Here is a 57671-nt window from a genome sequence, read left to right as displayed (position 1 = left end):
GTTATCGGTGCAGCTGACGGTCGCCCGATCAATCGGAAAGAACCGCGAAACCTTTCTTGCCGTCCTTGTCCTTTTTATCCTTACCGCAGTCGTCGACGTCCTTCTGCTGCATGGTCGCGTAGGGGCGGAACTCGGGCATTGCGGCGGCCAGTTTCTGCTGCGTGGACAAAAGGTCGGGCATGCGCAGGCAGAGCTTGGCGGCAGAGGCTTCGATCTTGTCGGTTTGCGGCTTGATCGATGCTTCGATGTCCTTGTCGCTTTTACCGGATAGCGCGCCCCACATGGCTTGCTTGGCCGCGTTGATACCCAGATCGGCGCCCTGCGTGCCGATGTCCATGCCGGTTTCGGCGATGCCGACGATCTGCTGGCGATACTCCAGCAGCAAGGTGTGCTGCGCCGGTGTGGCAGCCACCTTGTTGCCGGCGATCAGCAGGTCGCCCTGCGGGGTGATCTCGGCTTTGGGACGCGTATCGTCGTTGCCGCGTCGTTCTCCATTGACGTGTACGCTATTGATGTCGATGTTCTTGGTGGCCAGCTCCTGCTTGGCTTCCTGCATGCCTTTCTTTACCTCCGCACCGATGAACGACGAGGTGGGCTCGCCGGCATCGCTTGTTGCGGATGCCGTGTGGTCGGTATTGCCCGACGGCGAGTCTGCTTGGCCGCAGGCGGCCAGTGGCAGCAGCAGAACAAGGGCCAGCGAGCTGAAATTGACCGGTTCCACAAGTGTTCTCCTTGAATAGTCTCGAATGCGATCGAAAGTCGGCAGAGGTCAGCTATCGTCGCGCCAGCGGCGGAGCCAGATCGCGGCGCTGATCAACACGCTGCCGGCAATCGCACCTATCCACAGGTCGGGTGAGGCGAGGGTGGCGTAGTTGTGGGCCAGGCCGATGTGATCGAGGATGACGGACGGATCGGTGGGCTCGTTGTCGATCTGGGCCGCGTCGCGCAGCCAGCCGCCGGGAACCAGGCTCAACAGCATGCGGCTGACGATGTTTTTCCAGAACCAGCCCGAGCCGAGGTTGAACAGGCCCATCAAGCCGAACCAGCTTACGATCACACCCGCGGCCAGCGGTGCCAGCAAGGCCCACAGGAACGGTTTGCTGCGTGCCCATGCCGAGCAGAACATCAGCCAACCGATGGTAGGCAGCGCCCAGATCGCATACAGCGGAATCAGCGAGATCATGTTGATGGCCACCAGTAGCGGGTGCGAATTCATCAACAGCGCCCACATGTTCAGTCCGTGCAGCGACGCCGTGAACGCGGCGATCAGGAGCAGAAGCAAGCCAGCGGCCGTACCGAACACGCAGGCAATCACTGGCGCAACGATTGATGCGCTGACGACTTTCGACAGCACGGTGTCGCGGTTCGAAATAGGCAACGACTTCCAGAAAAGAATGCTGCGGTCGCGGCGGTCGTCGTATAGCGAGCCGAGACAGTAGAAGAACACGATGATCGCCATGATCATCAGCACGATGCCGGCGACCACGTACATGGCGATATCCAGCCCGGTGCCGATCTTGCCGAGCATGTCGGCATCCATATGGCCGCTGAGGTTGAGTCCTCCGGCAATATTGAAGTGCGTGTTGCTGCGGTTGCCGAGTACCTCACCGGTAATCAGCGCCATGATGTTCAGCACCAGGAACACGCTGCCGCTGATCAACGGCGCCCAGAAAAAGCCGCCGCGATGTTCCCAGAATTCGCGTTTCACAAGCCAGTAGAAGGTTTTCATGCGTAGGTTCCCTTCATGGTGGCAACGAACAGGTCACTGACCGAGGGACGACGGACTTCGCCCATCGCCTCCAGGGTGGACCGTTCGACGCCGTCGAACAGAAAAATGCTTTTGCCGAACACCTGCCGCTCGTCGAGCGGTTTCATGGCGCGGGCTGCTTCGGCGCGATCGCCGTTGACCATCACTTCGATAAAGCGCTCGCCGATCGCGTCCATGTCCGCATCCAGCACGATCTTGCCGTCGCGGATGAACATCAGGTCGGTGAGGATGTGCTCGACTTCTTCCACCTGGTGGGTGGTGACGATGATGGTCTTGTTCTCGTCGAAGTAGTCTTCCAGCAGATTCTGGTAGAACTGCTTGCGATACAGAATGTCCAGGCCCAGCGTGGGTTCGTCGAGAATCAGCAGGCGCGCGTCGATGGCCATCACCAGGGCCAGATGGAGCTGCACGATCATGCCCTTCGACATCTGCCTCACGCGCATGCCTGGGGTGAGCTTGGTGCGGGCGAGAAAGGCCTCGCATTTGGCACGATCGAATCGCGGATGCACGTTGCCGACAAAGTCGACCGCTTCGCTGACCCTTAGCCAGCGCGGCAGTACGGCGACGTCGGCGATAAAGCAGACCTGTTCCATCAGTTTGTCGCGCTGCTTGCGCGGATCCAGGCCGAGCACGTTCAGCTGTCCGGAGAAGTCGGTCAGGCCGAGAATGGCTTTCAGTGCGGTCGTTTTGCCGGCACCGTTGGGGCCGATGAGGCCGACGATGCGCCCGGCAGGAATCCGGAAACTCACGTTGTCCAACGCCAGCGAGTTTTTGTAGTGCTTGCTCAGGCCGGTAGCCGTAATGACCGCGCTCATGATGTTTCCTTATCGTTGGCTGGGGCGTCGCCATGGGTATCGGCTTCGCGCAGCAGGGTCTTCAGATCCAGGCCAAGCCGCTGCAGACGTGCAAACAGCATCGGCCATTCCTCGCGCAAAAAGCGCTCGCGTTCCGATTTCAGCAGCGCGTCGCGTGCGCCTTCTATAACGAACATGCCCAAGCCCCTCCGTTTTTCCACCAGTTGTTCGTCGACCAGCTCCTGGTACGCCTTCGAAACGGTCAACGGATTGATTTGATAATCCGCGGCCACCTGGCGTACCGACGGCAGCGGGTCACCTTCGTTCAAGGCGCCGTCCAGGATCATCGCCACGACACGTTGGTGCAGTTGGCGGTAGATCGGGACGCTGTCGTTCCAGGTAATGGTCATTCACTTATTCCTTGCTGATACGGCCGAACTTGTTGCCAAACGAATAGTAGGGCATGGCCAGCTGCGACCCGAGCAGGGCGAGCTGTGCGGTTTCGTTGCCCGGGCCCAGCCGCCCGAGTGCCGGCAGCGTCACCAGGGCGGCAGTGCCCATATCGGTAAGAAGGCTGGCCGAACGCAGCTCCTTGGCGCTGGGGCGGACGCTGACCGGCGCCAGGTTGGTGATCTTGATGCCGTCGATTTCGGTGGCGTTGGTTTGCTCGGCGCTGGCAGCCTGCGGCGCCATGCTCAGGAGAGCCGTCGTCGCCAGGCTGGCGGAAGTCATCATTACGGCGGCGGCAGCGGCGATCAGTTTCTGATTCAGTGTTTTCATGACGAGGCTCCTTAGTGAGCTTGTTGACCGGTGTTGTAGTTAACTATAACACCAAAACAATAGCCGTCAAGAGTTCAAGCGCGACTTTGCAACATGACTGATGGCCTATATGATCATCTCATTGTTTTGTTTGAATATTTTCAGATTGAAACGAAAAACGGCCCCGCAGGGCCGTTGGTTTTACGGGTGATTCTGCCGACTCAGGCGGCTTTGGCGAGCTTTGCCACTAGCGAAGGAATCGCGTTTTGCGCGGATTTGACCGACTGTTCCTTGTTCTCGGGGCTGATCGAGACGCCTTCAGCGCGTACGAAGGTCAGATCGGTGACGCCGAGGAAACCCAATAGGGCAGTCAAGTAGGTCTCCTGGTGGTCAAACGCTGCGAATGGGCCGTCGACGTACATGCCGCCGCGGCTCGAAGCGATGATGACCTGCTTGCCCTTGGCCAGGCCTTCGACGCCTTGCTCGGTGTAGCGAAACGTCTTGCCGGCCACCGCGATCCGGTCTATCCAGGACTTCAGCTGGCTGGAAATACCGAAGTTGTACATCGGTGCACCGATCACGACCACATCCGAGGCCAGAAACTCCTCGACCAACGTGTTGCCTTCCCGACCTTCGGCGGTGCCGGCATCGGCAACAGCGGGCGTCCAGTGTGGCAGCGGCTGCGCGGCAAGGTCGCGATAGCTGATCTGTATGTCCGAAGCCTGTTGCTTCAGCTCGGCGACGATGTCGGCGCTGAGCTGGCGCGAAACTGAATAGTCACCCAGAGCGCTGGAATCGATATGTAGGAGTTTCATCAGGTTTGCCTCTGTGCGCCGGTACTCCGGCAATGCAATCACCATACGTTGCGGACAATCTGGCGATAAGATGGCAATAATCGGACAACTCGTCCTTTCAAGGAAACGATCATGACAGTATTGGCGGGCGCCCTGCAGGATCTCAATGACCTGTACTTTTTCGCGGCGGTCGTTGATCACGGCGGTTTTTCGGCCGCGGGCAGGGCACTTGGCGTGCCCAAGTCGCGATTGAGCAAACGTGTGGCCCAGCTGGAAGAACGCTTGGGTGTGCGGCTGTTGCAGCGAACCACACGCCGTTTCGTCGTGACGGAAGTGGGCGAGCGCTTTTACGGTCACTGCCGTGCCGTGTTGGAAGAAGCCCAGGCCGCGCAGGATGCCGTCGACGAGCTGCGCGCCGAGCCGCGCGGCGTGGTGCGATTGAGTTGCCCCGTGTCGCTGGTGCAGACGGTGCTGGCGCACTTGCTACCCGACTTTCTGGCGCTGTATCCAAAAATGCAGGTTCGGGTGACCTCGAGCGATCGCCGCGTGGATGTGATCGGCGAAGGCTTCGATCTGGCCATCCGAGTTCGTACGAAGCTCGATACCGACGCCAACCTGGTGGTTCGAAGCTTTGGCCAGGGCCGCACCCTGTTGGTCGCCAGTCCATTGCTTCTTGATCGTGCGGGTCGCCCGACTCAGCCCTCGGAGCTGGCGCAACTGCCGGCGCTGTCCATGCGTGAGCACGAGGGTGCCCAGGTGTGGGAGCTGATCGGCGCCGACGGAAAGCAGGTCAGCGTGGAAATGCAGGGGCGACTGATCACCGGCGATTTCGCGCTGCTGCTGGAGGCCGCAAGACGAGGCATGGGTATCGCGCTGCTGCCGGAATTCGTCTGCGCTCCGGCGATCACTCGCGGTGAACTGGAGGTCGTGCTGCCCGAATGGAGCGTGCCGCAGGGCATCATGCACTTTGTCTACCCGAGCCGCCGCGGCATGCTGCCCGGCGTGCGGGCGCTGGTGGATTTTCTGGCCGAGCGGCTTCCGGAGACCACCTTGCTCAAACATCAGCAATGTAAGGAGCGTCCGCTGGAGGATCTTGCTGCGACATCAGCACCCGCTCCCTGACTTGCACATGGCGATCCATGCGTTAGGCTCAACCACTTACTCCCGCTATAGACATCCAGACGGCTGAATGATGATTATCGAAACCAAGCTCCCCAAGGTTGGCACCACCATTTTTACGGTCATGAGCCAGCTGGCGGTGCAACACAAGGCGGTCAATCTCGGCCAGGGTTTTCCCGACTTCGAACCGCCGCAGCCGCTGCGCGACAGTTTGAACCAGGCCATGAACGAAGGCCGCAACCAGTACGCACCGATGCACGGCATCGCTCCACTGCGCGAGCAGATCGCCTTGAAGACCGAGCAACTGTACGGGCGTAAGGTCAACGTCGATACCGACATCACGGTGACGTCCGGTGCCACTGAGGCTTTATTCTCGGCAATTGCCGCCGTGGTACGGGCCGGCGATGAAGTCATCATGTTCGATCCCGCCTACGACAGTTACGAGCCGGCGATCGAACTGCAGGGCGCGCGCGCCGTGCATATTCCGCTGACCGTGCCGACGTTTGAGATCGACTGGCAGCGCGTGCGCGACGCGATGACGCCAAAAACACGCATGATTCTGATCAATAGCCCGCACAACCCCAGCGGCGCGGTGCTGTCGTCGGCCGATCTGGAAGAGCTGGCCGCGATTGTTCGCGACACCGACATCGTGGTGCTATCGGACGAGGTCTACGAGCACATCGTTTACGACGGCGCCCAGCATGAGAGCGTGCTGCGTCATCCCGAGCTGGCCGAGCGCAGTTTCGTGATCTCCTCCTTCGGCAAAACCTACCACTGCACCGGCTGGAAGCTAGGCTACGCGATCGCGCCTGCCGCGCTCTCGGCAGAGTTTCGTAAGGTGCATCAGTACCTCACGTTCTGCACCTTCCATCCCGCACAGGTGGCGTTTGCCGAGTTCATGGCAAGCCATCCCGAACACTATGTGGAGCTGCCGGCGTTCTATCAGGCCAAGCGCGATCGTTTCCGTGCTCTGCTCAAGCCGTCGCGTTTCAAGCTGCTCGACGTGCCGGGAGGATATTTCCAGCTGGTGGACTATTCCGCGATTCGCGACGAAGACGATCTCGCCTTTAGCAAGTGGTTGCTGCTGGAGGGCGGAGTGGCGGCGATTCCGCTGACGCCGTTCTACGAAAGCGCACCGGGCACACGTTTGCTGCGCCTGTGTTTCGCCAAAAGTGACGCCACGATGGATGCCGCTGCGGAGCGCCTATGTCAGCTGTGAGTTCGCCCATACCCGGGATGCAAAGCCTGAAGGTGTCGCTGGTGCAGGGCGCCACGCGCTGGCACGACGCCCCCGCCAATCGCGACTACTACGGCGCTCTGGTGCGGCAGGCCGCGGGCAGCGATGTGATCGTTCTGCCGGAGACCTTTCTATCGGGCTTCAGCAACGACACGCGTGCGAGCGCCGAAACCATGGACGGCGAAAGCGTGGTTTGGCTGCGCGCGTTGGCGATCGAGGTCGGTGCCGTGATCTGCGGCAGCCTGGCGATTCGGGAAAACGAGACGGTCTATAACCGCCTCTTGTGGGTGACGCCCGACGGCGCCTTCGTTCAATACGATAAACGTCATCTGTTTCGCATGGCCGGCGAACACACGCGCTATGGCGGCGGCAATCAGCGTCTTATCGTCGAGTTGAAAGGGTGGCGAGTTCTGCCGCAAGTTTGTTACGACCTGCGCTTTCCCGTATGGCTGCGCAATCGACGCCTGGCGTCGGCGAACGGCGGCATGGACTACGACTTGTCGATCTTCGTCGCCAACTGGCCCGCGCCACGCCGTCAGCCGTGGCGCACACTTCTGCGCGCGCGCGCCATCGAGAATCTGAGCTACGTGATCGGCCTCAACCGGGTGGGTGTGGACGGCAACGAGCTGCCTTACGCCGGCGACAGTGCGGTGATCGATCCTGTCGGCGAGCCGCTGGTCGAACTCGGTGCCCAGGAGCAGGTTGTCACCGTTACTCTCGATCCGGCGCCTTTGCTCGCGCATCGCGAACGCTTTCCGGCTTGGATGGATGCGGATGCCTTCTCGATCGATCTGTCGTAAGCGCCAACCCGACCGCATGCACTCGATAGGGAATGCTTAAAAACAAAGGCTGCCATCGGGCAGCCTTTGTTTTTGCATTTTGGACCATGCAATTTAATCAGCGATTGCCGCCGCGGTTGCCACCGCGACCGGGTGGGCGCCCTCCGCTCGGACCGCCTTGGCCCTGCGGCCGGCCAGTGCCTTGCGGGCGATTGCCACCCTGGCCTGGCGGTCGTCCAGCACCCTGCGGACGGTTGCCGCCCTGACCTTGTGGACGGCCCGATCCCTGCGGACGCGCAGCGCCACCTTGGCTGTTCGGACGTCCATACGCCTGATTGCCATTGGCCTGGTTGCCATTGCCCTGGCCTAGCGGACGAGCGCCTTGGGCAGGACGGCCGGCGAAACTGCGGTTGCCGCTGTTGCCGCGCGGCTCGCCGCCGAATCCACTGTACGGGCTGCTGCTGTTGCCGCGATTGTCGCCACTGCCGCCGCTTGAGCGAGCGCCGAAAGGCTTGCCGCCGGCGGGACGACGATTTCCCGCTGCTGCACCGCCGGGGCCATTGCCTCGCGGACCCTGACCGCCGGGCCGACCGCCGGCACCGTCACGACTTTCGCCGGCAAACCAGGTGCGCACCGACGGCAGCTCCTGGCCTGGCGCCACGCGGCGGCCCTTGCCGCCGCGCGCGCCGCCAGCGCCACGTTCCGGACGGACGACGTTGCCGTTGACTTCCTTGCCGCTGCGATTGGGCGGCTTGCGCCCGCGCGTCGGCTCCTCGCGGATCCGGTCGTAGGCGCGCAGTTCGCGACCCTCGTCCTGGCTGGCGGTCCACGCGCTGCTGCTGCCGCGCTCGGGACGATATTCCGTCACGCTACGGTTGGCGCGGCGTTGGTGCAGCACGGGGCTGAGCGTCAGCACCGGCTGCGGCATGCTCGTGCCGGTGGTCTGGCGCAGCTGCTTTACTGCCGCCTCGTCGAGGTTTTCGCAGTCGCCGCGGCGCAGGCCGCGCGGCAATTCGATGCTGCCGTAGCGGATGCGCTTGAGGCGGCTGACCAGGAAACCCTGCGAATCCCACAACCGGCGCACTTCGCGATTGCGGCCTTCGCGGATGACCACGCGGAACCAGCTGTGGCTGCCGCCGCGGCTGATCACGGCGATATCGTCGAAACGCGCGGGGCCGTCGTCCAGCTCCACGCCGGCTTTGAGTTTTTCGATGATCTCGTCCGGCACTTCGCCGTGGACGCGGCAAAGATACTCGCGCTCCAGGCCACTCTTGGGGTGCATCAGCGCATTAGCCAATTCGCCGTCGGTGGTGAGCAGCAGCAGGCCGGTGGTATTGATATCGAGGCGACCGACGGCGACCCAGCGCGCGCCCTTCAGACGCGGCAGCTGTTCGAATACCGTCGGACGACCTTCGGGATCGTCGCGCGTGGTGAGCACGCCTTCGGGCTTGTGATAGACCAGTACTTCGGTCTCGTCGCGATTGTCGGTGGCAACGACGAACTGCTTGCCGTCGATGACGACGCGGTCGCCGGCGTGCACGCTGGTGCCAATCTCGGCCGGCTTGCCGTTCAACTCGACTTCGCCGGACTGGATGCGCAATTCGAGCATGCGACGCGAGCCAAGGCCGGCGTTGGCCAACACTTTATGCAGGCGCTCTTCCAGCGCGGCTTCAGCTTCGTTGCGCGGCTCGCGCTTCAGGGATAACACGGTTTTTTGCGGCGCAGTCATGCGCGGTACTCCTCGGTATCTTGGTCGGCGTCGTCGGATTCGACGTCCGCAGGGGTCGCTGCCTCATCGGCAGTGGAAGGGTTGCTCTTGTCGAGCGCGCTCGTTTCGGAGCGGTGTTCGTTTGATTCGGTAGAAGCATCCGACGGATCGGCGTCGGGTTGATTTGTTTCGTGGTGATCGGCTGTATCGGCGGCCGGCTCGGCGACCTCGTCGCTTTCTGTATTGTCGGATTCGGATGCCGCTGCGGATTCGGCCTGGTCGTCGCCGTCGGGATCGATCGGCAGATCGCGGGCAATGCGCACGGGTAGCGGCTCCTGCTCGAAGCGCAGCTGCGGATCTTCCATGTCGCGGATTTCCGACAGCGGCGGCAGCTGGTCCAGCGATTTCAGATTGAAGTAGTCGAGAAAGGCGCGAGTGGTGCCGAACAGCGCCGGTTTGCCGGGCACGTCGCGGTAACCGACGACGCGGATCCACTCGCGCTCTTCCATGGTCTTGATGATGTTGGACGACACCACCACGCCACGGATCTGCTCGATTTCAGGACGCGTGATCGGCTGTCGATACGCGATCAGAGCCAGCGTTTCCAACAGCGCGCGCGAGTAGCGGCTGGGCTTTTCGGTCCACATCCGCGAGATCCAGGCGTGTACATCCTGGCGCACCTGATAGCGAAAGCCTGACGCCACTTCCTTCAGTTCGACGCCGCGGCCTTCGCAGTCACCGGCCAGCGCTTCGAGCGCACGGGCAATAAGCTCGGGACTGACGTCGTCGGCTTCGTTGAACAGGTCACCGAGCTGATGAACCGTCATCGGCTGACTGGAGGCCAGCAGGGCGGCCTCGATAATGGGTTTGAGTTGCTCGATCTGCATGTGCCTTAGGTCGGATGCCGATTCAATGGTTGTTGCCTGGTCAATGACCGTGTCGTTTGGATCATGAATATTCGTAGTCGGGCGGGTCGGGAACGGTTTATTCGGAGCCCGATTCGAAGACCGACGGCTCAACCGAGGCCGAATCCCGCCGCGCATCGTCGTCTGTCTCCAACGAGACATTTCCCTCGAAGTGGCTCGCCTTGGCCTTGACGTAGATCGGCTTGAGCGGCTCCTCCTGCACGATGTCGACCAATAGTTCCTTGGCCAGTTCCAGCATGGCAAGGAAGGTCACCACGATGCCCAGTCGGCCTTCGCTGATGTCGAACAGGCTCTCGAAGCGATGAAAGCTGCCGTCGTCGAGCCGGCTCAACAACTCGCCCATGCGCTGGCGCACGCTGAGCGCTTCCCGCTTGATCGCGTGATGGCCGAACAGCTCGGCACGGTGCATCACGTCCTTCAGCGCCAGCAGCAGCTCGGTCAATTCGAGCGGCGGCGGCAGCTTGATCACGTTGCGCTCGCCGACTTCGGCATGCGCCACCGAGGTGTCGCGTTCCAGCCGGGGCAGGGCTTCGATATCCTCGGCGGCCCGCTTGAAGCGCTCGTATTCCTGCAGGCGACGAACCAGCTCCGCCCGTGGGTCCAGCTCCAGTCCTTCCTCGGCCGGCGGCCTTGGCAGGAGCAGTCGCGATTTGATCTCGGCCAGTATCGCGGCCATCAACAGATATTCGGCTGCCAGCTCCAGTCGCATCACATCGCGCATCAGCTCGATATAGGCCATGTATTGGCGGGTGATCTCGGCGACCGGAATGTCGAGAATGTCCAGGTTCTGGCGGCGTATCAGATACAGCAAAAGGTCGAGCGGCCCTTCGAAAGCTTCCAGGATCACTTCCAGAGCGTCGGGCGGGATGTACAGGTCTTGCGGCATCTGCAGCATCGGCTGGCCACGAACGATGGCCAGCGGCATCTCCTGCTGCTGCGGTATCGACGCAAAAGCGTCCGTGGGTCCGGCTACCGGGCTCTGGGGCTCGACTTGCTCAGTGGTCATCAATACATGTCGTTGGGCCGCCTACAGCGGCTGGCAGTACGTTCATCAGGGCGGAATCATTCCGGGATGGCTAAAAATCCGGGGAAGTATCCGTGCTCGATACGAGACGATAGAGGTGCGTCCCCGATTGCAGTGTTTCAAAAAAGCAGTCAACCACTTACGCGTTACGCGTCATCGTCACGACAGGCAAGATGAATACACGCAATCGTGATTCGGTCAGGCGGGCCGTGGGCGATCGTTGTGCGCCAGATCCGGGCGTAAGCCGCAGCAGGCGCGCGAGCGAGGGTGGCAACATCGACACCGCAGGCCGTTCAATCGATCGATTCAAGAGCATCGGCGGTTGCCATCGGCCATCGAATGTTATCGATGGGCCATATCCATGGAACCACGCGCAAAACGAAGAGTAGCCGCTGCTCCACGACAAGTCCAGCAATGCATGGTTGGCGTTCAGCGTGGATGATCGATGGCACCAGCGCCACCGAACCCGTCAGTGCTGGTTTTGGCCAGGCCACACCGGCATTCCATCGAAAGCCGGCGAATGGACCGGAAGTGACCTAAAACGTCTGATCGCGTTAGTTGCCACTTGTCTGCTTGAGGGACTCGTGCCGTAAACGAGGCGGGCAAAAAAATGAGGCTGCATAACGGCATGCCTGCGGCAGTCACGAGAGATCGCAAGGCCTTGGCCGTCGAATCGACATGCTTAAACACAGGGTTTTAAGGAATGGCACGCCGATTGCATTGCCTTGGGCGGCTACCGCAAACGGCTGTCTCGGTTGCGGTGACTCCGGGTGGCAGCGTCTCACTTTGGTGGCGGCGACAGATGCGAAGATCGGGAGTGAATGCGCTTGAATAAGCGTATGCCGCTTTCTGGAAGTAAAGGTTGAGCGTAGCCGAGTCAGGTATACGCGAGCGCTAAAAGGACGGTGAACGATGACGATCGATGGTAAAGACGGGAAGCAGTCGGAGCAACTGCGTCCTGCGCGTATGCAAATTGAGACCACGGTGCTGATGAGCCGCCACGATGAGTCGCATCCGACCGAACTGGTGGATATTTCGGCCACGGGCGCCTTGTTGCGCCGACCACTCGGCTGGACAGGAGAGCTCGGGCAGAGCTGGGTACTGGACATGATCTTCGGTCACAACCTGCATATTCATCTTGAAGCATCGGTGGCGCGCATCTCCGATCACCATATCGGGTTTTCCTATAGTCACATTCCCGAAGACAAGCAGGTGCCGCTTTGGAACTTGCTCGGTGGCTATGCCGACATCCTCGAATACTGGAAGGACAGATAAAAGAAAGCGCCTTGTTTTGCAGACAAGGCGCTTTCGGATCTGTCGCGGTTGATCTCAGGCCGCGGTTTTTTTCTCGTCGCGCAACTCGCGGCGGAGAATCTTGCCGACGTTGCTTTTCGGCAGCTCGTCGCGGAATTCGATCAGCTTGGGCCGCTTGTAACCGGTGAGATTTTCGCGGCAGAACTCCTTCAGCGCCTCGATCGTGAGAGTGGGATCCTTGCGAACCACGAACAGCTTCACGACTTCGCCAGAGTGCTCGTCGGGCACGCCGACGGCGGCCACTTCGGCGACGCCGGGGTTCTGCATCACCGTATCCTCGATCTCGTTCGGATACACGTTGAAGCCGGATACCAGGATCATGTCCTTCTTGCGATCCACGATGTAGACCAGGCCTTTTTCGTCGATGCGGCCCAGGTCACCCGTGCGCAGCCAGCCGTCGTTGCTGAGGACCTTGCTGGTCTCGCCAGGGTTCTGCCAATAGCCTTTCATGACCTGCGGCCCGCGGATGCAGATTTCGCCGACCTCGCCCATGGCCAGCGGCTTGCCGTCGTCGTCCTGTATGCCGATTTCGGTCGAGGGAATCGGCAGGCCGATCGAGCCGCTGAAACGCGCGCCTTCGACCAGCGGATTGATGGTGGCGACGGGCGCGCTTTCGGTCATGCCGTAGCCCTCGATCAGGGCGCAGCCCGTAATCTTTTCCCACTTTTCGGCCACCGTGCGCTGCACGGCCATACCGCCACCGAAGCTCATGCGCAGATGCGAGAAATCGATCTGGTCGAAGCCTGGCGTGTTGAGCAGGCCGTTGAACAAGGTGTTCACGCCGGTGATCGAGGTGAACTTGATACTGCCGAGTGTTTTGACGAAGGCCGGCATGTCGCGCGGGTTGGTGATCAGAATGCTCTGACCGCCGAATCGCAGAAAGATGAAGCAATTACAGGTCAGCGCAAAGATGTGATAAAGCGGCAGCGCGGTGATGATGATCTCTTCGCCCGGCTTGATCTTCGCGGCAAACCACGCGCCCGCCTGCAGCATGTTAGCCACCATGTTGCCATGGGTCAGCATGGCGCCCTTGGCGACACCGGTGGTGCCGCCGGTGTACTGCAAAAAAGCGATATCGTCGTGATTGAGCTGTACCGGCTTCAGCGGATACGCCTTGCCCTGCGTCAGCGCATCGTGGAAACGCACGGCGTGCGGAATATGGAACGCCGGAACCATCTTCTTGATGTGCTTGAGCGCAAAGTTGATCAACACACCCTTGACGCCGAGCAGATCGCCCAGCCCGGTGGTGACGACGTGCTGCACGTGAGTCTGCGCGACCACTTCCTGCAGCGTCGCGGCAAAGTTGTCCAGCACCACAATGGCCTTGGCGCCGGAATCTTCCAGCTGATGTTTCAGCTCGCGCGCGGTGTACATCGGGTTGGTGTTGACCACCACCAGACCGGCGCGCAGCGCGCCGAAAAGCGCAATCGGATACTGCAACACGTTGGGCAGCATGATGGCGATGCGATCGCCTTTACCGAGCTTGAGCACACCGGTCAGATAACCGGAAAACTGCCGGCTCGCCTCGTCGATTTCGCGATAGCTGAGCGTCTTGCCGAAATTGGTGAAGGCAGGACGATCGGCAAACTTGGCGAAAGCCTCGTCGATCACCGACGCTATCGAGGCGTAATCGTCGATATGGATCTGCTCTGGCACGCCGGCGGGGTAGTGATCCAGCCATGGACGTTCATTGCTCATGCTTGGTTTCTCAATGCTTGATCGGTGACAACTGGATCGATGATGTTCGGCATCGATAGCGACGCTAGCTCTGCCGATGGATCGACGGTAATGGGTTGCAGACTTCCATACGCTGCCGCATTGGAGCATAGCCCCCGCAGAGCGGCAAGCCGCGCTGCAGCGAGATTTTCAGATGATCCGACGGCCTCGAACGTACGCTTTTGACCGGTTTTTCGCCATCTCGATGCTCGCGTTCGCGGGCTGTCGACATGTGCCGGATGAGCAGCAGGTTCATCAGGCGATTGCCGACCCGCTGGGCGTCTATCGAATCGAGTCGGCGTGGCGCAACGACGGCGGCCAGTGGCGATGCTGCCCGGCGAACTGGAAGCAGCCGATGCCGTAGCTTGTCTACGCTATGGCAACGACCATGGCAAAGAAGCAGCCCCGGCATGCCGGGGCTGTTTTCATGGCTGGTGGTCAACTCAACCACGGCCGACTCAGGCGGCCTTCTTACCCGCCAGCTGACGCAGCACGTACTGCAGGATGCCGCCGTGGCGGAAGAACTCGCGCTCCTTCGGCGTCAGCAGCATGACTTGCACGGTGAACTCCTTCTTGCTGCCGTCCTCGCGCGTTGCTACCACCTTGGCTTCCTTCGACTTGCCGTCGTCCAGACCGGTGATGTCGAAGGTTTCCTTGCCGGTCAGGCCGAGCGACTGCGCGTTCTCGCCGTTCTTGAAGGTGCACGGCAGCACGCCCATGCCGACCAGATTGGAGCGGTGGATGCGCTCGAAGCTTTCGGTGATCACGGCCTTGACGCCCAGCAGCAGGGTGCCCTTGGCGGCCCAGTCGCGCGAGGAGCCGGTGCCGTATTCCTTACCGGCCAGCACGATCAGCGGGGTCTTGTCGGCCTTGTACTTCATCGCCGCGTCGTAGATCGCCAGCTGTTCGCCGCTCGGTACGTACTGGGTGTAGCCGCCTTCGACGCCGTCGAGCATCAGGTTCTTGATGCGGATATTGGCGAAGGTGCCGCGCACCATCACGTCATCGTTGCCGCGACGGGAACCGTAGGAGTTGAAGTCATGTGGCTCGACGCCTTTCTCGATCAGAAAACGGCCTGCGGGACTATCTTTCTTGATCGAGCCGGCCGGCGAAATGTGATCGGTGGTGATCGAGTCGCCGAACAGGCCCAGCACGCGCGCGCCGTGAATGTCATCGATGGTCCCCACTTCCATCTTCATGCCGTCGAAGTAAGGCGGGTTCTTGATATAGGTGGAATCGTCCCAGGCGTAAGTAGCGCCATCGGGCGATTCGATCTGGTTCCAGCGGCTGTCGCCCTTGAACACGTCGGCGTAGTTCTTCTCGAACATGGCCGGGTTGATCGAGCTGGCGATGGCGTCGGAGATTTCCTGATTGGACGGCCAGATGTCCTTCAGGTACACCGGCTTGCCGTCGCTGCCTTCGCCGATCGGGTCCTTGGTCAGATCCACATGCAGCGAGCCGGCCAGCGCGTAGGCCACCACCAGCGGCGGCGAGGCCAGGTAGTTCATCTTCACTTCCGGATGCACGCGGCCTTCGAAGTTGCGGTTACCCGACAGCACGGACGCCACGGCGAGGTCGCCCTTGCTGATGCCCTTGCTGATTTCTTCCGGGAGTGGGCCGGAGTTGCCGATGCAGGTGGTGCAGCCGTAGCCGACGATGTAGAAACCGATCTTCTCCAGCTCCTCGAGCAGGCCGGTCTTCTTCAGGTAATCGGTGACCACCAGCGAGCCCGGTCCAATCGAGGTCTTCACCCACGGCTTGGCCTTGAGGCCCCGCGCGGCGGCTTTCTTCGCCAGCAGGCCGGCGCCCAGCATCACCGCCGGGTTGGAGGTGTTGGTGCACGAGGTGATGGCGGCAATCACCACCGAACCGTCGTACAGGCTGAAGGACTCGCCGTCTTTCTCCACGCGCACGCCGCCGTGGCTGACGGTGTTGGCGATATTGCCAACGGCCGTCGCGCCGCCTTCATTGGCGAAATCGGCTGTTTCTTCGGTGGACTGCTTGCGGTTGGCGGTCAGGCCGCCGACGGCGTCGAGATAGCTCTGCTTGACGTCTTCCAGCAGCACGCGGTCCTGCGGGCGCTTCGGACCGGCCAGCGAGGGGCGCACGTCGGCGAGGTTGAGCTCCATCGTTGTGGTGAACTCGGCATGCGGCGTGTTCTCGTCGTGCCACAGGCCCTGCGCCTTGGCGTACGCCTCGACCAGCTTGATCTGCGCTTCGCCACGGCCGGAGAGGTGTAGATAATTCAGCGCTTCTTGATCGATCGGAAAGATACCGCAGGTCGCACCGTATTCCGGCGCCATGTTGGCGATGGTGGCGCGGTCGGCCAGCGGCAGATTCTTGAGGCCGTCGCCGAAAAACTCGACGAACTTGCCGACCACGCCGAGCTTGCGCAGCATCTGCGTCACTGTGAGCACCAGATCGGTGGCGGTGACGCCTTCGGGCAGCTTGCCGGTCAGCTTGAAGCCGACGACCTGCGGAATCAGCATGGACGAAGGCTGACCGAGCATGGCGGCTTCCGCCTCAATGCCGCCCACGCCCCAGCCGAGCACACCGATGCCGTTGATCATGGTGGTGTGCGAGTCGGTGCCGAACACGGTATCCGGATAGGCCCAGCTCTCGCCGTCCTTGTCCGCGGTAAACACCACGCGGGCGAGGTGCTCCAGGTTCACCTGATGCACGATACCGGTGCGCGGCGGCACGACCTTGAAGTTGTTGAACGCTTTCTGGCCCCAGCGCAGGAACGAGTAACGCTCCTGATTGCGCTCGAACTCGATTTCGACGTTCTTCTCCAGCGCGGACGACGAACCGTAGGCATCCACCTGCACGGAGTGATCGATCACCAGCTCGGCCGGCGCCAGTGGGTTGATCTGGTTGGCGTCGCCGCCCAGCTTGACCACCGCATCGCGCATGGCGGCCAGATCGACCACGCACGGCACGCCGGTGAAATCCTGCAGCACGACGCGGGCGGGCATGAAGGCGATTTCGATGTCGGGCTCGGCCTTGGCATCCCACTTCGCGATCGCCTCGATCTCTTTCGAGGTGACGTTGAGGCCGTCTTCGTGACGCAGCAGGTTTTCCAGCAGGATCTTCATCGAGTACGGCAGTCGCTTCAGGTCGAAACGCTCTCCCAGCTTGGTCAGGCTGGCGAAGACATGCTTCTGGCCATTGACGTCGAGAGTGTCGCGTACGGAAAAGGTGTCTTTCATGGGTAGATTCCTGGCTGATCCTGCGGCTGGGATGACTTCAAGCGTGGCGAAGCGCGCTCGCCGGCTCGGTAAAAACGCAATTATCGCGCAAACGTCGGATCGTCGCGAACGTATTCGCGGCTGAAACCGTTCGACGTGCCAGAAAACCGGTGCGACGAGTAGACTCTGCCAACGCTTGTGGATGAACTTCACCGCCCAGCATGAACTCCACGATTCCCGTGCACAAACGCCTTTGATGACATGCAGCGTTCGATGATTTCGATGACTCTCTCGGCCGTGTCGCTGCGTGACCTTGCGCTGGTCAAGGCCGTGCACCAACACGGCAGTTTCAACAGTGCTGCGCGAGCAATGCATATCAGCCCGTCGGGGCTGTCGCATCAGGTGCAAAAAGTGGAACAGGCGCTCGGAGCGCCCCTGTTCGAACGCGGCGGGCGACGCGTAGTTCCCACGGCGGGCGGCCAACAGCTGCTGCTGCAGATCGACGCCGTACTGGCCGCGGCCGAGCATCTGCAGCAGGTCGCGCGGGCCGGTGCGGTAGCCTTCGGCGGCGAACTCCGGCTCGGCCTGCCGGCGTCGCTTGGCCCGTACCTTTTGCCGCATCTGATTGAACCGTTTCCGCAGCATTTTCCGGGCGCACGCTTGGGTATTTCCGAGGGCAAGCCGCGTGGTCTGCTGCGCCGCTTGCTTGAGGGCGAGCTCGACGCGGTGCTGGCACCACCCGGGCCGCCGGTCAGCGGCATCGCCACGCGGCCGCTGTTTTTCGAACCGTGGGAGCTCATGCTGCGCGCGGATCATCGCTTGGCAAACAAGCGCAGCCTGTCGCTCGACCAGCTCGATCCGGCCGAAGCCACGCTGATGGCCGAAGGGCACGCCGATGGTTTGAGCGGCGCCGGTATCGGCCACGAACCCGCCCAGCGCGGCCACGTGCAGGACGTCAGCCTGGAAAGCCTTGCCGCGCTGGTTAGCCTTCGCGGAGGCTATGCGCTGGTGCCCGCCTTGGCGCATGAGCGCCTCGCGTCGATGCCGAATATTGTGCTGGCCAAACTCACTGGCGAAGCGTCGGGTCGCGACATTGCGCTGCACTGGCGCGAGGCGTCGCCGTGGCACGCCGATCTGCAGGCCTTCGCCGATCTGTTGCGCCAATTGGCCCGCAAACGACCGGGTTTGCGGATCGCTCCTGAGAAATCCCGGTCGGACAAACGCTGATCCCAAGGTCGGGCAGGTCACGAAAAATAAAACACTGTCGAAGCGGCTTTATCGCTCTTCATGATATGGCGCCGCCCACCGGATGTCCGGGTATCGAATTTTTTGTCTTAATTACTATCGTCCGCGTACAAGCCCAGTGCTGACCCGCCGTCAGGCTTGGCTTAGAGCACGAGCCTCGATACTCGTGCCCGAGATTGGCGAATACCGGGTTCTGCTGTCAGCTATCGCCTGAGGTAATTGGCAAAATAACGATGGCACGCAAGCCATGCGGTTGGCGATTCTCCAGTGTGAGCTCGCCCCCGTGGTTTCGGATAATTGAGCGGGCCGAAGGCAGTCCCAGACCAAAGCCGCCGGTTGCGCGGTTGCGCGAGGCCTCGATGCGAAAAAAAGGCAGGAAAAGCTTGGGTATGAGACTGGGAGGAACGCCTGGTCCATCATCATCGATGACGATGGTGACTTGGCGATCTTGTGCGCTGAGCGCAATCCGTGCTCTGCTGCCGTACTTCACTGCATTGTCGACAAGATTGGTCAGTACACGCTTGAGTGCCAGCGGGCGGCCTAGATAAACCAGCGGCATCAGATCGGCGGATTCAACCGAGTGGCCCATGTCTCGGAAATCGTCCACGACGGTATGGATCAGCTCGGCAAGCTCGAAACGGGTCATCGGCTCTTGCTGACCATCCAGTCGAAAAAACGCCAAACTGGCTTCGACCATGGCCTGCATTTCGTCGACGTCGCGAAACAGCTTTCGCTGTTGATCGCTGTCTTCGATGAACTCGCCGCGTAAGCGCATGCGTGTGAGCGGCGCACGTAGATCGTGCGAGATTGCAGTAAGCATTTCCGTACGGCTATCCATCAGCTGCTGGATTCGATCCTGCATGGCGTTGAAAGCTGCCGCGGCCTCACGAATTTCTAGTGGACCGACCAGTTGCAGCGGCTCAGCACGCGATCCGGCGCCGAAGGTTTCAGCGGCAGCGGCAAACCGCTGAACCGGCCGCGCCAGCCGTCGGCTGGCGGCGCTGGCGATGATCCCGCTTGAAAGCAGGACAAACAAGACCGTTAGCACCATTCTTGAACTACGGTCGATTCCCCAGCTACGTTGGGCCGTGTCAAACATGATCCAGCTATGGTCGGACAGCTCGATCGCTAGTGCGTATTTGTGCAGCGTGGTCGCCGCCTCTGCAGTCAGGTCATCGGGACTGGAGGCGAGCACGCCGGCATTGGTCCTGCCCAGCATATGGGTGAGTTTGCCCCATCGGGAATCGTGTTCTCTCCCGTTGTGCTCGGCCGATATAGGAACTTGGTCGCGTTGGGGATACCACTGGACATCAAAGGCGTATGAGGTGAGTTTCCGGGCAAGTTGCGCGCGTTCAGCGGCGGGAACGTTGTCGAAGGTGAGAGCAATGCCGGCAGCTTGTTCAATCAGCTCAGCGTTCTCCACGGGCGGTTGCCCCCAGACCCCGGCGAGCTCCACAAAGGCCATGATCATAAGCAGTGTAACGAGTATGGCTGCAGCCACATTGAGCGCAAACCACCACCCGATACTGTCAAAAACGTGATGGCGTTTCATGGAGCATTTTCGACTGGCATAGTGAAGATGTAACCAGCGTTGCGAACCGTACGTATCATTTCCGGATTGCGTTTATCGGCTTCAATTTTTCGTCGAATGCGGCTGATCTGCACGTCGATGCTGCGATCGAAAGCCTCGTGGGCTGGGCCTCGTGCATAGTCGATAAGTTGCTCACGCGTGAGCAGGCGTTGCGGGTGTTCGAGAAACGCTAGCAGCAGTTCAAACTCACCGCTGGACAGCGGTACCAGAGTCATATTCTTGGAGCGTAACTCGCGCTTGGATTAGTCGAGACGCCAATTTCCGAACAGCAGGCTAGGGAGATGATTGGCCGCAGTCTGATGCTGCGTGGCGCGGCGAAGCAGCGCTCGGATGCGCGCCAACAGCTCGCGCGCGTCAAAGGGTTTGGCCAAGTAATCGTCTGCGCCTAGTTCCAGTCCGACGATACGATCGGTGGTTTCCGTCACGGCGGTCAGCATGATGATCGGCAGACTGCTTGACGCGCCTCGCACTCGTTTGCACAAGCTGAGGCCGTCTTCGCCAGGCAGCATCACGTCGAGTATGAGGGCATCAAAATTCCTGCGAGCCATCGCTGCATCCATCTGCGCGCCCGAGCCTGCGACTTCGACGTTGTAATCGTATCGTTCAAGAAATCGCTTGATGAGTAAGAGAAGCTCTTCGTCGTCATCGACGACTAGGATATTGGGCACGGTGGTCACCTTGCTTCCCCGGGATCTGATGCACGGTGTTATACGGCAACGGCAGCGGATAAGCACATATTTCAGTGGTGAAACATTGTTGCGTGAGGATGTTTTTTGGGACAAACGCGGGACATCTCTGATTGTCAGTATGCGCTAACTCCCTAGACGCCGTGGCACTCTGAATGCCTTCGACAGTTCGCAATGTGCTTCATCGACGCAGGCCTATTTTTTTCGGGGATAACGCAGCCCCTGTCGTCGTCATACAGAACGGCAGTACGACGTCACATACCCGGATCGAGTGGGAGCAAGCCGTCGTGCTTTCCGTTGCCCGAGGCATCGAGCCAGATGGGGACAAGGTCATGCACTGGTTTAGCAGTGAGGCTATCTGCGAGCTGGGCGGTAAGACGGCGCGGCAATTGGTCGAAGAGGGCTCGACCGCGCAGTTGTTGGACATGTTGGTGACGATTCGAAACGGTTATCGCGATCGCTGATATCGCGAAACATTCCGTAATTAAGAAACACCACTTATTGCGATCACTCAAGGAAAGCCGCTCGATGAAAAAAACCTATTCCTGCCTTCTTCTCATGCTTATGCCAGCAAGCGTATGGGCCCAATCAACGGCGGCGACTGACGATCAGGCCGACGTTGCGACAGCATCGTGCTGGAGGCTCGGCGTGGGAGTGGCGGTAGCGAACAATGCCTATCTTGGGAAAGGCTCGCAGGTGACGCCGTTTCCACTCATCGATTATGAGGGCGACCGCTTTTTCTTTCGGGGAATCACGGGCGGTGTCCATGTGCTGAAGTCGGATGGCTTTGCCGTCGATGCCATTATTACAACAGGCTTCAACAATATCAGCGCGTCCGATTTTGATCGGGCTGCTCTTGCCCGTCGTGGCATCAATCGTAACGATCTGGAGGATCGTGATCGAAGCATCGATGCCGGCGTTTCAGCTTCATGGACCGGCAGTCTCGGACAGCTGAAGGCGGTGGCCAAGACGGATATATCGGGTAGTAGCGAAGGGGCGGAGTATTCCCTGGAATATGGTTACCCGCTGCAGTGGGGCGGCTTTCGCATTACGCCAACGGCGGGCGCTACTTTTCTATCATCCAAGGTTGCTGACTATTACTACGGCATCCATCCGGATGAAATGCGCCGCGGCGTGCCCGGATACGAGCCGGGGAGCGCGCTGATTCCGGAAGTGGGGGTCAATTTTATTCGGCCCATCGGAGCGAAGTGGACGCTGATGATCAATGCCAGGTACAGCGTTTTGCCGAACAAGATCAGCAATAGTCCGCTGGTCGATGGCAGTCACGGCAGTGGCATGCTGGTTGGCTTCAGCCGTGCTTTTTGATTTGTTCTATCATCTCGTTTAAATGGTGGGTTGGCGGACCAAGACTGCGATAGAAAAAGCCGCCAAAAGGCGGCTTTTTCTATCGCAGATGCAAAAAGCTCAACCGCGTGACGAGCGCTTGCGGTCGTTCTCGGTGAGGTGCTTCTTGCGCATGCGGATTTCCTTGGGCGTGACTTCAACCAGCTCGTCGTCGTCGATGAAATCCAGCGCCTGCTCCAGCGTGAACTTGGTGGCCGGGGTCAGCTGAATCGCGTCGTCCTTGCCGGAGGCGCGCATATTGGTCAGCGGCTTGGGCTTGATGGCGTTGACGGTGAGGTCGTTGTCCTTGGCGTGAATACCGATCAGCTGGCCTTCGTACACCGAATCGCCCTCGGCGGCGAACAGCTTGCCGCGCTCCTGCAGCGGTCCGAGCGAATAGGCGGGGGTGTTGCCGGCGCCGTTGGAGATCATCACGCCGTTCTGGCGTTTGGCGATCGGGGACGGCGTGTACGGACCGTAATGGTCGAACACGTGGAACAGCAGGCCCGAACCCTGGGTGAGGGTCTTGAACTGGTTCTGGAAGCCGATCAGGCCACGCGCCGGGATCATGTATTCCAGACGCACGCGACCGCGGCCGTCCGACACCATGTTCTTCAGCTCGCCCTTGCGCACGCCGAGGCGCTCCATCACGCCGCCCTGGTGGATCTCTTCGATATCCACCACCAGCTGCTCGATCGGCTCCATTTTCTGGCCGTCGATCTCCTTCAGGATGACTTCCGGACGCGACACGGCCAGCTCATAGCCTTCGCGGCGCATGTTTTCGATCAGCACCGAAAGATGCAGTTCGCCGCGGCCGGACACCAGGAACTTGTCGGCGTCGGAGCCGTCTTCCACCTTCAGTGCCACGTTGTGCACTTTTTCGCGGTCCAGGCGCTCACGCAGCTGGCGGCTGGTGAGGAACTTGCCGCCGGAAAGATCCTTGTTGCCGACGAACGGCGAGTTGTTGACCTGAAAAGTCATGCTGATCATCGGCTCGTCCACGCTCAGCGGCGGCAGCGCTTCGGGCGTATCCGGCGAGGTCAGCGTGTCGGAAATGGTCAGGTCGGGAATGCCCGAGATGGCGACGATATCGCCGGCTTCGGCGCCGTCCTGCTCGATGCGCTCGAGGCCGAGGAAGCCGAGCACCTGCGCAATCTTGCCCTGGCGCTTCTTGCCTTCGCGATCGATCACGGCAACCTGCATGCCCTTCTTCAGCGCACCGCGCTGCACGCGGCCGATGCCGATCACGCCGACGAAATTGTTGTAGTCGAGCTGGCTGATGCGCATCTGGAACGGGCCGTCCGGGTCGACATCCGGCTTCGGCGCGTGCTGCATGATCGCTTCGTACAGCGGGGTCATGTCGCCTTCGCGCGCGTTCTCGTCCAGCGACGCATAACCGTTGAGCGCCGAGGCATACACGATCGGGAACTCCATCTGCTCGTCGCTGGCGCCGAGCTTTTCAAAGAGGTCCCAGACCTGCTCGACCACCCATTCCGGACGCGAGCCCGGACGGTCGACCTTGTTGATCACCACGATGGGCTTGAAGCCCATGGCGAAGGCCTTCTGCGTCACGAAACGCGTCTGCGGCATCGGGCCGTCCATCGCGTCGACCAGGATCAGCACGGTATCGACCATCGACAGCACGCGCTCGACTTCGCCACCGAAGTCAGCATGTCCCGGCGTGTCGACGATGTTGATGCGGTTCTTGATGCCTTTCTTCTTGTCTTCCCAGGTGATGGCCGTGTTCTTGGCCAGGATCGTGATGCCACGCTCCTTTTCCTGGTCGTTCGAATCCATGACGCGCTCGGCCAGAACCGTGCGCTCGTTGAGCGTGCCGGACTGCTTCAGAAGCTGGTCGACGAGGGTGGTCTTGCCGTGGTCGACGTGGGCGACGATGGCGATATTGCGCAGGTTTTCGATAGACATAAAAGACTCGGCCGGCGCCGGAGGGGCCGCCTGATGGTTTAAACAGAGGGATTAACTCGTCGATTATACGGACTTATGTGTCAGCTTGCCTGCGATTTCGCTTATTCGTTCATTTGACAGCCTTTGTAGGGCATCCAGTCGTATTTCGGTGGCCGGCCATTGCTGTCGCAAGCGGCTGGCGACCGCCATGGCTCGGCGTTTTTGCCGGGTCTTTATGGGCCCCTTCACACGACTGCGCTATTCTTCCCGGCCCATTGCCGTGCCGGACACGGCGATGTCGTCAAGAAACCCGAGGATTTTCGATGACCATCAACGTGACTTTCAGCACCAACCGCGGCCCGATTCATCTACGTCTGCATGACGACAAGGCGCCGCTGACGGTGGCCAACTTCGTCAACCTGGCCAAGCGCGGCTATTACGACGGCCTCTCGTTTCATCGCGTGATCGCCGACTTCATGGTGCAGGGTGGTTGCCCGGAAGGCAGCGGCCGCGGCGGTCCGGGCTATAAGTTCGAAGACGAGTTCAATCCGTCGCTGCGTCACGACAAGCCGGGCGTGTTGTCGATGGCCAATGCCGGTCCGCGCACCAACGGCAGCCAGTTCTTTATCACTCACGGCGCCACGCCGTGGCTGGACGGCAAGCACAGCGTGTTTGGCGAAGTGCTCGGTGCAGAAGACCAGAAGGTGGTCGATGCCATCCAGCAGGGCGACATCGTGGAGAAAGTCACGGTGGAAGGCGATGTGGATGCCTTGCTGGCGGCCAATGCCGATCGCGTCAAGGAATGGAACGCGGTCCTCGACAAGCGCGCCTGAGTCCATCGCGCTCTGAATGATATGAAAGGCCGTCGGCTTGCAGCCGGCGGCTTTTTTGATAGACCACCATCGTATCGGTCGCTACCGCAGCGGCGGATGATCGGCGGGGCATGAGCGGTATAAGCGATGTCATTCCTGCGTGCGTCGTGAATGGTCTGGTCGCACGCGGTCGATCATCTGACGCCATATACGGGGCAGGGCGGCGGTTCCTCCCGGCATGCTCGAAGCACTGGTCGGCAAGCTGTTCAGTTCGACTCAGGCCTTACGTTTCGTTTGTACATAGCGCAAACGTATTCGTTGCCTTCCCGCGCCTCGGCACTACGGTCACCCCTTCCTAATAATGACGAGGGCATAAGTTGACCTTTTGTCGATCCGTGCGGCTGCGCAGCATCGTGATAAAATCGCGGCCTTTGCTTAAGCGCGTAGAGAGCCCATGCCCCAGCTTGCCCAGCGTGTCGGTCGTGCCAAACCCAGCGCCATCATGGTGATTGCCGAGAAGGCGAAGCAGCTCAAGGCGGCCGGTCGAGACATCATCAGCTTCTCGATCGGCGTGCCGAACTTCCTGCCGGGCGAGCACGTATACGCGGCGGCACGCGAGGCGCTTTCGCACGACTCCGGTCAATATGGCAGCAACCGTGGGCCGGAAGCGTTGCTGGATGCGTTCCTCGCCCATATCGAGGCGCTGGGTCTGACCGGTTACGGTCGTCTCAATGTTTCGATCGGCATCGGTGCGAAGCACGTGCTTTACAACCTGGCCGAAGCCTTGCTCAACGAAGGCGACGAAATCTGTTTCCCGGCGCCGTACTGGACGACTTATCACGATATCGCCGATATCGTGGGGGCGAAAGTCAATGTGCTGCCTTGTCCGTCCGTGCAGAATTACAAGCTGGCGCCGGCGCAGCTGGAAGCCGCACTGCAGCGCAAGCCGAAAGTGTTCCTGTTCAATAACCCATCCAACCCCACCGGCATGGTCTACACGCGCGACGAAATCGCGGCGCTGGCCGATGTGCTGGTGAGCTATCCGGAGACGTGGATCGTCACCGACGATATCTACAACTCGATGGTGTTCGATGGCATCGGCTATCACAACTTCGTGCACGCCCGGCCCGAGTTGCGCGAACGGCTGATTTTTGTCGATTCGGTATCCAAGACCTATGGCATGCCGGGTTGGCGCGTCGGCCTGATTGCCGGGCCGGAGTCGGTGGCCAAGGCGATGACGACGCTCAATTCGAACCACATCACCAGCTTGCCGGAAGTGATCAGTGCGGCCGCGATTGCCGCCTTCAGCGGTCCGCAGGACGTGCCGCAGGCCCGTTGCGCGGAATTTGCGGGCAAGCGCGACATCGTGGTCGAGGCCTTGCGGGGCATTCCCGGCGTGATCTGTCCGCGGCCGCAGGGCGCGTTCTACGCGTTCCCGGATATTTCGGTGGCGTTCGGCAAGAGCCACAACGGCGTAAAGATCGGCAACGATGTGGAGTTCTGCGCGGCGTTGCTCGAGGCTACCGGCGTTGCCTGCGTGCCGGGGTCGGCATTTGGCGAGCCGCGCGCCTTGCGTATCTCCTATACCTGTCCCACCGCACAGCTGGAGCCGGGCCTGCGGCGTATCCAGCAGTTTTTTGCCGAGCTCGTTTGAGCGCTTCGATTTGCAAACCTTTAGTCGGCCTTGATCCCATCCTTTTTCCCGCATCACTCATCGCTCACTCAAGGAGCCAACCCCATGAAAGCACCCGTTCGAGTTGCCGTTACCGGCGCCGCTGGTCAGATCGGCTACGCGCTGTTGTTCCGTATTGCCGCTGGCGACATGCTGGGTCCGGATCAGCCGGTGATCCTGCACCTGCTGGAAATCACGCCGGCGCTGCCGACCCTGCAGGGCGTGGTGATGGAGCTCAACGACTGCGCGTTCCCGACGCTGGCCGGCGTGGTCGCCACCGATGACGTCAATGTCGCTTTCAAGGACGTCGATTACGCGCTGCTGGTCGGTGCGCGTCCGCGCGGACCAGGCATGGAGCGCAAGGATCTGCTGGAAGCCAACGGCGCCATTTTTAGCCCGCAGGGCAAGGCGCTGAACGATCACGCCAAGCGCGACGTGCGCGTGCTGGTGGTCGGCAACCCGGCCAACACCAACGCGCTGATCGCCCAGCAGAACGCGCCGGATCTCGATCCGAAGTGCTTCACCGCGATGGTGCGCTTGGACCACAACCGTGCGCTGAGCCAGCTGGCCGAAAAGACCGGTGCGCACACGACCGACATCAAGAAGGTCACCATCTGGGGCAACCACAGCTCTACCCAGTATCCGGATCTGCACGAGACCACCGTCAAGGGCAAGCCGGCGCTGGAGCAGATCGAGCAGTCCTGGTACGAGAGCGATTTCATTCCGACCGTGCAGCAGCGCGGCGCGGCCATCATCAAGGCTCGTGGTGCGTCGTCCGCGGCGTCGGCGGCCTCCGCTGCGATTGACCACATGCGTACCTGGGCACACGGCACCGCCGAGGGCGACTGGGTATCGATGGGCATTCCGTCGGACGGTTCGTACGGCATCGCGCCGGGTGTGATCTTCGGCTACCCGGTCACCGTGAAGGGTGGCAAGTACGACATCGTGCAGGGCCTGAAGATCAACGCGTTCTCGCAGTCGCGCATCGATGCGACCGAAAAGGAGCTGCGGGAAGAGCGCGCTGGCGTCGAGCATCTGTTCGCCAAGAAATAATTGACGACGCAGTACGCAGCGTTTCGCGAAGAGGGTCGGCCGTAAGCCGGCCCTCTTTATTTTGCAAGACGCCCAAGCCGTCGCAAGCATCGCCATTGCGCACTGACGCGCTGCGGAAGCGGGTATTTTCGCGGTGCGCTAAAATGGCGTTTTGGATAAAGCAGCCATGACGAAAATCGCATCTCCCGGCGCTCGTTTTCGAGCGGCAGTCGCGGAAGAACAGCCGCTGCAGGTGGTCGGCGCGATCACTGCCTACGCGGCCCGCATGGCCCAGCGCAGCGGCTTCAAGGCGCTTTATCTGTCCGGTGGCGGCGTGGCGGCCAATTCGCTGGGCATGCCCGATCTGGGTATCAGCACGATGGAAGACGTGCTCACCGACATCCGGCGCATCACCGACGTGTGCGAGCTGCCACTACTGGTCGACGTGGATACCGGCTGGGGCGGGGCGTTCAATATCGCGCGCACGGTGCGTTCGCTGATCAAGGCCGGAGCGGGCGCTCTGCATATCGAGGATCAGGTCGCGGCCAAGCGCTGCGGTCATCGGCCCGGCAAGGCAATCGTCTCGAAACAGGAAATGGTCGATCGCGTCAAAGCGGCCGTCGATGCCCGCAGCGACGAGCAGTTCGTCATCATGGCGCGTACCGACTCCATTGCCGTCGAAGGCCTGGAATCGGCAATCGAGCGAGCGAAGGCCTGCGTGGACGCAGGCGCCGACATGATTTTTCCCGAAGCCATCTACACGCTTGAACAATACCGCCAGTTCAAGGCGGCGGTGAACGTGCCGATCCTCGCCAATATCACCGAGTTCGGTCAGACCCCGCTGTTTACCCGCGACGAATTGTCCAGCGCGAACGTCGACATCATTCTTTACTGCTGCGGCGCGTACCGCGCGATGAACAAGGCCGCGTTCAATTTCTACGAGACCGTACGCCGTGACGGCACGCAGAAAGCGGCCGTGCCGACCATGCAGACGCGCGAAGAGCTGTACGACTATCTCGATTATCACGCTTACGAGCGCAAGCTCGACGAACTCTTTGCCGACGGTAAATCTGCCGAGTAGTAACTGACCAAAAGTTTGTTTCCAGCGGTGCCGGCGTTCCGGCGCCACTTCATCGATCGAGGGTTTATCCATGAGCGAAACCACGCAAGCTGCGCCAAAGGCCAAGAAGTCCGTTGCGCTTTCCGGCGTGCCGGCCGGTAACACGGCGCTGTGCACCGTCGGCCGCAGCGGTAACGATCTGCATTATCGCGGTTACGACATCCACGACTTGGCGGCCAAGGGTTGCTTCGAGGAGGTGGCTTACTTGCTGGTCCACGGCGTGCTGCCGAACTGGACCGAGCTAAACCACTACCGCGCTCGTCTTAAGCGTTTGCGCGGACTGCCTGCGCCGGTGAAGAGTGCGCTTGAGCTGCTGCCGGCGGCCACGCATCCGATGGACGTGATGCGCACCGGCTGTTCGGTGCTGGGCACGGTGCTGCCGGAAAAAGACGACCACAATGTCACCGGCGCCCGCGAGATCGCCGATCGGCTGATGGCAAGCTTCGGCTCGATGCTGCTGTACTGGTACCACTTCAGCCACAACGGCAAGCGCATCGAGACGCAGACCGACGACGATTCGATCGCCGCCCACTTCCTGCACCTGCTGCACGGCAAGAAACCCAGCGACCTGCATGCGCATGCTCTGGATAAGTCGCTGGTTCTCTACGCCGAGCACGAGTTCAACGCCTCGACCTTCGCCGCACGCGTGATCGCGGGTACGGGTTCGGACATGTACTCCGCCATCACCGGCGCTATCGGTGCATTGCGTGGTCCGAAGCACGGTGGTGCCAACGAGGTGGCGATGGAAATCATTGCGCGCTATCGCAATGCCAACGAAGCGGAGGCCGATATCCGCGCACGCGTCGAGCGCAAGGAAATCGTCATCGGCTTCGGCCATCCGGTGTATACGGTTTCCGATCCGCGTAACGAGATCATCAAGGAAGTCTCGCGCAAGCTGTGCACGGACGGCGGCAATCCGACGCTCTTCGATGTATCCGAGCGCATCGAAAAAGTGATGGGCGAGATCAAGAAGATGTTTCCCAATCTCGACTGGTTCTCGGCCAGCGCTTATCACATGATGGGCGTGCCGACAGCGATGTTTACGCCGCTGTTCGTTATCGCCCGCACCTCCGGCTGGAGCGCGCATGTGATCGAACAGCGCGAGGATGGCAAGATCATCCGTCCCAGCGCGAACTACGTCGGGCCGGAGGACCAATCTTACGTGCCGATCGACAAACGCTGAGCAGCTTCGATTCGATGAAAAAGGGAGCCCGACTGGCTCCCTTTTTCTTTGTACATCCCCAGACGCGCACACGTAGACCCGATCGGCTTAATTCGCTGAAATTCCGACGACTTCCCAGTTATTTTTCGCGCAGGCGAGGTGGCGGCGTGCTGATTTGGATTGATGAAAATGCACTAAGAAAAAGGTCGTTTTCGACGAAATTTTCACCGGGTTTTAGTTAATTTTTAGTTTCCCATACCGGAAAGTACGGAACGTAAAAATGAGTTTATTAACTGCCGCTTCATCTCGTGTTCGCTGCAGCCATCTGCTGGCTATTCCCCTTCTTCTGGCGAGTTCGGCGTCTTTTGCTGACGTATCGCCTGCGCTCGATCGCTTCGATCTTTCGCTCGGCGGTTATTACGCCAACACCGATACCAACATCGGCGCCGCCGATAAAAGCGGCCAGCTCAGTGGCAATGTCAATCTGGAGCGTGACCTTGGTCTGGAGGACCACAAGACGGTGCCGCGGGTGAAGCTCGATTTCCTGATCGGTGATCATCAGGGCTTTTCGTTCGATTATTTCAGCATCAATCGCACGGAAACCAAAACACTCAGCGATGCCATCAACTATGGCGGCGATCAGTACGACGCTTCGGCTTCCGTTCGCGGCAAACTCGATTTCGATTTCGGCAGCGCGGCTTATCGCTGGTGGTTTGGCAGCGGCAACGACGTGTTCGGGCTGGGCATTGGTGCGGCGTACTACCGTGTGCATGCGGGCATAAGCGGTATCGCCACGTTGAACGGGGAGAGCGCCGAGGCCTCAACCGGTTACAGCAAAACGGCTGGTGCGCCTCTGCTGCAAATCGGCTGGCGCCACGCGTTCAGCGATAGTGTACGCATGTATTTCGATGCGTCGGGCGTCAAGAAGAACGGTGGTGACCTTAATGGCCACATCTATAACGCCGCACTCGGGCTCGAATGGTATCCGTGGAAAAATGTCGGCGTCGGTGCCGAGTACGCGTACACCCGCATCAAGCTCAACGATGAGCAGGACAGCTATAACGCGAATCTTGATCTCAAGCTGCATGGCCCCTCGGCCTTTGTGAAATTTCGCTTCTGACGAGGCATAGCTGATCTTGCCGACGAGACGATTCGTCACGAAAAGCCGTAGCCTTGGGGCTGCGGCTTTTTTATCGATGTTTTCTTAGTGGGATGCCGTACGGCGCCCGTAACGCTGCAACAACCAGCTGCCGCCGCAGATGGCAATGACCAGCGCGGTTTGCAGGGCGTAAGCTGCCCCAGCACGGGCATCGAACCAGTCAGAAATCAGTCCGTCACTGGCGAGCATGTGTCCCGCCGTCCACGCGATGGCACCGGCGCCTATATAAACGATGACCGGAAAGCGTTCGATAAGTTTGAGAATCAGGGTCGATCCCCATACAACTAGCGGCACGCTGATCAGCAAGCCCAATGCCACCAACGGCAGATGCCCTCTGGAAGCTCCGGCGATCGCGAGTACGTTGTCCATTCCCATCAATGCATCGGCAACCAGGATAGTGCGCAGAGCGGCCCAGAAGCTGGTCGTCGCGCCGACTTCCTGCTGTGAGTCGGCGTGCTGTTGCAGCAGCTTCCAGGCGATAGGCAGCAACAACAAACCGCCGGCCAGCATTAAACCGGGTAGCTCGAGCAGATAAACCACCACGGTAGTCAGCAGCGCTCGTACGGCGATGGCGCCGAAACTGCCCCAGAACACGGCTCGTTTCCGTAAGGGCTTGGGCAAGGCACGAGCGGCCATGGCGATGACAATCGCATTGTCACCGGCAAGCACCAGATCCAGCAAAACGATGGCCAGCAGGCCGGCAAGAAAGTCGTTGCCTAAAAGTTCCATGCAATTTTCCACGCGCGTTGGACAATGCGATGGGAACGAGTGCGCTCGACTCGCTTCCACCGCAAAAGTCTTGTTCGCAACGTGGCTGCCGCCGTGACCGGGGCGAGATTCGCCCGTGTTGACGATCACGGCACCGACGCAAAGAAGGCTTGCGTCGGGAACTACTCCCTTTTGGGCTTTGAGTTTTGATTGTCAGCGGCTGGGGCGGGCAGGTCAAGCGCAGCCTAGGTATTACCGTTTTGACGTACTTGCATGCCGGGTGCGGGCCTTCATAAGTCGTTACTGGATGTACCTACCAGGAGCAGTCGCTGGAAACACCGGTGTCGGTGTGCTGGATGCGCAGTATCTCGGCCTGTCTGGCAAATAAGCGCCTGAACCGGCGGGCAAGCCATTCTTTACAGGCCTTGCTCGCGCTCTTCACATTGTAAAGACGAGGTGACTGGAATATTAAGCGCATGAGAACGGGGCTGACGTTCAATTCTCGTGCTTAAACGAATTGAGGCGAATTGGTTTGAGCCATGCTGGTGGTGGCTGGAGATGGATTATCTCAGGGTCTATGCACTTGATAGGCACGAGAGTTTCCTGAATGAAGTCTCACCGGGGTAGATAAGTTGCCAATGTGTTAACTCCCCAACCACTTAACGAATTTGCTACACTCTCCACCGCTTGTTGCATGAACGCCAGGCACGGGCTTAAAACCCTGAATGACGTAACCTTAGTTGTGATACGCGATTTCCGGTTTGATTTGAACGGACGCGAAAAAAAACCTAAAAATGAGGAGACACCTGATGAATCGTAAGGGCTTATATTTTCTGATCGCGCTGGCCCTGGGCGGCGTAGGTGCCGTTCATGCGCAAGACGCAGCTGCTCCGGCCGGTGACACTTCGGCTTCGACTGCTCCGGTTTCGAGCTTCGACGACCGTTGGTACATTGCTCCGACCGTTGGCGGCTACTACAACGACGACAAGCGCAACACCAACAGCCGCCAGTTCTACTACGGCCTGGGCTTTGGTAAGTTCTTCACCCCGAACCTGTCGATCGACCTGTTCGTTGACCGCACCAAGCGCAAGATCGATCGCGGTCCGGCCAACGGTGGCGGCCAGGGCGACAGCTCGTGGGCCAATAACAACGTCGGCGTAGCCGCTCGTTACTACGTTGGCGACTGGAATGCGTTCCGCCCGTACCTGCTGGCCGGCGTGCTGGGCAGCCACCACAACAACCCGTATGACAGCGGCTGGTCCCCGGCTGCCGAGCTCGGCGTCGGCGTGTCCAAGACCGTTACCGATAGCACCGACGTCCGTTTGGAAGCCGGCTACCGTTATGACTGGGACGACAAGACCAGCGAGAACCCGGCTTTTGCTTCGACCGGCAACAACAGCAACCGCAACGGTTACGGCGATGCGTTTCTGGGCCTGAGCATCGTCTCGCGCTTCGGCGCTCCGCCGGCCGCTCCGGCTCCGGCCGTTGCTCCGCCGCCGCCGGCGCCTGACTGCTCCACCATGGACAGCGACCACGACGGCGTGAACGATTGCGACGACAAGTGCCCGAACACCCCGGCCGGCACGATCGTTGGACCTGACGGTTGCCCGCAGAAGGTCGTCATCGACCTGCGCGGCGTGAACTTCAAGTTCGACTTCCCGAAGAAGGGCCATGTGAAGGCGAGCGAAATCGGCAAGGCTCTTGCTATTCCGACCGCGGACTCGCTGGCTGTGCTGAACCAGGCTGTCGACACGCTGCAGCGTTACCCGCAGGTGCACGTGACCGTTGCTGGCTACACCGACAGCAAGGGTACCGATGCTTACAACCAGAGCCTGTCCGAGCGTCGTGCACAGATCGTGTATGACTACCTGACCAGCCACGGTATCGATGCAAGCCGCCTCGACGGCCCGATCGGTCACGGCAAGAACGATCCGATTGGCGACAACGCCACGGATGCCGGTCGCGCCCAGAACCGTCGTACCGAACTGCAGGTCAAGCAGTAATAGACCGCAGCAAGTGAATAAAAAAACCCGGCTTCGGCCGGGTTTTTTTATGGGCGGTCGCTTAAAGCGACTTTAGCGCGCAGCATGTTCATGGGCACCCTTCAGCAGTGCTTGTAGCAAAGCGGTAGGCGCCGATAGGCTAGAAAGATGAATCGTCTCATTTCTCGTTCAACGCGTACCGCGGTCACCGCAACATTGCCGCGATTCGGCCTCGCGCGGGTGCTGTCCAAGATGGGCATATGCTCGCGCACTCAGGCCGAACAGTGGATTCGCGAAGGTCGGGTCAGCGTTGATGGTCGCGTGCAACGCGATCCGCAGTTTCCGACCGTGATGGGCAAGTCGGCGATTGCGGTCGACGGTAATAACGTCGAGGCCACGACCCATGTGTATGTAATGTTCAACAAGCCGCGTGGATTGGTCGTCAGCGCTGCCGACGAGCGAGGGCGCGACACGGTCTATACCGCCCTTGCTGCTGCAGGTTTGCCGTGGCTCGGTCCGGTGGGCAGGCTCGACAAAGCCAGCGAAGGCTTGCTCCTGCTCAGTAACGACACCGCGTGGGCCTCTGGCATTACCGATCCGGCAACTCACTTGGACAAGACCTATCACGTCCAGGTTGCCGGGCAACCGGATCATGTGACGCTCGAGAAAATGTTGGAAGGCGTCACCGAATCGGGCGATCTGCTCAAAGCAAAGCGCGCAGTTCTGCTCCGATCGGGCGAAAAAAACGCTTGGCTCGAAGTGGTGCTGGACGAAGGCCGCAACCGGCATATTCGCCGCCTGCTTGCGGCATTGGGGTTTGACGTACTGCGCTTGATTCGCGTCAGCATCGGGCCGCTCGCTCTCGGCGAGTTGGTCAAAGGTCAGTGGCGCCAGCTCACTGCCGACGAGGTGCGTGCTCTGGCTACCCGTCGATAGCGAGAGCGAGCTGTCCGAAAAGTTTATGCGCCAATTACGCCGAGCTGTTTACCCACTTGGGTAAATGCAGCAATGGCCTTGTCCAGATGCTCGCGCGTGTGAGCGGCACTCATCTGCGTACGTATCCGCGCCTTGCCCTGCGGCACCACCGGGAAGAAGAAACCGGTGACGTAAATACCTTGCTCGAGCAGTGCCGTCGCCATGGCTTGTGCCTTGGGTGCGTCGTAGATCATCACCGGTACGATGGGATGCACGCCGGGGCGAATATCGAAGCCTGCCGCCGTCATCTGTTCGCGGAAGTACCGCGTGTTGTCCTGGACTTTTTTGCGCAGGTCGCCAGCGGCGGCCAGCATATCGAAAACCTTGATGCCCGCTGCGACGACGTGCGGCGGTAGCGAGTTGGAGAAAAGATAGGGGCGCGAACGCTGGCGCAGCATCTCGATCACCTCCTTGCGACCGGTGGTGAAACCGCCCAGCGCGCCACCGAGCGCCTTGCCCAGCGTGCCGGTGAAGATGTCGATCTTGTCCATCACGCCATGTACTTCGGCCGCACCGCGACCATGTTCGCCGAGAAACCCCGTGCAGTGGCATTCGTCGATGTGGACCAGCGCGTTGTATTTTTTAGCCAGCGCGGTGATCTGATCCAGCGGCGCGATAAAGCCGTCCATGGAAAACGCGCCGTCGCTGGTGATCAGCTTGGTGCGCGCGCCGGCGGCGTCGGCGGCCTGCAGCTGTGCTTCCAGATCGGCCATGTCGCAGTTGCCGTAGCGAAAGCGCTTGGCCTTGCACAGGCGGATGCCGTCGATGATCGAGGCGTGGTTGAGCGCATCGGAGATGATCGCGTCTTCTTCGCCGAACAGCGGCTCGAACAGGCCGCCGTTGGCATCGAAGCAGGCTGCATAGAGGATGGTGTCCTCGGTACCGAAGAATTCGGCAATCTTCGCTTCCAGCTGCTTGTGCAGGTCCTGCGTGCCGCAGATGAAACGCACCGACGCCATGCCGAAGCCGTGCGTATCCAGCGCGTCTTTCGCGGCCTGGATTACATCGGGATGATCGGCCAGTCCCAGGTAATTATTGGCACAGAAATTCAATACTTTGCGGCCGTCGGCCAGGGTGATTTCCGCCGACTGCGGCGAGGTGATGATGCGCTCGGCCTTGAACAGGCCCTGCTCGCGGATGGATTCGAGTTCGCTCTGGTAGCGCGCCTGGCCGGGGTAGCTCATGATGGGAAATTCCGACGGGAGGAAAGTGTCCATTGTGAGCCTTCAGCGCCGATCGGAAAACCTCGGGCATCATCTCGTGGCAACACACCCGCGAATCTTCAGTGCAGCCCGAAGTCGACGCGGGTGGTCGCGCCCTTGTCGTCGATACCCTTGGCATCGAGTTTCGGTGCCAGCACGAACAATCGCTTGTCCGGCACTTTGCCACGCAGCCAGCCGCGAACGGCATCCGCGCGCTGCTGGGCCAGACGGCGCATGGCATCGGTATCCGTGGACACGCTGGCCTCCAGCATGCTTTTCATTACCTCCGGCGGCTGCGATTTGGTCAGTCCTATCAGATCGCGCGGTTTCTTGAATTTGGCGTGCCTGTAGGCTTTGGTCAGATATTTATTGTAGTCGTCGGGGCTCAGCGGGGTTTCGTCGGCGAAAGCCGGTGCATCTGCTTTGTCGCCTTCGTCGTCGCGCCGCTCGGCGCGAACGAGCTGATCGACGGTGACGCTGCGCAATCCGCTCTCATCCTTGGAAGGGTCTGCGCGGCCGATGATGTCCAGGTTGAGCGAGGGCTTGTCCGTCAGTGCCTTGACGATGAGCGCGAGTTTTTTCTGGGCGTCGGCGCTGAGCTCGCTGCTGCCCGGCGCAAACGCCACATACCCAAGATCCTGGCCAGAGCCACCGCCGAACGCCGAGGCCAGCAGCCGGAACGGCGCGGTGACGGCACGGCCGATCAGGTTGACGAACGCGTGCCAGACCAGTCCGCCGATGCTGAACTTGGGATCGTCCAGCGAGCCGGAAACCGGCAGATGGACGTCGATGCGTCCCTGCGAATCCTTCAGCAGCGCAACCGCCAGTTTTACCGGCAGATGGCTGATGCCTTTACCCTCGATGCGGTCGCCGAAGGTCAGCTGGTCGATGAAGATATGGTTGTCCGCCGACAGCTTGCGCTGATCCAGTTTGTAATGGACGTCGGCATTGAGCCGGCCCTTGGTAATCGGATAGCCGGTGTATTTGCCGGAGTAGGCGCTGAGGTTGGTCAGCTCGATGCCCTCCGCTTTGCCGGTGATATCGAGAAATGCCACTGGCGCCAGCGGATTGATCGAGCCTTCGATATCCACTGGCGAGTTGTCGTCGAGTTCGCCCTGCAGGCTGAGGTCGGCCGGCGGCCCGTTGTCGGTGCCGAAGCCGCCGATCTTGCCAGTCAGCTGGGTGATATTGGCGGTGTAATTGGGCTTGATGAAGTTGTCGGTGTAATTGAGCTGGCTGTTTGTCACCGTGACGGCGCCGATATGCATCTGAGGTGTCGGCAGATTGCTCACAATCGCCGGCGCGGCGGCGCTAGCAGCCGCAGCGGGTGTAGTTTCGGCGCGGGTCACCGATACGGGGGCGCTGGCGGGATTGGTCACCACGTCCTGCGTATTCAGCCGTCCATTGGCATTGATGATCAGCCGCGCGTAAATCTGATCGATCGTCAGTGCCGCGATGGAAACTTTCGGCGCACCTTCGCCCAGCTGCACGCTCAAGCCGTTCAGCGTCAGCGCTTCCCAACGCAAGAAATCGTCGCCGCTGACCTTGTCTTGCACTCGCACGCGGCCCAGCGTGACGACACCGCGGTAATCCGTCGTCGATTGATCACCGCGCTGCGCGTAGTGGACGCGCCCGTTACTGGTCAGCAGTGCGCTGCTGACCAGGACATTCAGCGGCACGCTGCCGTAGTTCTCGAACGGTGCCAGATTGAGTCGCATCGTCTTGATCTGCAGCTGCGCGTCCAGCGGCTGTGGCGTCACCTTACCGCTGATCTGATAGCTGCCGTTCTTGCCGATAGAGCCGGAGATGTCGATCTTCAACGGCTGATGCATGTCATCGGAAAGACCGTCCGCCTTCAGGCTGATCTTGCTGAGCTTCAAGGTCTGCGGTTTGCCAGGCGTTTTTTGATCGGTCAGCGCGAAGGCGCCGTCATCAAGCAAGAAGTGGTCGATATGCCAGTGCCAGATGCCGGTCGATGCTGTTTCTTTGGATGTTCTGGATTTTTTATGTCCTTCCGCAGCGGGTGAGTACGATGCGGATGTTGAAGCTGCGGGTGAAGACGCGAGCTCCGCCAGATCGACGTTGCCATTGGCCAGTCGCTGCGCATCGACAGTCAATCCTTTAAACGTCACCGTGGCGAGCTTCGCCTCTTTTTTGGCCAGGTCGAGCTGGTCGAGACCGAGCAGCAGGCTTTTCCACTGCACGCCCGAATCCTTGCGCTTCTTCGGTAGCAGCGCCACGTCGCTCAGCGTGATCTGCGCGCTGTTGAGTTGCGCATTGAAGGGACCGTGCCACTGCGCCCGAAGTTGTCCATGGGCGGCGAGTTTGCCGCTCAGGTTTGCCGCAAGCGTGGGGTCACCGATACCTTGCAGCGGCGCCATGTCCACGCCATCCAGACTGACATGGCCGCGAAACTGGCTGGCGGCGATATCGACCGTGCCTTTCGCTTTCAGGCTGCCGCCATTGAGCTGGGCAGTCATATTGAGCGTGGCCGGCGGTGCCGACACTGTCGTCAACCCGTCGATGCTGCCGCTCAGGTCTTCCACGCTCAGCTGAGTCGGTGATGGACCGGTTTTATCGACGTAAAGCAGATGGCCGCCGCTGATATCCAGTTGCGCGATACGCACGGCAGTCTTTGCACCTTCGCCGGGTTTGCCGTCACCGAGCAGCGGATCGAAGTTGCTGTGACCTGCGGCCAAGCTGACGTACTTCAGCTCGGGATGATCCAGACGCAGCGTGCCGAGCGTGTAGCGTGCGATCAGCGGCTGTACGTCGGTCAGCTGTGCCTGGGCTTGCTGGAGGCTGAGCAGTGGCGTCGAGTCTTTGCCGGTCACCGCCAGCTGGTCCAGTTGCAGTGTGCCGGTGAGGCTGAGGCGCGGTGTTTTCGGGTCGGCGATGAAGTGCAGATCCAGCTCGCCGGAGAGCTGCCCTTTTGCTATCCCTATCGGCAGTGCCGGCACGTAGCCGAGGTAGCGGGGTAGGTCGAGATGATCGAGGTGAAAATGCATCACCGACTCGCGCGTGCTGGCGAACGGCTTGATTTGACCGGCTAGCCTGACGGCGCTGCTGTCTACCGTCATCGCCAGCAGCGGTTGCACGAAGATATCGGTATCGCTCGGCAGGTTGGCGATAAACGGGATGCCCAGCTCCAGCTGGGCTACTTCGTGATGCGCCTTCTGCACACTGTCGTCGAAAACGACATCACCCTGATGCACGCTGATGTTGTACAGCGCGAATCGCGCTGGCGATGCATTCGGCTCGGCCGAGCCGCCGGCGAACTTGTCGATCAAATCGGAAAAGTTGAAGTGCTGCGGCCCGTCGCGTGCAAGCAAAATGCGCGGTCGATCGAGCTGCAGCTGGTCGAGAATCGGCGCGAAGCGAAACAACGAACTCCACGACGCGTCGATCACCAGTTGATCGATGTCGACGAAGCGGCTGCGGCCATCGCGATCGCCGATATGCAAACCGTCCAGCGCAAGCCTCAGCGTGAACGGATTGAGGTGCACCTGCTGCACGGTGACGGGTCGCTGCAGGGTCTGGCTCAATCGACTTTGCAGCTGGCTGCGTATCAGCGGCGGCGCCGCGAAAAAGCCCAGCAGGCCAAACACCACCAATACGATAACGACGATGCGCAGCGTCTTGCGCGTGCGGTGCGATCGATAGAATTTGCCCGCCGGCTCGCGCCAGGCGGAGGGATGTGACCATGGCGGCAGTTTCCATTCCCGCATTCGACCGTTGCTCCCCTGGTTGCGAGTCATCCCGCGTGGCCGATTTGGCAGCGTGAGCGCTTCCTATGCTGCGGCTCTCTGACATTCCTGAGGCGAGTTTACGCCAGCGGCAGGTTGGCCAGTCGTTAGCCAGTCCACCTTTTCCCGTCCTCAAACGGCAACGCCCCGCAAAAGCGGGGCGTTGCGTTGAACGTTCAAGCGCGGCGCTTAGTGCCAGGAGCAAACCACCTTGCCGCAGACGCCCGCATCCATCAGGTCGAAGCCCTTCTGGAAATCGTCGATGGCGATCTGATGGGTGAGCACCTTCTGCAGCGGAAAGCCGGTCAGCACCATCTGGGTCATCTTGTACCAGGTCTCGTACATGCGGCGGCCGTAGATGCCTTGCAGGGTCAGACCCTTGAAGATCACCTTGTCCCAGTCGATGCCGGCGCCGCGCGGCATGATGCCGAGCATGGCGATCTTGCCGCCGTGGTACATGCAGTCGAGCATGTCGCCGAAGGCGCGCGGGTTGCCGCTCATCTCCATGCCGACGTCGAAGCCCTCGATATGCAGATCGGCGATGGCATCCTTGAGGGACTGCTTGGAAACGTTGACCACGCGGGTCGCGCCCATGTCGGCCGCCAGCTTGAGGCGGTAATCGTTGACGTCGGTCACCACGACATTGCGCGCGCCCACGTGCTTGGCGATACCGGCGGCAATGATGCCGATCGGGCCGGCACCGGTAATCAGCACGTCTTCGCCGATCAGGTCGAACTCCAGCGCGCAGTGCGCGGCGTTGCCGTAGGGATCGAAGAACGCCGCCAGTTCGGATGGAATCTGATCGGGAATCGGCCACAGGTTGGACGCCGGCATGGCCATGTATTCGGCAAACGCGCCGTTGCGATTCACGCCGATGCCTACGGTGTTCGGGCAAAGGTGCGTGCGGCCGCCGCGGCAGTTGCGGCAGTGACCGCAAACGATATGTCCTTCGGCGGACACGCGGTCGCCAATCTTGTAGCCGGTCACGCCCGGACCGATCTCGACGATGCGGCCGACAAACTCATGGCCGATGGTCAGCCCGGGGGTGATCGTGCGCTGCGACCACTCGTCCCACTTGTAGATGTGCAGGTCGGTGCCGCAGATTGCGGTCTTTTCCATCTTGATCAGCACTTCGTTCGGGCCGATCTCGGGGATCGGCACCTCTTCCATCCAGATACCCTGCTCGGGCTTGCGCTTGACCAAGGCTTTCATTGTCTGCTGCTGCATGGGATATCCGGGGACGAGTGGAGGCAATTTCCCATTATAGATCGGCTCGACCGATCGGCGCCCTGACGCACTGCGTCATTGGCGACTCGGCTCGGTGAGGTTCAGATATCCAGCCGGTCGTAGCTGCGTTTGAACACGATGGGTTGCTTTACCGTCGGCGTCGTCCATTGTTCGGTCACGGTCAAGTGATGGCCGTCGGCCGATTTCACCCAAAACTCGTCCAGGTGCGTACCGCCATCGAACTGCATGCTGATCGATAGGCCATCGGTGTAGTTTCTTGTCTGCACCACCGCGCTGCCGTTGAGCGACTGCTGCGCGACGCCGTCGAGCCTGGCGTTGAGTTGGTCACTGTCGCTCAAGGCGACCTGCATATGTTTGGCGTCTTGTTGCACGTTGAGGATGGAATCGTTCGCAAGCAATGGAGGTGGCGTGTCGACAATCGGCGACACGCCGTCGTTGCTGCGGTCTTTGCTCTGGCTGTGATTGCCACCGCGGCCGTGGCCTCCACCACCGCCCATGCCGCCACCGCTGCGACCACCGCCGTGGCCGCCATGCGAATTGGATGCGCTGCTCACCGCTGGCGTACTGCTCGTGGATGCGCTGGCCGGCAGTTGTGCAGCGGCCTCTTCGCGCTTTCGCTCGGCGCGCAGTCGTGCGGCGATCTGGTCGGGGCTATCGCTCTGCTGATCGTTCAATCGCCAGATGCCGCTGAAATCGGGCGTTGCAGGCGAGGCCGCGGCGGCTACGCCACCGAGGGCGAGCCCGCTGCCGGTGATGAACACGAAAAGGAAGCGAGGCAAGGTGGGCATGGTCAACGTCGTCGTGAGGGTGGATTGCTCAGATAAGCCGGCTGCCGTTGCCGCGCCTTTTCACTAGCTGCGAACGGGCACTTGAAGGCTCTGTCACAAGTTTCGCATCAGCGTCTGACGATGCGTGGTCGCGTAACAGACCTTTACAATGCGCCGATGCCCATTGATCAGCGCCCACTTGCCATCTTCCTTATGGGCCCCACGGCCTCGGGCAAGACCGCGCTGGCGTGCGAACTGAGCGATCAGTTTCCGTTGGACCTTGTAAGTGTCGACTCCGCGCTCGTGTATCGCGGTATGGATATCGGCACGGCGAAGCCGGACGCCCCTACATTGGCACGCTATCCACATGCGCTGATCGATATTCGCGAGCCGTCGCAGCCTTATTCGGCGGCCGACTTTGCGGCTGACGCGCTGCCGGTGATGCGGCAGATCAGCGCGCGGGGCAGGGTGCCGCTGCTGGTTGGCGGTACCGGGCTGTACTTCCGGGCTTTGCAGCAGGGCTTGTCCGATCTGCCCGACGCCCATCCCGCGCTGCGCGAGCGACTGTTCGCCGAAGCGCAACGGATCGGCTGGCCGGCCATGCATGCGCGCCTGGTCGCCCTCGATCCGGCCGCCGCCGCACGCATCGGCGCCAACGATGCGCAGCGGCTGCAGCGTGCGCTGGAAGTGATCGAGCTCACCGGTCGGCCGCTGTCCGAGCTTCAGCAGCGTGGCCATGCACGCTTTCCCTGGCGGGTGCTCAAGCTGACACTGTTGCCCGAGGACCGACGCGCGCTGCATGCGCGCATCGCGCAGCGTTTCGACGCCATGCTCGCCGACGGATTTCTCGACGAAATGAAAACGCTGCGAGCGCGCCACGATCTGCACGCGGATCTCCCCGCCATCCGTGCCGTGGGCTATCGGCAGGCGTGGGAGCATCTGGACGGCAAAACCAATGCTGCCGAGTTCCGCGATCGCGCCATCTTCGCCACCCGCCAGTTGGCCAAGCGGCAAATCACCTGGCTGCGCAGCGATGTGGGTGCACGCGTATTCGATCCGGATCGAGGGCATCCGCTGGCCCGCGCCGTCGATGCCGTAGAGCTATTTCTCGGCCGGCTCCATTAACGGTTTCCTGCGCGTGAGTGGTGCTTCGAAAAGCATCGGCCCCGGCGCTTTGCCGCGCGCCGACCCGTAGCGCAAAAATCCCCTTTCATCAGCCATTTAAAAGCGGTTAAGATCAGAACATTGTTGGGCCGAGGCGCCATTGGCGTTTTTTCTCGGACCTGGTCGTACCAAGGGGAGAATAAGAAATGTCCAAGGGACAATCGTTGCAGGATCCGTTTTTGAACGCGTTGCGTCGCGAACGCGTGCCCGTAGCCATTTATCTGGTCAACGGCATCAAGCTGCAGGGTACGGTCGAATCGTTCGACCAGTTCGTGGTGCTGCTGCGCAATCAGGTCAGCCAGATGGTCTACAAGCACGCCATCTCCACCGTGGTGCCCAGCCGCAACGTCAAGATCGGCAACGGCCACGACGGTCCGGACGGTCACGATGGCCATGGCGATGGTGCCTCGGCCGATGCCGACGCTTGATTGACGCGGCTGCAGCCCGCATGAAGTGGGTAGGTTTCCACCAGGCCCCACCCATCCGTGTTCGATAGACAGAAAAGAGGCGATCGCGCCTTGCTAGTGTTGCCGCACTCCCGTGCGGAGCACGACACCGTGCGTCGCGGCGAAGAATTTGCCGAGTTGGTCAAGTCCGCCGGTGCCGAGGTACTCGGCACCATCGCGGCGCGGGTGGAGAATCCCAATCCACGCTATTTCATCGGCACCGGCAAGGCCGACGAAGTTGCCGAGGCTGCCAGAGCGGTCGGTGCCGATCTGGTGCTGGTCGATCACGAGCTCACTCCGGTGCAGGAGCGCAACCTCGAAGAACACCTGGGCATCCGCGTGGTCGATCGCGCCGGCCTGATCCTCGACATCTTCGCCCAGCGCGCCCGTTCGCACGAGGGCAAGCTCGAAGTGGAGCTTGCCCAGCTCAAGCACATCGCGACCCGGCTGGTGCGCGGCTGGACCCATCTGGACGCCCAGCGTGGCGGCGCCATTGGCAACCGCGGTCCGGGTGAAACCCAGCTCGAGCTCGATCGCCGGCTGCTAGCCGAGCGGGTCAAGATGCTGACCAAGCGGCTGGAAAAAGTGCAGACCCAGCGCACCCAGCAGCGCCGTGCGCGTTTGCGCAACACCGTGCCGCGCGTGGCCCTGGTCGGTTACACCAATGCCGGCAAGTCGACCTTGTTCAATGCGCTGACTACCGGCGAGGTCTACGCGGCCGATCAGCTGTTCGCTACGCTCGACCCCACTGTACGCAAGCTCGAAGGCTTGGCCTGCGGTCCGTCGGTGCTGGCCGACACGGTCGGTTTTATCCGCGAGCTGCCGCATGATCTGGTCGCCGCTTTCCGGGCCACGTTGGCCGAGGCGCGCGATGCCGATCTGCTGCTGCACGTCTGCGACGCCTCGGACGAGGAGCGCGACCGCCTGCATCACGTCGTTGACACCGTGCTCGAAGAAATTGACGCCGGCGACCTGCCGCAGCTGCAGGTGATGAACAAGATCGACCTGGTGCAAGGCGAGGGCGTGGAGACTGGCGCTGAGCCTCAGGATGCTGCTGCACCGGCTCGTTCGAGCATCACGCCGCGCATCGATCGCAACGCCGCCGGTAAGCCGGTGCGGGTGTGGCTATCCGCGGCTACGGGCGAGGGCTTGGAGCTACTTCGCCAGGCGCTGGGCGAACTGCTCGGTGGCGAGCGTATCCAGTCCGGCCTGCAGCTGCCGCTGACCGCGGGTCGGCTTCATGCGCGGCTCAAGGCGGCCGGCGCGATTACCGGTGAAACGGTGGACGAGCACGGTTGGCAGCTGCGCATCGACGCCCCGCGTAGCGTCATTGCGCCGCTGAGCGGCGGGGATGCGACCGAGACCCAGCTCCTGCGTGAATTGCTGGCCGAAGCGCCGCTGCCCTGAAGCCCGTACGTGGAAGCGCGGACGATCGCGGCACTCTCTGTTAGAATCGGCGGTGTTTGTGCGGCCAAAAGCCTTCCGGGCAGCACGCCGTTTCGATCGTATTGGCTACCTCGCATGCGCTATTCCCCTCAACGTGTGTTCCGGCCGTGGTTGCCGGCCTCCCGACTCCAAGGAGACTGACAGTGGCATGGAATGAACCCGGCGACGGGCAGAAGCGTGATCCGTGGGGCAAGAACAACCGCAAGCCGGACGGCGGCAACGGCAAGTCGCCGTTCGACGACCTGTTCAAGCAAGCCAAGAAACTGCTGGGCTCGCCCAAGCAGATGTCGCGCAACATCATCACTGGCGTGATCGTTCTGATCGTCGTCGGTCTGCTGCTGAGCAGCTACACCGTGATCGAGGCGCGTCAGGTCGGCGTGGTGCTACGGTTTGGTGGATACGCGCGCACGCTCGGTCCCGGCTTCCATCTCAAGCTGCCGCAGCCGTTCGAGTCGGTCGAAAAAGTCGACGCGGCGCGCGTGCGTTCGGTCAACGACAAAGTCACTCTGCTGACACGCGACGAGAACATCATCGCGGTCGACCTCACCGTGCAATACCAGGTGACCGATGCGCAGAAATACCTGTTCTCGCTCAACGATCCCGACGGCACCGTGCAAGCGGCCGCGGAGTCGGCCGTGCGCAGCGTGATCGGTGCCAGCACGATGGAGCAGATTCTTTCCGGCGGCGGCACGCCGCTGGCTGGGCAGGCCAAGCTGGCCGTGCAGAAAACGCTAGATGGCTACAGCGCCGGCATGCAGGTCAACGACATCAGCTTCCAGAACGTGGCGCCGCCGAAAGAAGTGAAAGACGCTTTCGACGACGTCAACAACGCGCGCGAAGACAAGCAGAGCAGCGAAAACGCCGCCCAGGCCTACGCCAGCAAGGTATTGCCTATCGCACGCGGCGATGCCTCGCGTATCGCGGCCGCCGCCGAGGGCTACAAGGCCGAACGCATTGCCCGCGCCGAGGGCGACACCGCCCGCTTCAACCTGATCCTGAAGGAATACAAGGGCGCGCCCGAAGTCACTCGTCGTCGCCTGTATCTGGAAACCATGGAGCAGGTGATGGCCAACACCACCAAGGTCATCGACGGCTCGGGTGGACGCAACGTCATCAACCTTCCAGCCGCCGGCAGCGAAGCCACCGGCGCCGCGCCAGCCAGCTCGGCGACCGTCAACGCCGTGGTGCCCGCCACCATCGATGCGCCGCCCGCAGACGACAAAGGCAAGCAGCCATGAACAAGGTCATTATCGCTGCCGTGGTTGCGGCACTGATCATCCTCGGGCTCAACAGCCTGTTCGTGGTCAATGAAGGGCACAGTGCGCTGCTCTTGCAGTTTGGCCGTATCGTCCGCGCAGACGAGCCGCCCGGCCTACATGCCAAGATTCCGCTGCTGCAGCAGGTGGTCGCCATCGACAACCGCATCCTGTCGCTCGACGCGCAGCCGCAGCAGTACATCACCGCGGAAAAGAAAAGCGTCGACGTCAACTTCTACGTGAAGTGGCGCATCGCCAATGCCACCGCCTATTACGGTGCCACCGGCGGCGATTCGCTGCAGGCCGCGCAGCGACTGATGCCGTTGATCAACGACGCGTTGCGCGCGCAGTTCAGCACGCACAAGCTGGACGACATCATCGCCGGCGGCACGCAGCAGATCACCGACCACTCCCGCACGGTGGCCGATGCGGCCGCCCGCAAGAGCCTCGGCATGGAAGTGGTCGACGTGCGCATCAAGGGCATCGACCTGCCGGCCGAAGTCGATGCTGCCGTGTACAAGCGCATGCGCGCCGAACAAGTGCAGATAGCCAACCAGCTGCGTTCGGCCGGGCAGGAGGCCAAGACCCGGATTCAGGCCGACGCCGATCGTCAGGTCGTGGTGCTGAAAGCCGACGCCGAACGCGATGCTGAAAAAGTGCGTGGTGACGGCGATGCCCAGGCGGCTGCCATTTATGCACAGTCCTATGGTCAGGATCCGGAGTTCTACAACTTCTACCGCAGCCTTATTGCGTATGGCACCGCGTTCAAGAACGGCAAGGGCGTGTTGATCCTCAAGCCCGATTCGGAATTCCTGCGTTACTTCGACGACCCGTCGCCGAAGCACTGAACACGAGTTTTTGCCAGCGTACGCGCTGGCCGGATAATTCATTCCATCACCGATGTTGCCCATCCGCGGGCATGCAAACATGAGCGAGAACATCATGGGTAAGTCAGTAGTCATTCTTGGTGCCCAGTGGGGCGACGAAGGCAAGGGCAAGATCGTCGACCTGCTGACCGAGCGCGTCAGCGCCGTCGCCCGTTTCCAGGGCGGCCACAACGCCGGCCACACGCTGGTGATCAAGGGCAAAAAGACCGTGCTGCACCTCATTCCCTCGGGCATCCTGCGCGACGACGCGCTGTGCCTGATCGGCAACGGCGTGGTGCTGTCGCCCGCCGCGCTGATGGAAGAGATTGCCGAGCTCGAAGGCAACGGCGTCGAAGTGCGCTCACGCCTCAAGATAAGCCCGGCCACGCCGCTGATCATGCCTTACCACATCGCCGTGGATAAGGCCCGCGAGATCGCCGCCGGCGGCAAGGCCATCGGCACCACCGGTCGCGGCATCGGCCCGGCGTACGAGGACAAGGTTGCCCGCCGCAGCGTGCGCGTGGCCGATCTGATGTACCCGCACGAGCTGCCGGCGCTGCTGAAAACCGCCGTCGACTATCACAACTTCATTCTCACCCAGTGGCTGAAAGCCGAGCCGGTCGACTACGACACCGTGCTCAAGGACGCGCTCGCCTGGGGCGAATACATCCGCCCGATGGTCGACGACGTCGCCACCATCCTGCACGACGTGCGCAAGAGCGGCGGCAACATCCTGTTTGAAGGTGCGCAGGGCGCGCTACTCGATATCGATCACGGCACCTATCCCTACGTCACCTCCAGCAACACCACCATCGGTGGCGCGCTGGCCGGCACCGGCGTGGGCGCCAGCGACATCGACTACGTGCTGGGTATCTGCAAGGCCTACGCCACGCGTGTCGGCAGCGGTCCGTTCCCGACCGAGTTGAACGACGACATGGGCGAGCGCCTGCGCAAGGTCGGCAACGAGTTCGGCGCCAGCACCGGCCGGCCGCGCCGCTGCGGCTGGATCGATCTGGTCGCGCTCAAGCGCGCTACCCAGATCAACGGCATCAACGGTCTGGCGATCACCAAGCTCGACGTGCTCGACGGCCTGGAAACCATCAAGGTCTGCATCGCGTACGAGTACCGCGGCAAGCGCCGCGAGCTGGCCCCGCTCGACGCGGACGGCTGGGACGAGTGCAAGCCGGTCTACCTGGAATTCCCGGGCTGGGAAGAATCCACCGCCGGCATCCGCGACTGGAATCAGCTGCCGCCCGCCGCCCGCGCCTATCTGCGCGCGGTGGAAGAACTCTCCGGCTGCAAACTCGCCCTCGTCGCCACCGGCGCCGACCGCGAAGACACCATCGTGCTGGATGATCCGTTCGCGTGATCGCTCAGCATTGAAGTGATGAAAAAGCCCCGCCATGCGTGGCTTTTTCTGCTTCATACTAAAATCAACTCAAAGGTTGATTTTTAGTTATTCAATCTGTAAGTTGATTGCTTGAATGTCAACTCAAAGGTTGAATTTTCGTATGACGATCATCCGAATACCCGACCAACTCGGCACCGTATTGCGCGCCACGCGGCTGCAGCGAAAGTTGACTCAGGCCGATGTTGCCAGGCAGATGGGCGTGACGGTTCAAGCCGTGTCCAAGCTGGAAAGCAACGCCGGTCGAGCCTCGTTTGAACGCATCCACCGGCTTTGCCTGCTGCTCGGTCTTGAGCTGAGTCTCATCGCAAAGGGCCAGTCGCCGCATATTGCCGAGCCCAGCCCACCGGTGGAGTGGTAACGATGGCTGCGCGACGCATCAAGGCGTTGGATATCTGGATGAATGGATTCCAGGTCGGTCGCTGGGAGCGGGCCAGCGTCGGCGCCGATCGTTTGGTCTATGACCGTGCGTGGATCGATTCATCCCAAGGCCGACCGCTTTCGCTTTCGTTGCCGTTTACACGGGGGCACGGTACAGAGCAGGGCAGCTCGCTCCGTGGCGAATTCGTCTCGACGTATTTCGAAAACCTGATTCCCGACAACGAGCGCATCCTGCAACGCTTGCGCAGCCGCTACGGTGCGGCTTCCACCCAGGCGTTCGATCTATTGGCGGCGATCGGCCGCGATTGCGCCGGCGCCGTGCAGCTGACACCCGCTGGCAAAAGCCCGACGGATGCGCACCGCATCGACGCCGAGCCGCTGGACGAAAGCGGCGTGGCCCAGCTGCTGCGCGATACCACCAGCGGTGGCCCGTTGACTGATGCCGAAGCTGATGCGTTTTGTCTCTCCATCGCTGGCGCGCAGGAGAAAACCGCGCTGCTGAAACATCAGGACCGCTGGTGCATTCCGCATGGCGCCACGCCTACCACGCATATCTTCAAGCTGCCGCTCGGCCTGGTCGGCAATATGCGCGCCGATCTAAGCCAGTCAGTGCCGCTGGAATGGCTGTCGATGGAGGTAGCACGTGAACTTGGCTTGCCCGTGGCGAACGTCGAGATCGGTCAATTCGAAGATCAAACCGCCCTGATCGTCGAGCGCTTCGATCGTCAGCTCTCCGCGGATAACACCTGGTGGCAGCGTATTCCGCAGGAAGATTTTTGTCAGGCGCTCGGCCTCTCGCCAGCGCGGAAATACGAAGCCGATGGAGGCCCCGGCATCCGTTCCATCATGGATGTGCTGCTGGGGTCGGAAAATGCCGAAGCCGACCGCCGCGTGTTTTTCACCACCCAGATCCTGTTTTGGCTGATGGCCGCCACCGATGGGCATGCCAAAAACTTCAGCCTGCATTTGCGCGCCGGCGGCGCCTATCGCCTCACGCCGCTGTACGACATGCTTTCCACCTATCCCATCCAGGGTAAGGGGCCGAACAGGCTAGATGCGCACAAGGCCAAACTCGCCATGGCGGTGGCTGGCAGAAATCGCCATTACCTTATCCGCGACATTCACCGCTGGCACTGGATTGCGCTGTCCGAAAAGCTCGGTCTGAGCGATGGCGCACAGCTCATTGAGTCGTTGACCGATCAGATCCCCCACGCGCTGGATCGCATTGCCAGCCGTCTGCCGCAGGATTTCCCCGGGGATGTATTCGACGCCGTGAACCGCGGCATGCGCGATGCCGCCAAACACATCGCCAGCGAGCCCGATCAAAGGCGCTGAGCCACGCGACATAACTCACGCGTGATCGCTCCGCCCACCGTCTCTGTACGCCCCATCCATCCGCGCGACGTCACCCTCGATCCATCGCTGCGCACACCCCGTGTGCAGACTAACGAAAGAGGGTCTCAACCATGCATCGATTCGCCAACAAAACCGTACTCGTCACCGGTGCGCGTTCCGGCATTGGCGCGGCGACCGCGCGGCGGTTTTCGCAGGAGGGTGCCAACGTGGTGCTGGTCGGTCACCATAGGCCGGACAACATCGCCAGCGAACTGCCGCCCGAACGCACGCTGGCGCTCGATGTGGACGTGGCCGATTCCGCCGCCATCGGCCGCGCGATCGCGCAGACGGTGGAAAAATTCGGCCAGCTCGACGTGCTGGTCAACAACGCGGGCACCGCCGAAACCGGCGACCCGGTCGAGATCGACGACGAGGCTTGGCACAAGGTCATCAGCACCAATCTCGACGGCGTTTTCTTCGGTAGCCGCGCGGCCATTCCGCATCTCATCAAGACCAAAGGTTGCATCGTAAACACCGCGTCCGTCTCCGGCACCGGCGGCGACTGGGGCATGAGCCCGTACAACGCGTCCAAAGGTGGCGTGGTCAATCTCACCCGCGCGCTGGCGCTGGACCTCGGCAAAAAAGGCGTGCGCGTCAACGCCGTCTGCCCCAGCCTCACCCGCACCGGCATGACCGAAGACATGCTGGACAACAAGGCGCTTATCGCCAAGTTCGAAGAACGCATCGCGCTGGGCCGTATCTGCGAACCCGAAGAAGTCGCCGCCGTGATCGCCTTCCTCGCCAGCAACGACGCCAGCTTCATGACGGGCTCGATTGTGGCGGTGGACGGCGGCGTATCGGCGTCGAACGGGCAGCCGGCGATGTAGGGAGTTTTGCGTTATTACCCCAGTGTGCGCGTTGTCCGAAAACCAGAATAATCAATATGTAGGCTTACCAGCGCCATTGCGGGACGGGGGCAACACAAGCCGCTCACTAACGACACGTTCGGTCAATCAAAAATTTCCGTACTTCTGAATCGATGCTGTAGACGTAGCATCCTTTCATGCCCCTCGTCATCAATGTCTTGTAGGTATTTCTGATGATGCGATCTACTCTTAGGCGAGTCGCTTTGGGATCAGTTTTCATCATGGATTTCCATCCGCGTATCGAACGATCCATAGATGATCTGGCCGCGGGGTGTGTGATTAGCTCGCCATTTTGTATGGTTAAATCTGTCCCGATGATCACGCCGATGTAATCTAGCTCGAGGCCTTGGCAAGTGTGTATGCAGCCAACTTCATCAATGGAGTTGGCTGCCATGATCCATAGGCTCCCGTCTCTATCCAAATTCCAACGTTTGGCATAGTTGTGCTCTGGGATCACGATGTCGTATTGGTCTGGGTTCTTTTTGCTAACCCAGTCCCAGCAGTAACCAGCTACGACACGAGACTTGTTATTGGCTGTGTTTCGCTCTGCGATTAATGCATGCAGTTCGTTCGGGGAGTCTATGACGCGAAAGTCGAATTCGTTCGTGTCCAGTACCGTGTTGGCTGTTTCTCGTATTCCGAGCGTGTTATCCAGCCAAGCCGTGTAGCCGTCCGACCCTCCGCAACGAAACTGGGATGCCAATTCGAGATGAGTGACCTGCGCTCCAGCCGAAGTGGCCCACTTAGTCAGTTCTGACGCATGGCCTATGTCCGACAAAGTCACTATCTGATCGTCATCGACGAAGAAGATTGCACTTTTACTGCTATGGATAATTTCCTTGATTTGATTCTCGCCAAGGTTTCCATAGAGGCCCGACTTCTCGTTGAGACGATGAGCCTCATCGACGATCAAAGTATCGAACGCATTGGCCTCTGTTTCAAAAAATGCGCCTGATCCCGAGAAAAGATTGCCGATCGCTGTTTGCTTGAAGGTGCCCGTAAGCTTTGCTTTGAAAACCGCACGAGGCGCTGCATTCTTGGATACGTATTTTGTAACCAAACCCAGCTTTGAGAGGTGGGCGAGCAAGTTGATCGCAATAACTGACTTACCTGTGCCGGGTCCTCCACGAATGATGGCGACCTGTTTCTTTTGTTCAGAACCCTTTATAGCGAGCGCAATGGCGTTTTCGAAAACAACTTTCTGATCATCGATAAGAACGAATTCTTGATTGCCTTTCATCATCCCGACAAGGCTATCGACCAGCATCCTGGAAGGACGAATTCGTCCATTCTCAATTTCATATATCAGTTCGGCGTTGTCGCCATATTTGACGTGCTGCTTGATGAAATTCCGAAGGCGTTGGCGTTCGATTTCGCCTTTTAGGAATAGCGGAGCCTTTCGGATGTAGATCCCATAGTAGGCAGGGTGGTCGATTACACCGTCATGTACATAGTTATGGAGATAGGCACACGGGCTTAAAGTGACGCTTCGCTCATAAACTGCTTCATTGAAACCTTGCAAAAGTGCGGCGTATGACCATGCTTGATAGCATGGATGTGCTCCTTCTCGTTCACCTGACGAACCGCCACGGCGAGCGATAATCAAGCCATCTTTTTCGGTTAGCTTGGCTTCGGACCATTGTTTAAGTTCGACAATGATCAGATTGGGACCAGTGTCCGTCCTGCCTGAAAGAATGAAATCGATACGTTTGGATGTCTGTGGTATTCCATATTCGACGCCGACGCCGATATCGTCTGGAATATCGACGTCACGAAGAACTTTGGCCATTTCGCCCAAAGAGTTCTTCCATGATCGGAATTCCGCCTCCGGCGCATAGCGACCCGTGCGCTGCAAGTACTTTGCCGAGATAACACTTTCAATGTCTCGATTGTCGTGATCGTCCAGGAATTTTTTCTTGGTTGCCTGATAAACGATCACGCTCTGCTTCCCCAGGGAAGTTTCATCAAAGTTCCGAGTATTTCTTCATCGTTCCCCTGGCTCTGCTAACCGGATATTTAACCGCGTTGAGCACCATCTTCTTTCGTGCAGCATCTGCAGGGTCGATACCGAGTTTGTCAGCCAGCTGGAGCAGGTATAGCAAAACATCTGCAATTTCTTCGGCCACTGGACCGCGCTTTTCTTCGGAAATATTCCGGCTTTGTTCTTCCGTGAGCCATTGGAAGTGCTCGAGTAGTTCTGCGGCTTCCACCGACAACGCCGCCGCTAAGTTTTTCGGCGAATGGAACTGTCCCCAATCCCTCTCGGTGGCGAAATCTCGGAGTGAGGCCTGTAGTTCCTGAATCTCTGTCCGCATGGTAACTATCATCGGCGAAGATGTTGCCGTGAGCTTACTTTGCTTGGCGCATAACGCCAATGGCCCGATGCATATAAGACAATTGAACGCCGCAAAGGAAGCTCGTCCATGTAATTGATCTCTCGCGGCGACCCAGTCGCATTTGGCTGTTGATGTGGGCATCTGAACAGCGCAATAAATGTGGCGCCGTGACGGTCCGATCCGATGATTGACACGACATCCACAGCCCCACGCGCTAAATCGTCACACTGTCGTTAGTCGACGTCATACGCAGGAGCATCGCCATGGCTGTTGAGAAAGCGCGCGCTGCCGCGAAGAAGGACAAGCGCGAGGGCAAGTCCGCCAGCACGCAGGCGGGGGAGTATGTGCGTGAGATGATCGAGGATATCCGCAAGGGCAAGCATGGCGCGCGGTCGACCAAGCAGGCGATTGCGATCGGTCTCTCCGAGGCGCGGCGCGACGGCATCAAGGCGCCGGTATCGAAAACCGCCAGCAAGACGGTGAAGAAAAAAGCCGCGCAGGATACGAAGGCTGCCGCGCATCCACACAAGCCTTCGGCCACACGCTCCAAGGCGACCACCAAGGCGCTGAAAAAGGAAGGCCATAGCGCGGTATCGACCCAGGCGCTGTCCGCGCAGACCAAGAAGGCCAGCGCCAAGCGCACGGCCGCATCCCGTTCGGCCGCGGCCAAGAAAGCGGTGAAGACCAAGGGCGCGGCCGGGCGATCTGCCGCCGCCAAGAAAGCGGCGCGCACGCGCAAGCAAGCCGACTGACCGATCATCCGGCCGACGTTTCGGCCGAGGAGTAAACCAGTGACCCAGCAGCAACCCGGAGATATTCCGATCCCCCGCCACCCGGAGCCGATCGACCCACCTGCCGATCCAAACGGCCCCGACTTTCCGCCGCCGAAGGAAGAGCCGCCCACACCGCACCCGCATTCGCCGCCACCGACCACGCCTGAACCCAGCGATCCGCAAAAGGCTCCTGCGATTACGCCTGACGTGGAACCGGATCGGCCGATCAGCGATCCGCCGATCCCCGGCAAGACCGGCGACGCGACGTCGTGAAGAATGTGATCCGCCATGTTCATATCGCTGGCGGCGTATAGAAAAGGCGGCCCCTGCTACGAGTTGGCAGCTGCGATTTCAGCAAGCACCCCGCGCGACGGGGTGTTTTTATGTGCGGCACGATGCCACCGACCTCTCTGTAAGCAGCAGCGGTTATCCTCAGGCCTTCGTCAGTGGAGCGGGATGCGGTCCGGTCGTGTTGATCCGAGGGATGTGCGGTCCGTAGCGAATTGATATACAACCGCGGTCGCACGATGGAGCATCGGCGAAATCAGGCGGCACGCGACCTCACCGGGGATGGAAGGACTGCGCATGTTCAATGAATACCGCGATTACGATGCTACGGGTCTCGCCGCGCTGATTGCCCGCGGGGATGTGTCGACGGCCGAGGTGCTGGAGGCGGCCTTGGCACGCGCCGCCGAGGTCGATCCGAAGCTGGCGGCCATCTGCATTCCGATGGAAGCGCTGGCACGCGAGCGCGCGAAGCTGCCATTGCACGGTCCGTTCGCGGGCGTGCCGTTTCTGCTGAAGGATATTGCTCAGGATTATGCCGGCGTGCCGACCACGGCCGGGAGTAGGGCGCTGCGGCACTGGACGCCGACGCAGCACGCCGAGATCGTGAAGCGTTTTCTCGATGTCGGGCTGGTGATCTTCGGCAAGACGGCGACGCCGGAGTTTGCGTTCAAGGGCGAGACGGCACCGCAGATCTGGGATCAGCCCACGCGCAATCCGTGGGATCTTCAGCGCACGCCGGGCGGTTCGTCCGGCGGCAGCGCTGCGGCGGTCGCGGCAGGTATCGTGCCGGCGGCGGGTGCGTCGGATGGCGGCGGTTCGATCCGCATTCCGGCCTCGTACTGTGGCTTGTTCGGATTGCGGCCATCGCGCGGTCGTGTGCCGAGCGGGCCGACCCACGGCGAGTTCTGGGACGGTGCATCGAGTCAACACGCACTGACGCGCAGCGTGCGCGACTCGGCGCGGCTGCTCGATGCGATTGCCGGTATCGAAGCGGGCGCACCGTTCGCGATCGCGCCGCCCGAGCGTACCTATGCCGAAGAGATGCAGCGGCCGAGCGGAACGCTGCGCATCGGCTACAGCGTGACGTCGCCTCTGGGCACGCCGGTGCATCCCGAATATGTGCAGGCGGTGATGCGCACGGTGAAGCTATTGACCGATCTTGGTCACATGGTGGAACCGGCTCAGCCCGAGGTCGATGGCCACGCGCTGGCGCGCAGCTTCATCACTCTGTACTTCGGTCAGGCCGCGGCGAATATCGCGCAGGCGAAGCGGCTGACCGGTGCGAGCGATGAGGCGTTCGAACTGGAGACGCGCGTGCTTGCGTTGTTGGGCCGCACGCTCGGCACCGGCGAGTACGTCGATCAGCGCAGCCGCTGGAACGACTATGCTCGCGCGCTCGGTCGCTTCCATCAGACCTACGATCTTTACCTCACGCCGACCGCTGCGCAGCCGCCTAACCGCATCGGCGAACTGGCCACACCGCCGTTACAGCAGGTGGCGGCGAAGGTGGTGCTGGCGCTCGGTGCGGGAAAGCTGCTTTTCAAAAGCGGCATGGTCGATCAGCTGGTGGCGACGAGCCTGCAGCGCGTGCCTTTTACTCAGCTGTCCAACCTCACCGGCACGCCGAGCATGTCGGTGCCGCTGCACTGGGCGCCAGCGGAAGAGGGCGGCGTCGAGCTGCCGTACGGCGTGCAGTTTGTCGCGCGCTTCGGCGACGAAGCGATGCTGCTGCGACTCGCCGCTCAGTTGGAGCAAGCGCAGCCGTGGGGCGAGCGTAGGCCGCCGATGGCGTAACAGGCATCGACGCGTACCGTGAAACGCGAGCTAGGAAAAGCGCGGCGTTGCCGGGCTTTTCCTGCGGCCAGCTTGCGGATGGTCGAGTGTTGGCGTGGTCCAGCCGGACGCGCGAATGCGTTCCTCCCTATCGCCGCCGCCGGCAAGAAAGTCGAAAATGGTTCAGTCGACGGCGCCTCCGCTGATCCGATTCCGGCTTGGCCAGTAGTCACGAAGATACGCAAAAACACCGCAGTTACCGCACGGCTTGCATCCATGGGCGCGATGTCGCCACCGTGCCGTATTTCGCAAGTCGGAGCGCGAAGAAAACCGTATTGCGCCGGGCGCTCTTTGGCTATGATCAGGGAGCTGGAACGTTTGGTCGGTCGGCGAGGAACAGCCAGACCTTTTTAGTCGGGTCTCGTAGCTAAAATTTTTCACAAGGATTTGACGATCTTGTTGAAACAGAATCTATCACCTGATTTGACTCCGCTGCGCCACGCGCATCGGCTGGCGACGCTGTATTCCTACGAGATTCTGGATACGCAGCGCGAATCCGTCTTCGACGACATCACCCGGATGGCATCGACGATCTGCCGTACGCCGATCGCCTCGATCACGTTGATCGACGCCGAGCGCCAATGGTTCAAGTCCGAGATCGGATTGGGCAAATCGCAAACGCCGATCAGCGCGTCGATCTGCGCGCACGTGGTGTTGGAAAACGATGTGCTGGTCATTGCCGACACCAGCGCCGATCGGCGCTTCGGCGGTAATCCGCTTTATACCGGCGACCCCGATCTGAAATTTTATGCCGGCGCTCCGATCACTACCGCCGACGGCGTGACGCTCGGTACCATGTGCGTGCTCGACACGGTAAGCCGCAGCCTTACGCAAGAGCAAATCGACATGCTGCGAATGCTCGCGCGTCAGGTGATGATGCATCTGGAGTTGCGCAGGATGCTCAGGCTCAGCGAGAAAACCAGCGATTACCGGGCACGCATGCTGGCCAGCGCGGCGCACGATTTGCGCCAGCCGCTGTTCGTGGCGTCACTGTCGGTGCAGAGTCTGCTGCAGGAGGCCGCGCCGCATCAGCTCAAGCGGCTGACGCTGGCCAACGGCGGTCTGGAAACTATTAAGAAGGGCTTCAATCGCATGTTGATAGCAGCCAGCGGGCATGCGTCATTCACCCTGGCGGAATTGGACGACACCGATCTGGGCGATGTGCTCGAATTTATCCACGCCAATTTTTTGCCGCTGGCAGAGCGTAAAGATATTCGCCTGAGCGTTTTGCGAACGCGTCTGCATGTCCACAGCGATGCCGTTCAACTGGAAACGCTTATCGGCAACCTGGTTGCCAATGCGGTGAAATATACCGAGGCCGGCGGACGCGTTGTGGTGGGCTGCCGTCGTCATGCCGACCACGTGGCGCTGCATATCATCGACACGGGTATCGGCATGGCCAGCGAATCGGTCAATACCTTGTTCGAGGCGTTCAGGCAGGGCGATGCGCAATCGGAGGGATTGGGCCTGGGTTTGTGGATCGCTAAACGTACGGCAGAGGCCTTGGGTGTTTCGGTGCAGATTCACTCGGTGCCGGGAAGGGGAACTCACTTCATTCTGAGCCTGCCGTTGAAGGCTTCGACCGAACCGTCGAGCGAGCCGATCGTCCAGGTAAGATGATTCAGACGCCGGTTTGCTAAGAGCCTGTTTACGATCTTCTGAGTAGGAGGGCCAGGAAGGCCAAATGGATGAACTGTAGGCTAGTGTTGAGCTGGCGCTCGCAGTTCTTCC

At 60.8% G+C, this 57671-nt stretch carries 51 protein-coding genes; 28 read left to right on the top strand and 23 right to left on the bottom strand.

Features of this window, described 5'->3' with window-relative positions; genetic code table 11:
- Positions 1 to 28: 28 nt before the first annotated feature.
- From HDE76_RS04870 to HDE76_RS04845, 6 genes are all read right to left on the bottom strand, one after another.
- Positions 29 to 721, bottom strand: coding sequence for a hypothetical protein (locus HDE76_RS04870; protein ID WP_184505794.1), 693 nt, complete (start codon positions 719 to 721; stop codon positions 29 to 31).
- Positions 722 to 769: 48 nt separating this feature from the next.
- On the bottom strand, positions 770 to 1729 hold the full coding sequence (locus HDE76_RS04865; protein WP_184505791.1) for an ABC-2 transporter permease: 960 nt from the start codon (positions 1727 to 1729) through the stop codon (positions 770 to 772).
- On the bottom strand, positions 1726 to 2583 hold the full coding sequence (locus HDE76_RS04860) for an ABC transporter ATP-binding protein (RefSeq protein ID WP_184505789.1): 858 nt from the start codon (positions 2581 to 2583) through the stop codon (positions 1726 to 1728). The genes HDE76_RS04865 and HDE76_RS04860 overlap by 4 nt, the downstream gene beginning before the upstream one ends.
- Positions 2580 to 2972, bottom strand: a complete 393-nt coding sequence (locus HDE76_RS04855) for a GntR family transcriptional regulator (RefSeq protein WP_179481550.1) — start codon at positions 2970 to 2972, stop codon at positions 2580 to 2582. The genes HDE76_RS04860 and HDE76_RS04855 overlap by 4 nt, the downstream gene beginning before the upstream one ends.
- Positions 2973 to 2976: 4 nt before the next feature.
- Positions 2977 to 3342, bottom strand: a complete 366-nt coding sequence (locus HDE76_RS04850) for a hypothetical protein (protein WP_184505788.1) — start codon at positions 3340 to 3342, stop codon at positions 2977 to 2979.
- Positions 3343 to 3542: 200 nt separating this feature from the next.
- A complete protein-coding gene (locus tag HDE76_RS04845) occupies positions 3543 to 4136 on the bottom strand; it encodes an FMN-dependent NADH-azoreductase (RefSeq protein ID WP_184505786.1) in 594 nt (197 codons plus the stop codon).
- A gap of 111 nt (positions 4137 to 4247) precedes the next feature.
- Between HDE76_RS04845 and HDE76_RS04840 the strand changes: the two genes are divergently transcribed.
- The 3 genes from HDE76_RS04840 (at position 4248) to HDE76_RS04830 (ending at position 7271) form a co-directional block, all read left to right on the top strand.
- Complete coding sequence (locus HDE76_RS04840) at positions 4248 to 5237, top strand: LysR substrate-binding domain-containing protein (protein ID WP_179481544.1); 990 nt, start codon at positions 4248 to 4250, stop codon at positions 5235 to 5237.
- A gap of 70 nt (positions 5238 to 5307) precedes the next feature.
- Positions 5308 to 6453 carry a pyridoxal phosphate-dependent aminotransferase gene (locus HDE76_RS04835; protein ID WP_179481542.1) on the top strand — a complete coding sequence of 382 codons (1146 nt, stop codon included), beginning with the start codon at positions 5308 to 5310 and terminating at the stop codon, positions 6451 to 6453.
- Positions 6454 to 6470: 17 nt separating this feature from the next.
- Positions 6471 to 7271, top strand: a complete 801-nt coding sequence (locus tag HDE76_RS04830; RefSeq protein WP_179481763.1) for an amidohydrolase — start codon at positions 6471 to 6473, stop codon at positions 7269 to 7271.
- Between the two features lie 97 nt (positions 7272 to 7368).
- On the opposite strand, the gene HDE76_RS04825 is transcribed toward HDE76_RS04830, so the two are convergent.
- From HDE76_RS04825 to HDE76_RS04815, 3 genes are all read right to left on the bottom strand, one after another.
- A complete protein-coding gene (locus HDE76_RS04825) occupies positions 7369 to 8979 on the bottom strand; it encodes a pseudouridine synthase (RefSeq protein WP_179481540.1) in 1611 nt (536 codons plus the stop codon).
- On the bottom strand, positions 8976 to 9845 hold the full coding sequence (gene scpB, locus HDE76_RS04820) for an SMC-Scp complex subunit ScpB (RefSeq protein ID WP_179481538.1): 870 nt from the start codon (positions 9843 to 9845) through the stop codon (positions 8976 to 8978). Before scpB ends, HDE76_RS04825 begins: the two co-directional genes overlap by 4 nt.
- 97 nt (positions 9846 to 9942) lie before the next feature.
- Positions 9943 to 10809: a ScpA family protein gene (locus HDE76_RS04815; protein ID WP_255481485.1), complete on the bottom strand. Its 867-nt coding sequence runs from the start codon at positions 10807 to 10809 to the stop codon at positions 9943 to 9945.
- Positions 10810 to 11820: 1011 nt separating this feature from the next.
- Between HDE76_RS04815 and HDE76_RS04810 the strand changes: the two genes are divergently transcribed.
- Positions 11821 to 12183, top strand: a complete 363-nt coding sequence (locus tag HDE76_RS04810; protein WP_179481534.1) for a PilZ domain-containing protein — start codon at positions 11821 to 11823, stop codon at positions 12181 to 12183.
- 54 nt (positions 12184 to 12237) lie between these two features.
- Here the strand turns inward: HDE76_RS04810 and HDE76_RS04805 are convergent, their stop codons facing one another.
- From HDE76_RS04805 to acnA, 3 genes are all read right to left on the bottom strand, one after another.
- Positions 12238 to 13920: an AMP-binding protein gene (locus HDE76_RS04805; RefSeq protein ID WP_179481532.1), complete on the bottom strand. Its 1683-nt coding sequence runs from the start codon at positions 13918 to 13920 to the stop codon at positions 12238 to 12240.
- A 64-nt stretch (positions 13921 to 13984) separates the two neighbouring features.
- A complete protein-coding gene (locus HDE76_RS04800) occupies positions 13985 to 14389 on the bottom strand; it encodes a hypothetical protein (protein ID WP_184505782.1) in 405 nt (134 codons plus the stop codon).
- Between the two features lie 7 nt (positions 14390 to 14396).
- Positions 14397 to 17147 (bottom strand): aconitate hydratase AcnA, encoded by a 2751-nt coding sequence (gene acnA / locus HDE76_RS04795; protein ID WP_179481528.1) that lies wholly within the window; start codon positions 17145 to 17147, stop codon positions 14397 to 14399.
- 240 nt (positions 17148 to 17387) lie between these two features.
- On the opposite strand from acnA, the gene HDE76_RS04790 reads away from it, so the two are divergent.
- Complete coding sequence (locus HDE76_RS04790) at positions 17388 to 18353, top strand: LysR family transcriptional regulator (protein ID WP_179481526.1); 966 nt, start codon at positions 17388 to 17390, stop codon at positions 18351 to 18353.
- Between the two features lie 217 nt (positions 18354 to 18570).
- On the opposite strand, the gene HDE76_RS04785 is transcribed toward HDE76_RS04790, so the two are convergent.
- The 3 genes from HDE76_RS04785 to HDE76_RS20940 are packed head-to-tail and all read right to left on the bottom strand — an operon-like array spanning position 18571 to position 20639.
- Positions 18571 to 19923, bottom strand: a complete 1353-nt coding sequence (locus HDE76_RS04785) for an ATP-binding protein (protein ID WP_184505780.1) — start codon at positions 19921 to 19923, stop codon at positions 18571 to 18573.
- Positions 19920 to 20177, bottom strand: coding sequence for a helix-turn-helix domain-containing protein (locus HDE76_RS20945; RefSeq protein WP_343205657.1), 258 nt, complete (start codon positions 20175 to 20177; stop codon positions 19920 to 19922). The genes HDE76_RS04785 and HDE76_RS20945 overlap by 4 nt, the downstream gene beginning before the upstream one ends.
- Positions 20178 to 20204: 27 nt before the next feature.
- The gene (locus tag HDE76_RS20940) at positions 20205 to 20639 is read right to left on the bottom strand and encodes a response regulator (RefSeq protein ID WP_343205656.1); all 435 of its coding nucleotides are present in this window, start codon (positions 20637 to 20639) and stop codon (positions 20205 to 20207) included.
- A 296-nt stretch (positions 20640 to 20935) separates the two neighbouring features.
- Here HDE76_RS20940 and HDE76_RS04775 point away from each other — a divergent pair, with 296 nt between their 5' ends.
- Positions 20936 to 21112, top strand: a complete 177-nt coding sequence (locus tag HDE76_RS04775; RefSeq protein WP_179481522.1) for a hypothetical protein — start codon at positions 20936 to 20938, stop codon at positions 21110 to 21112.
- 64 nt (positions 21113 to 21176) lie between these two features.
- Positions 21177 to 21974, top strand: coding sequence for a MipA/OmpV family protein (locus tag HDE76_RS04770; RefSeq protein ID WP_179481520.1), 798 nt, complete (start codon positions 21177 to 21179; stop codon positions 21972 to 21974).
- A gap of 99 nt (positions 21975 to 22073) precedes the next feature.
- Here HDE76_RS04770 and typA read toward each other — a convergent pair whose 3' ends face one another.
- Positions 22074 to 23918, bottom strand: coding sequence for a translational GTPase TypA (gene typA, locus HDE76_RS04765; RefSeq protein ID WP_184505778.1), 1845 nt, complete (start codon positions 23916 to 23918; stop codon positions 22074 to 22076).
- Between the two features lie 302 nt (positions 23919 to 24220).
- Between typA and HDE76_RS04760 the strand changes: the two genes are divergently transcribed.
- The 6 genes from HDE76_RS04760 (at position 24221) to HDE76_RS04735 (ending at position 30815) form a co-directional block, all read left to right on the top strand.
- Positions 24221 to 24730 carry a peptidylprolyl isomerase gene (locus HDE76_RS04760; RefSeq protein ID WP_179481516.1) on the top strand — a complete coding sequence of 170 codons (510 nt, stop codon included), beginning with the start codon at positions 24221 to 24223 and terminating at the stop codon, positions 24728 to 24730.
- Between the two features lie 433 nt (positions 24731 to 25163).
- The gene (locus HDE76_RS04755; protein ID WP_184505776.1) at positions 25164 to 26363 is read left to right on the top strand and encodes a pyridoxal phosphate-dependent aminotransferase; all 1200 of its coding nucleotides are present in this window, start codon (positions 25164 to 25166) and stop codon (positions 26361 to 26363) included.
- 84 nt (positions 26364 to 26447) lie between these two features.
- Positions 26448 to 27434, top strand: coding sequence for a malate dehydrogenase (locus tag HDE76_RS04750; protein WP_179481512.1), 987 nt, complete (start codon positions 26448 to 26450; stop codon positions 27432 to 27434).
- Between the two features lie 166 nt (positions 27435 to 27600).
- Positions 27601 to 28494 carry a methylisocitrate lyase gene (prpB, locus tag HDE76_RS04745; protein ID WP_184505774.1) on the top strand — a complete coding sequence of 298 codons (894 nt, stop codon included), beginning with the start codon at positions 27601 to 27603 and terminating at the stop codon, positions 28492 to 28494.
- A 70-nt stretch (positions 28495 to 28564) separates the two neighbouring features.
- Positions 28565 to 29716 carry a 2-methylcitrate synthase gene (gene prpC, locus HDE76_RS04740; protein ID WP_184505772.1) on the top strand — a complete coding sequence of 384 codons (1152 nt, stop codon included), beginning with the start codon at positions 28565 to 28567 and terminating at the stop codon, positions 29714 to 29716.
- A 259-nt stretch (positions 29717 to 29975) separates the two neighbouring features.
- On the top strand, positions 29976 to 30815 hold the full coding sequence (locus tag HDE76_RS04735; RefSeq protein WP_179481506.1) for a hypothetical protein: 840 nt from the start codon (positions 29976 to 29978) through the stop codon (positions 30813 to 30815).
- A gap of 84 nt (positions 30816 to 30899) precedes the next feature.
- On the opposite strand, the gene HDE76_RS04730 is transcribed toward HDE76_RS04735, so the two are convergent.
- Positions 30900 to 31583 (bottom strand): TerC family protein, encoded by a 684-nt coding sequence (locus tag HDE76_RS04730; RefSeq protein ID WP_184505770.1) that lies wholly within the window; start codon positions 31581 to 31583, stop codon positions 30900 to 30902.
- Between the two features lie 788 nt (positions 31584 to 32371).
- Here HDE76_RS04730 and HDE76_RS04725 point away from each other — a divergent pair.
- The gene (locus tag HDE76_RS04725) at positions 32372 to 33565 is read left to right on the top strand and encodes an OmpA family protein (RefSeq protein ID WP_179481502.1); all 1194 of its coding nucleotides are present in this window, start codon (positions 32372 to 32374) and stop codon (positions 33563 to 33565) included.
- 147 nt (positions 33566 to 33712) lie between these two features.
- Complete coding sequence (locus tag HDE76_RS04720) at positions 33713 to 34480, top strand: pseudouridine synthase (protein WP_179481500.1); 768 nt, start codon at positions 33713 to 33715, stop codon at positions 34478 to 34480.
- A gap of 23 nt (positions 34481 to 34503) precedes the next feature.
- Here HDE76_RS04720 and kbl read toward each other — a convergent pair whose 3' ends face one another.
- From kbl to HDE76_RS04700, 4 genes are all read right to left on the bottom strand, one after another.
- Complete coding sequence (gene kbl, locus HDE76_RS04715) at positions 34504 to 35703, bottom strand: glycine C-acetyltransferase (protein WP_179481498.1); 1200 nt, start codon at positions 35701 to 35703, stop codon at positions 34504 to 34506.
- A 98-nt stretch (positions 35704 to 35801) separates the two neighbouring features.
- Complete coding sequence (locus HDE76_RS04710; protein ID WP_184505768.1) at positions 35802 to 39449, bottom strand: DUF748 domain-containing protein; 3648 nt, start codon at positions 39447 to 39449, stop codon at positions 35802 to 35804.
- A gap of 207 nt (positions 39450 to 39656) precedes the next feature.
- The gene (gene tdh / locus HDE76_RS04705) at positions 39657 to 40679 is read right to left on the bottom strand and encodes an L-threonine 3-dehydrogenase (protein ID WP_184506627.1); all 1023 of its coding nucleotides are present in this window, start codon (positions 40677 to 40679) and stop codon (positions 39657 to 39659) included.
- Between the two features lie 116 nt (positions 40680 to 40795).
- Positions 40796 to 41503 carry a hypothetical protein gene (locus HDE76_RS04700; protein WP_184505766.1) on the bottom strand — a complete coding sequence of 236 codons (708 nt, stop codon included), beginning with the start codon at positions 41501 to 41503 and terminating at the stop codon, positions 40796 to 40798.
- A gap of 156 nt (positions 41504 to 41659) precedes the next feature.
- Here HDE76_RS04700 and miaA point away from each other — a divergent pair, with 156 nt between their 5' ends.
- The 9 genes from miaA to HDE76_RS04655 all read left to right on the top strand — a co-directional run bounded on the left by miaA (position 41660) and on the right by HDE76_RS04655 (position 50671).
- Positions 41660 to 42607, top strand: coding sequence for a tRNA (adenosine(37)-N6)-dimethylallyltransferase MiaA (miaA, locus tag HDE76_RS04695; protein ID WP_184505764.1), 948 nt, complete (start codon positions 41660 to 41662; stop codon positions 42605 to 42607).
- 185 nt (positions 42608 to 42792) lie between these two features.
- A complete protein-coding gene (gene hfq, locus HDE76_RS04690) occupies positions 42793 to 43074 on the top strand; it encodes an RNA chaperone Hfq (protein WP_179481490.1) in 282 nt (93 codons plus the stop codon).
- Between the two features lie 57 nt (positions 43075 to 43131).
- A complete protein-coding gene (gene hflX, locus HDE76_RS04685) occupies positions 43132 to 44499 on the top strand; it encodes a ribosome rescue GTPase HflX (RefSeq protein WP_184505762.1) in 1368 nt (455 codons plus the stop codon).
- A gap of 182 nt (positions 44500 to 44681) precedes the next feature.
- Entirely contained in the window at positions 44682 to 45776 is a 1095-nt protein-coding gene (gene hflK, locus HDE76_RS04680; RefSeq protein ID WP_184505760.1) for an FtsH protease activity modulator HflK, read from the top strand.
- Complete coding sequence (gene hflC / locus HDE76_RS04675) at positions 45773 to 46642, top strand: protease modulator HflC (protein ID WP_179481478.1); 870 nt, start codon at positions 45773 to 45775, stop codon at positions 46640 to 46642. The genes hflK and hflC overlap by 4 nt, the downstream gene beginning before the upstream one ends.
- A 94-nt stretch (positions 46643 to 46736) precedes the next feature.
- A complete protein-coding gene (locus tag HDE76_RS04670) occupies positions 46737 to 48029 on the top strand; it encodes an adenylosuccinate synthase (protein WP_179481757.1) in 1293 nt (430 codons plus the stop codon).
- Positions 48030 to 48171: 142 nt separating this feature from the next.
- Positions 48172 to 48429: a helix-turn-helix transcriptional regulator gene (locus tag HDE76_RS04665; RefSeq protein WP_179482759.1), complete on the top strand. Its 258-nt coding sequence runs from the start codon at positions 48172 to 48174 to the stop codon at positions 48427 to 48429.
- 2 nt (positions 48430 to 48431) lie between these two features.
- A complete protein-coding gene (locus tag HDE76_RS04660; RefSeq protein WP_179482757.1) occupies positions 48432 to 49784 on the top strand; it encodes a type II toxin-antitoxin system HipA family toxin in 1353 nt (450 codons plus the stop codon).
- Positions 49785 to 49915: 131 nt separating this feature from the next.
- Positions 49916 to 50671 (top strand): SDR family oxidoreductase, encoded by a 756-nt coding sequence (locus HDE76_RS04655; RefSeq protein WP_184505758.1) that lies wholly within the window; start codon positions 49916 to 49918, stop codon positions 50669 to 50671.
- Between the two features lie 106 nt (positions 50672 to 50777).
- Here the strand turns inward: HDE76_RS04655 and HDE76_RS04650 are convergent, their stop codons facing one another.
- Positions 50778 to 52649: a DUF2075 domain-containing protein gene (locus HDE76_RS04650; protein WP_179482753.1), complete on the bottom strand. Its 1872-nt coding sequence runs from the start codon at positions 52647 to 52649 to the stop codon at positions 50778 to 50780.
- Between the two features lie 25 nt (positions 52650 to 52674).
- Positions 52675 to 53025, bottom strand: coding sequence for a nucleotide pyrophosphohydrolase (locus HDE76_RS04645; protein ID WP_179482751.1), 351 nt, complete (start codon positions 53023 to 53025; stop codon positions 52675 to 52677).
- Between the two features lie 284 nt (positions 53026 to 53309).
- Here HDE76_RS04645 and HDE76_RS04640 point away from each other — a divergent pair, with 284 nt between their 5' ends.
- The 4 genes from HDE76_RS04640 (at position 53310) to HDE76_RS04625 (ending at position 57560) form a co-directional block, all read left to right on the top strand.
- Complete coding sequence (locus HDE76_RS04640) at positions 53310 to 53798, top strand: DUF6496 domain-containing protein (RefSeq protein ID WP_179482749.1); 489 nt, start codon at positions 53310 to 53312, stop codon at positions 53796 to 53798.
- 39 nt (positions 53799 to 53837) lie between these two features.
- Positions 53838 to 54092, top strand: a complete 255-nt coding sequence (locus tag HDE76_RS04635; protein ID WP_179482747.1) for a hypothetical protein — start codon at positions 53838 to 53840, stop codon at positions 54090 to 54092.
- Between the two features lie 312 nt (positions 54093 to 54404).
- Positions 54405 to 55901 (top strand): amidase, encoded by a 1497-nt coding sequence (locus HDE76_RS04630; protein WP_179482745.1) that lies wholly within the window; start codon positions 54405 to 54407, stop codon positions 55899 to 55901.
- 435 nt (positions 55902 to 56336) lie between these two features.
- Positions 56337 to 57560 (top strand): GAF domain-containing sensor histidine kinase, encoded by a 1224-nt coding sequence (locus HDE76_RS04625; protein WP_255457923.1) that lies wholly within the window; start codon positions 56337 to 56339, stop codon positions 57558 to 57560.
- Positions 57561 to 57671 lie beyond the last annotated feature (111 nt).

Source organism: Rhodanobacter sp. ANJX3, assembly GCF_014200755.1.
GTDB lineage: Bacteria > Pseudomonadota > Gammaproteobacteria > Xanthomonadales > Rhodanobacteraceae > Rhodanobacter.
The sequence above is the reverse complement of the archived record's forward strand: the minus strand, read 5'-3'. Positions and strand labels throughout refer to the sequence as shown.

What these genes read in the sequence shown, in the direction of transcription:
- HDE76_RS04865 (WP_184505791.1), bottom strand. Translation starts at nt 1,729, where the DNA reads ATGAAAACCTTCTACTGGCTTGTGAAACGCGAATTCTGGGAACATCGC.
- HDE76_RS04860 (WP_184505789.1), bottom strand. Translation starts at nt 2,583, where the DNA reads ATGAGCGCGGTCATTACGGCTACCGGCCTGAGCAAGCACTACAAAAAC.
- HDE76_RS04855 (WP_179481550.1), bottom strand. Translation starts at nt 2,972, where the DNA reads ATGACCATTACCTGGAACGACAGCGTCCCGATCTACCGCCAACTGCAC.
- HDE76_RS04850 (WP_184505788.1), bottom strand. Translation starts at nt 3,342, where the DNA reads ATGAAAACACTGAATCAGAAACTGATCGCCGCTGCCGCCGCCGTAATG.
- HDE76_RS04845 (WP_184505786.1), bottom strand. Translation starts at nt 4,136, where the DNA reads ATGAAACTCCTACATATCGATTCCAGCGCTCTGGGTGACTATTCAGTT.
- HDE76_RS04840 (WP_179481544.1), top strand. Translation starts at nt 4,248, where the DNA reads ATGACAGTATTGGCGGGCGCCCTGCAGGATCTCAATGACCTGTACTTT.
- HDE76_RS04835 (WP_179481542.1), top strand. Translation starts at nt 5,308, where the DNA reads ATGATTATCGAAACCAAGCTCCCCAAGGTTGGCACCACCATTTTTACG.
- HDE76_RS04830 (WP_179481763.1), top strand. Translation starts at nt 6,471, where the DNA reads ATGCAAAGCCTGAAGGTGTCGCTGGTGCAGGGCGCCACGCGCTGGCAC.
- HDE76_RS04825 (WP_179481540.1), bottom strand. Translation starts at nt 8,979, where the DNA reads ATGACTGCGCCGCAAAAAACCGTGTTATCCCTGAAGCGCGAGCCGCGC.
- scpB (WP_179481538.1), bottom strand. Translation starts at nt 9,845, where the DNA reads ATGCAGATCGAGCAACTCAAACCCATTATCGAGGCCGCCCTGCTGGCC.
- HDE76_RS04815 (WP_255481485.1), bottom strand. Translation starts at nt 10,809, where the DNA reads ATGCCGCTGGCCATCGTTCGTGGCCAGCCGATGCTGCAGATGCCGCAA.
- HDE76_RS04810 (WP_179481534.1), top strand. Translation starts at nt 11,821, where the DNA reads ATGACGATCGATGGTAAAGACGGGAAGCAGTCGGAGCAACTGCGTCCT.
- HDE76_RS04805 (WP_179481532.1), bottom strand. Translation starts at nt 13,920, where the DNA reads ATGAGCAATGAACGTCCATGGCTGGATCACTACCCCGCCGGCGTGCCA.
- acnA (WP_179481528.1), bottom strand. Translation starts at nt 17,147, where the DNA reads ATGAAAGACACCTTTTCCGTACGCGACACTCTCGACGTCAATGGCCAG.
- HDE76_RS04790 (WP_179481526.1), top strand. Translation starts at nt 17,388, where the DNA reads ATGCAGCGTTCGATGATTTCGATGACTCTCTCGGCCGTGTCGCTGCGT.
- HDE76_RS04785 (WP_184505780.1), bottom strand. Translation starts at nt 19,923, where the DNA reads ATGAAACGCCATCACGTTTTTGACAGTATCGGGTGGTGGTTTGCGCTC.
- HDE76_RS20945 (WP_343205657.1), bottom strand. Translation starts at nt 20,177, where the DNA reads ATGACTCTGGTACCGCTGTCCAGCGGTGAGTTTGAACTGCTGCTAGCG.
- HDE76_RS04770 (WP_179481520.1), top strand. Translation starts at nt 21,177, where the DNA reads ATGAAAAAAACCTATTCCTGCCTTCTTCTCATGCTTATGCCAGCAAGC.
- typA (WP_184505778.1), bottom strand. Translation starts at nt 23,918, where the DNA reads ATGTCTATCGAAAACCTGCGCAATATCGCCATCGTCGCCCACGTCGAC.
- HDE76_RS04760 (WP_179481516.1), top strand. Translation starts at nt 24,221, where the DNA reads ATGACCATCAACGTGACTTTCAGCACCAACCGCGGCCCGATTCATCTA.
- HDE76_RS04755 (WP_184505776.1), top strand. Translation starts at nt 25,164, where the DNA reads ATGCCCCAGCTTGCCCAGCGTGTCGGTCGTGCCAAACCCAGCGCCATC.
- HDE76_RS04750 (WP_179481512.1), top strand. Translation starts at nt 26,448, where the DNA reads ATGAAAGCACCCGTTCGAGTTGCCGTTACCGGCGCCGCTGGTCAGATC.
- prpB (WP_184505774.1), top strand. Translation starts at nt 27,601, where the DNA reads ATGACGAAAATCGCATCTCCCGGCGCTCGTTTTCGAGCGGCAGTCGCG.
- prpC (WP_184505772.1), top strand. Translation starts at nt 28,565, where the DNA reads ATGAGCGAAACCACGCAAGCTGCGCCAAAGGCCAAGAAGTCCGTTGCG.
- HDE76_RS04735 (WP_179481506.1), top strand. Translation starts at nt 29,976, where the DNA reads ATGAGTTTATTAACTGCCGCTTCATCTCGTGTTCGCTGCAGCCATCTG.
- HDE76_RS04730 (WP_184505770.1), bottom strand. Translation starts at nt 31,583, where the DNA reads ATGGAACTTTTAGGCAACGACTTTCTTGCCGGCCTGCTGGCCATCGTT.
- HDE76_RS04725 (WP_179481502.1), top strand. Translation starts at nt 32,372, where the DNA reads ATGAATCGTAAGGGCTTATATTTTCTGATCGCGCTGGCCCTGGGCGGC.
- HDE76_RS04720 (WP_179481500.1), top strand. Translation starts at nt 33,713, where the DNA reads ATGAATCGTCTCATTTCTCGTTCAACGCGTACCGCGGTCACCGCAACA.
- kbl (WP_179481498.1), bottom strand. Translation starts at nt 35,703, where the DNA reads ATGAGCTACCCCGGCCAGGCGCGCTACCAGAGCGAACTCGAATCCATC.
- HDE76_RS04710 (WP_184505768.1), bottom strand. Translation starts at nt 39,449, where the DNA reads ATGCGGGAATGGAAACTGCCGCCATGGTCACATCCCTCCGCCTGGCGC.
- tdh (WP_184506627.1), bottom strand. Translation starts at nt 40,679, where the DNA reads ATGAAAGCCTTGGTCAAGCGCAAGCCCGAGCAGGGTATCTGGATGGAA.
- HDE76_RS04700 (WP_184505766.1), bottom strand. Translation starts at nt 41,503, where the DNA reads ATGCCCACCTTGCCTCGCTTCCTTTTCGTGTTCATCACCGGCAGCGGG.
- miaA (WP_184505764.1), top strand. Translation starts at nt 41,660, where the DNA reads ATGCCCATTGATCAGCGCCCACTTGCCATCTTCCTTATGGGCCCCACG.
- hfq (WP_179481490.1), top strand. Translation starts at nt 42,793, where the DNA reads ATGTCCAAGGGACAATCGTTGCAGGATCCGTTTTTGAACGCGTTGCGT.
- hflC (WP_179481478.1), top strand. Translation starts at nt 45,773, where the DNA reads ATGAACAAGGTCATTATCGCTGCCGTGGTTGCGGCACTGATCATCCTC.
- HDE76_RS04670 (WP_179481757.1), top strand. Translation starts at nt 46,737, where the DNA reads ATGGGTAAGTCAGTAGTCATTCTTGGTGCCCAGTGGGGCGACGAAGGC.
- HDE76_RS04665 (WP_179482759.1), top strand. Translation starts at nt 48,172, where the DNA reads ATGACGATCATCCGAATACCCGACCAACTCGGCACCGTATTGCGCGCC.
- HDE76_RS04660 (WP_179482757.1), top strand. Translation starts at nt 48,432, where the DNA reads ATGGCTGCGCGACGCATCAAGGCGTTGGATATCTGGATGAATGGATTC.
- HDE76_RS04655 (WP_184505758.1), top strand. Translation starts at nt 49,916, where the DNA reads ATGCATCGATTCGCCAACAAAACCGTACTCGTCACCGGTGCGCGTTCC.
- HDE76_RS04645 (WP_179482751.1), bottom strand. Translation starts at nt 53,025, where the DNA reads ATGCGGACAGAGATTCAGGAACTACAGGCCTCACTCCGAGATTTCGCC.
- HDE76_RS04640 (WP_179482749.1), top strand. Translation starts at nt 53,310, where the DNA reads ATGGCTGTTGAGAAAGCGCGCGCTGCCGCGAAGAAGGACAAGCGCGAG.
- HDE76_RS04630 (WP_179482745.1), top strand. Translation starts at nt 54,405, where the DNA reads ATGTTCAATGAATACCGCGATTACGATGCTACGGGTCTCGCCGCGCTG.